The 56544-nt window shown below is 70.9% G+C and carries 54 protein-coding genes (2 of these 54 only partly in view); 27 read left to right on the top strand and 27 right to left on the bottom strand.

Features of this window, described 5'->3' with window-relative positions; genetic code table 11:
• Together AB0M83_RS12705 and lhgO are read left to right on the top strand one after the other, a co-directional pair.
• On the top strand, positions 1–2341 hold the 3' portion of the coding sequence (locus AB0M83_RS12705; RefSeq protein ID WP_364516318.1) for a BTAD domain-containing putative transcriptional regulator. It extends 758 nt beyond the left edge of the window; the window shows 2341 of its 3099 coding nt (coding positions 759–3099); its start codon lies beyond the left edge, outside the window; its stop codon occupies positions 2339–2341.
• A gap of 43 nt (positions 2342–2384) precedes the next feature.
• On the top strand, positions 2385–3572 hold the full coding sequence (gene lhgO / locus AB0M83_RS12700) for an L-2-hydroxyglutarate oxidase (RefSeq protein ID WP_364516316.1): 1188 nt from the start codon (positions 2385–2387) through the stop codon (positions 3570–3572).
• Here lhgO and AB0M83_RS12695 read toward each other — a convergent pair.
• The gene (locus tag AB0M83_RS12695) at positions 3569–4573 is read right to left on the bottom strand and encodes a DUF3558 family protein (protein WP_364516314.1); all 1005 of its coding nucleotides are present in this window, start codon (positions 4571–4573) and stop codon (positions 3569–3571) included. The genes lhgO and AB0M83_RS12695 overlap by 4 nt on opposite strands.
• Before the next feature lie 71 nt (positions 4574–4644).
• The gene (serS, locus tag AB0M83_RS12690; RefSeq protein ID WP_364516312.1) at positions 4645–5907 is read right to left on the bottom strand and encodes a serine--tRNA ligase; all 1263 of its coding nucleotides are present in this window, start codon (positions 5905–5907) and stop codon (positions 4645–4647) included.
• Positions 5908–6026: 119 nt separating this feature from the next.
• On the opposite strand from serS, the gene AB0M83_RS12685 reads away from it, so the two are divergent.
• The gene (locus tag AB0M83_RS12685; RefSeq protein WP_364516310.1) at positions 6027–7316 is read left to right on the top strand and encodes an aspartate aminotransferase family protein; all 1290 of its coding nucleotides are present in this window, start codon (positions 6027–6029) and stop codon (positions 7314–7316) included.
• Between the two features lie 297 nt (positions 7317–7613).
• Here the strand turns inward: AB0M83_RS12685 and AB0M83_RS12680 are convergent, their stop codons facing one another.
• Genes AB0M83_RS12680 through AB0M83_RS12665 form a run of 4 tightly spaced genes read right to left on the bottom strand, consistent with a single transcriptional unit; the run spans position 7614 to position 10865 of the window.
• Complete coding sequence (locus AB0M83_RS12680; protein WP_364516308.1) at positions 7614–8528, bottom strand: haloalkane dehalogenase; 915 nt, start codon at positions 8526–8528, stop codon at positions 7614–7616.
• Positions 8529–8588: 60 nt separating this feature from the next.
• Entirely contained in the window at positions 8589–9041 is a 453-nt protein-coding gene (locus tag AB0M83_RS12675; RefSeq protein ID WP_364516306.1) for a DUF350 domain-containing protein, read from the bottom strand.
• Positions 9042–9086: 45 nt separating this feature from the next.
• A complete protein-coding gene (locus AB0M83_RS12670) occupies positions 9087–10253 on the bottom strand; it encodes a glutathionylspermidine synthase family protein (RefSeq protein WP_364516304.1) in 1167 nt (388 codons plus the stop codon).
• Complete coding sequence (locus AB0M83_RS12665; RefSeq protein ID WP_364516302.1) at positions 10254–10865, bottom strand: hypothetical protein; 612 nt, start codon at positions 10863–10865, stop codon at positions 10254–10256.
• 94 nt (positions 10866–10959) lie between these two features.
• On the opposite strand from AB0M83_RS12665, the gene AB0M83_RS12660 reads away from it, so the two are divergent.
• The 4 genes from AB0M83_RS12660 to AB0M83_RS12645 all read left to right on the top strand — a co-directional run bounded on the left by AB0M83_RS12660 (position 10960) and on the right by AB0M83_RS12645 (position 14203).
• Positions 10960–11985 (top strand): septum formation family protein, encoded by a 1026-nt coding sequence (locus tag AB0M83_RS12660; protein ID WP_364516300.1) that lies wholly within the window; start codon positions 10960–10962, stop codon positions 11983–11985.
• Complete coding sequence (locus AB0M83_RS12655; protein ID WP_364516298.1) at positions 11985–12335, top strand: metallopeptidase family protein; 351 nt, start codon at positions 11985–11987, stop codon at positions 12333–12335. Before AB0M83_RS12660 ends, AB0M83_RS12655 begins: the two co-directional genes overlap by 1 nt.
• 99 nt (positions 12336–12434) lie before the next feature.
• Complete coding sequence (locus tag AB0M83_RS12650) at positions 12435–13682, top strand: MFS transporter (RefSeq protein ID WP_364516296.1); 1248 nt, start codon at positions 12435–12437, stop codon at positions 13680–13682.
• A 38-nt stretch (positions 13683–13720) separates the two neighbouring features.
• The gene (locus AB0M83_RS12645) at positions 13721–14203 is read left to right on the top strand and encodes a hypothetical protein (RefSeq protein WP_364516294.1); all 483 of its coding nucleotides are present in this window, start codon (positions 13721–13723) and stop codon (positions 14201–14203) included.
• 52 nt (positions 14204–14255) lie between these two features.
• On the opposite strand, the gene AB0M83_RS12640 is transcribed toward AB0M83_RS12645, so the two are convergent.
• The 3 genes from AB0M83_RS12640 to pheA form a co-directional block, all read right to left on the bottom strand.
• On the bottom strand, positions 14256–14903 hold the full coding sequence (locus AB0M83_RS12640) for a DUF4232 domain-containing protein (RefSeq protein ID WP_364516407.1): 648 nt from the start codon (positions 14901–14903) through the stop codon (positions 14256–14258).
• 116 nt (positions 14904–15019) lie between these two features.
• The gene (locus tag AB0M83_RS12635; protein WP_364516292.1) at positions 15020–15637 is read right to left on the bottom strand and encodes a histidine phosphatase family protein; all 618 of its coding nucleotides are present in this window, start codon (positions 15635–15637) and stop codon (positions 15020–15022) included.
• The gene (pheA, locus tag AB0M83_RS12630) at positions 15634–16542 is read right to left on the bottom strand and encodes a prephenate dehydratase (protein ID WP_364516290.1); all 909 of its coding nucleotides are present in this window, start codon (positions 16540–16542) and stop codon (positions 15634–15636) included. The genes AB0M83_RS12635 and pheA overlap by 4 nt, the downstream gene beginning before the upstream one ends.
• A 98-nt stretch (positions 16543–16640) precedes the next feature.
• Here pheA and AB0M83_RS12625 point away from each other — a divergent pair, with 98 nt between their 5' ends.
• The 3 genes from AB0M83_RS12625 (at position 16641) to AB0M83_RS12615 (ending at position 18685) form a co-directional block, all read left to right on the top strand.
• Positions 16641–17255 (top strand): macro domain-containing protein, encoded by a 615-nt coding sequence (locus tag AB0M83_RS12625; RefSeq protein WP_364516288.1) that lies wholly within the window; start codon positions 16641–16643, stop codon positions 17253–17255.
• Between the two features lie 114 nt (positions 17256–17369).
• Positions 17370–18302, top strand: coding sequence for a type I pantothenate kinase (gene coaA, locus AB0M83_RS12620; RefSeq protein WP_364516286.1), 933 nt, complete (start codon positions 17370–17372; stop codon positions 18300–18302).
• A 227-nt stretch (positions 18303–18529) separates the two neighbouring features.
• On the top strand, positions 18530–18685 hold the full coding sequence (locus tag AB0M83_RS12615) for a hypothetical protein (RefSeq protein WP_364516284.1): 156 nt from the start codon (positions 18530–18532) through the stop codon (positions 18683–18685).
• Between the two features lie 3 nt (positions 18686–18688).
• Here AB0M83_RS12615 and AB0M83_RS12610 read toward each other — a convergent pair whose 3' ends face one another.
• The 3 genes from AB0M83_RS12610 to AB0M83_RS12600 all read right to left on the bottom strand — a co-directional run bounded on the left by AB0M83_RS12610 (position 18689) and on the right by AB0M83_RS12600 (position 22785).
• A complete protein-coding gene (locus AB0M83_RS12610) occupies positions 18689–20197 on the bottom strand; it encodes a hypothetical protein (protein ID WP_364516282.1) in 1509 nt (502 codons plus the stop codon).
• A gap of 223 nt (positions 20198–20420) precedes the next feature.
• Positions 20421–21776, bottom strand: a complete 1356-nt coding sequence (locus AB0M83_RS12605) for a hypothetical protein (protein ID WP_364516280.1) — start codon at positions 21774–21776, stop codon at positions 20421–20423.
• Positions 21777–21864: 88 nt separating this feature from the next.
• Positions 21865–22785: a nitrate- and nitrite sensing domain-containing protein gene (locus AB0M83_RS12600; RefSeq protein WP_364516278.1), complete on the bottom strand. Its 921-nt coding sequence runs from the start codon at positions 22783–22785 to the stop codon at positions 21865–21867.
• Between the two features lie 133 nt (positions 22786–22918).
• Here AB0M83_RS12600 and AB0M83_RS12595 point away from each other — a divergent pair, with 133 nt between their 5' ends.
• Positions 22919–23236 (top strand): nucleotide pyrophosphohydrolase, encoded by a 318-nt coding sequence (locus AB0M83_RS12595; RefSeq protein WP_364516276.1) that lies wholly within the window; start codon positions 22919–22921, stop codon positions 23234–23236.
• Here the strand turns inward: AB0M83_RS12595 and AB0M83_RS12590 are convergent.
• Together AB0M83_RS12590 and AB0M83_RS12585 are read right to left on the bottom strand one after the other, a co-directional pair.
• On the bottom strand, positions 23233–23571 hold the full coding sequence (locus AB0M83_RS12590; protein ID WP_364516274.1) for a DUF3024 domain-containing protein: 339 nt from the start codon (positions 23569–23571) through the stop codon (positions 23233–23235). The two genes, AB0M83_RS12595 and AB0M83_RS12590, sit on opposite strands and share 4 nt — an antisense overlap.
• A gap of 2 nt (positions 23572–23573) precedes the next feature.
• Complete coding sequence (locus tag AB0M83_RS12585) at positions 23574–24161, bottom strand: AAA family ATPase (RefSeq protein WP_364516272.1); 588 nt, start codon at positions 24159–24161, stop codon at positions 23574–23576.
• 97 nt (positions 24162–24258) lie between these two features.
• Here AB0M83_RS12585 and AB0M83_RS12580 point away from each other — a divergent pair, with 97 nt between their 5' ends.
• The 5 genes from AB0M83_RS12580 to AB0M83_RS12560 all read left to right on the top strand — a co-directional run bounded on the left by AB0M83_RS12580 (position 24259) and on the right by AB0M83_RS12560 (position 30997).
• Positions 24259–24930, top strand: a complete 672-nt coding sequence (locus tag AB0M83_RS12580) for a Crp/Fnr family transcriptional regulator (protein WP_364516270.1) — start codon at positions 24259–24261, stop codon at positions 24928–24930.
• Positions 24931–25137: 207 nt separating this feature from the next.
• Positions 25138–25764 carry a hypothetical protein gene (locus AB0M83_RS12575; protein ID WP_364516268.1) on the top strand — a complete coding sequence of 209 codons (627 nt, stop codon included), beginning with the start codon at positions 25138–25140 and terminating at the stop codon, positions 25762–25764.
• Positions 25761–27743, top strand: coding sequence for a hypothetical protein (locus AB0M83_RS12570; RefSeq protein ID WP_364516266.1), 1983 nt, complete (start codon positions 25761–25763; stop codon positions 27741–27743). Before AB0M83_RS12575 ends, AB0M83_RS12570 begins: the two co-directional genes overlap by 4 nt.
• A gap of 250 nt (positions 27744–27993) precedes the next feature.
• Positions 27994–28701 carry a hypothetical protein gene (locus AB0M83_RS12565; protein WP_364516264.1) on the top strand — a complete coding sequence of 236 codons (708 nt, stop codon included), beginning with the start codon at positions 27994–27996 and terminating at the stop codon, positions 28699–28701.
• A 37-nt stretch (positions 28702–28738) separates the two neighbouring features.
• A complete protein-coding gene (locus tag AB0M83_RS12560) occupies positions 28739–30997 on the top strand; it encodes a helicase-associated domain-containing protein (RefSeq protein ID WP_364516262.1) in 2259 nt (752 codons plus the stop codon).
• Here AB0M83_RS12560 and AB0M83_RS12555 read toward each other — a convergent pair.
• Positions 30994–31632: a class F sortase gene (locus tag AB0M83_RS12555; RefSeq protein WP_364516260.1), complete on the bottom strand. Its 639-nt coding sequence runs from the start codon at positions 31630–31632 to the stop codon at positions 30994–30996. The genes AB0M83_RS12560 and AB0M83_RS12555 overlap by 4 nt on opposite strands.
• On the bottom strand, positions 31629–32117 hold the full coding sequence (locus AB0M83_RS12550; RefSeq protein ID WP_364516258.1) for an excalibur calcium-binding domain-containing protein: 489 nt from the start codon (positions 32115–32117) through the stop codon (positions 31629–31631). Before AB0M83_RS12550 ends, AB0M83_RS12555 begins: the two co-directional genes overlap by 4 nt.
• A gap of 294 nt (positions 32118–32411) precedes the next feature.
• On the opposite strand from AB0M83_RS12550, the gene AB0M83_RS12545 reads away from it, so the two are divergent.
• Positions 32412–33038 carry a response regulator transcription factor gene (locus tag AB0M83_RS12545; RefSeq protein ID WP_155548437.1) on the top strand — a complete coding sequence of 209 codons (627 nt, stop codon included), beginning with the start codon at positions 32412–32414 and terminating at the stop codon, positions 33036–33038.
• A gap of 198 nt (positions 33039–33236) precedes the next feature.
• Here AB0M83_RS12545 and AB0M83_RS12540 read toward each other — a convergent pair whose 3' ends face one another.
• The 5 genes from AB0M83_RS12540 to AB0M83_RS12520 form a co-directional block, all read right to left on the bottom strand.
• Positions 33237–34625, bottom strand: coding sequence for a histidine kinase (locus AB0M83_RS12540; RefSeq protein ID WP_364516405.1), 1389 nt, complete (start codon positions 34623–34625; stop codon positions 33237–33239).
• 59 nt (positions 34626–34684) lie between these two features.
• Entirely contained in the window at positions 34685–37858 is a 3174-nt protein-coding gene (gene cydC, locus AB0M83_RS12535) for a thiol reductant ABC exporter subunit CydC (protein ID WP_364516403.1), read from the bottom strand.
• A 107-nt stretch (positions 37859–37965) separates the two neighbouring features.
• The gene (gene cydB / locus AB0M83_RS12530) at positions 37966–38973 is read right to left on the bottom strand and encodes a cytochrome d ubiquinol oxidase subunit II (RefSeq protein ID WP_364516256.1); all 1008 of its coding nucleotides are present in this window, start codon (positions 38971–38973) and stop codon (positions 37966–37968) included.
• Between the two features lie 126 nt (positions 38974–39099).
• Positions 39100–40572: a cytochrome ubiquinol oxidase subunit I gene (locus tag AB0M83_RS12525; RefSeq protein WP_364516254.1), complete on the bottom strand. Its 1473-nt coding sequence runs from the start codon at positions 40570–40572 to the stop codon at positions 39100–39102.
• A gap of 79 nt (positions 40573–40651) precedes the next feature.
• Complete coding sequence (locus AB0M83_RS12520) at positions 40652–41611, bottom strand: S41 family peptidase (protein ID WP_364516252.1); 960 nt, start codon at positions 41609–41611, stop codon at positions 40652–40654.
• Between the two features lie 186 nt (positions 41612–41797).
• Between AB0M83_RS12520 and AB0M83_RS12515 the strand changes: the two genes are divergently transcribed.
• Together AB0M83_RS12515 and AB0M83_RS12510 are read left to right on the top strand one after the other, a co-directional pair.
• Positions 41798–42385, top strand: a complete 588-nt coding sequence (locus tag AB0M83_RS12515; RefSeq protein ID WP_364516401.1) for a TMEM165/GDT1 family protein — start codon at positions 41798–41800, stop codon at positions 42383–42385.
• Positions 42386–42441: 56 nt separating this feature from the next.
• On the top strand, positions 42442–43104 hold the full coding sequence (locus AB0M83_RS12510) for a DUF998 domain-containing protein (protein WP_364516250.1): 663 nt from the start codon (positions 42442–42444) through the stop codon (positions 43102–43104).
• Here AB0M83_RS12510 and AB0M83_RS12505 read toward each other — a convergent pair.
• Both AB0M83_RS12505 and AB0M83_RS12500 read right to left on the bottom strand, forming a co-directional pair.
• Positions 43101–43736 carry a helix-turn-helix domain-containing protein gene (locus tag AB0M83_RS12505; RefSeq protein ID WP_364516248.1) on the bottom strand — a complete coding sequence of 212 codons (636 nt, stop codon included), beginning with the start codon at positions 43734–43736 and terminating at the stop codon, positions 43101–43103. The two genes, AB0M83_RS12510 and AB0M83_RS12505, sit on opposite strands and share 4 nt — an antisense overlap.
• Entirely contained in the window at positions 43733–44587 is an 855-nt protein-coding gene (locus tag AB0M83_RS12500; RefSeq protein WP_364516399.1) for a hypothetical protein, read from the bottom strand. The genes AB0M83_RS12505 and AB0M83_RS12500 overlap by 4 nt, the downstream gene beginning before the upstream one ends.
• A gap of 85 nt (positions 44588–44672) precedes the next feature.
• Between AB0M83_RS12500 and AB0M83_RS12495 the strand changes: the two genes are divergently transcribed.
• The 3 genes from AB0M83_RS12495 to AB0M83_RS12485 all read left to right on the top strand — a co-directional run bounded on the left by AB0M83_RS12495 (position 44673) and on the right by AB0M83_RS12485 (position 48471).
• Positions 44673–45845 (top strand): homogentisate 1,2-dioxygenase domain-containing protein, encoded by a 1173-nt coding sequence (locus tag AB0M83_RS12495; protein WP_364516246.1) that lies wholly within the window; start codon positions 44673–44675, stop codon positions 45843–45845.
• A gap of 78 nt (positions 45846–45923) precedes the next feature.
• Complete coding sequence (locus AB0M83_RS12490) at positions 45924–47732, top strand: substrate-binding and VWA domain-containing protein (RefSeq protein ID WP_364516244.1); 1809 nt, start codon at positions 45924–45926, stop codon at positions 47730–47732.
• Position 47733: 1 nt separating this feature from the next.
• Positions 47734–48471: a hypothetical protein gene (locus AB0M83_RS12485; RefSeq protein ID WP_364516242.1), complete on the top strand. Its 738-nt coding sequence runs from the start codon at positions 47734–47736 to the stop codon at positions 48469–48471.
• On the opposite strand, the gene AB0M83_RS12480 is transcribed toward AB0M83_RS12485, so the two are convergent.
• Positions 48468–49682 carry an MFS transporter gene (locus AB0M83_RS12480; RefSeq protein ID WP_364516240.1) on the bottom strand — a complete coding sequence of 405 codons (1215 nt, stop codon included), beginning with the start codon at positions 49680–49682 and terminating at the stop codon, positions 48468–48470. The two genes, AB0M83_RS12485 and AB0M83_RS12480, sit on opposite strands and share 4 nt — an antisense overlap.
• A gap of 92 nt (positions 49683–49774) precedes the next feature.
• Here AB0M83_RS12480 and AB0M83_RS12475 point away from each other — a divergent pair, with 92 nt between their 5' ends.
• Complete coding sequence (locus AB0M83_RS12475) at positions 49775–50710, top strand: LysR family transcriptional regulator (protein WP_364516238.1); 936 nt, start codon at positions 49775–49777, stop codon at positions 50708–50710.
• On the opposite strand, the gene AB0M83_RS12470 is transcribed toward AB0M83_RS12475, so the two are convergent.
• Entirely contained in the window at positions 50677–51705 is a 1029-nt protein-coding gene (locus AB0M83_RS12470) for a hypothetical protein (RefSeq protein WP_364516236.1), read from the bottom strand. The genes AB0M83_RS12475 and AB0M83_RS12470 overlap by 34 nt on opposite strands.
• A 164-nt stretch (positions 51706–51869) precedes the next feature.
• On the opposite strand from AB0M83_RS12470, the gene AB0M83_RS12465 reads away from it, so the two are divergent.
• Positions 51870–52664, top strand: coding sequence for a DUF2470 domain-containing protein (locus tag AB0M83_RS12465; protein ID WP_364516234.1), 795 nt, complete (start codon positions 51870–51872; stop codon positions 52662–52664).
• On the opposite strand, the gene AB0M83_RS12460 is transcribed toward AB0M83_RS12465, so the two are convergent.
• Complete coding sequence (locus tag AB0M83_RS12460; RefSeq protein ID WP_364516232.1) at positions 52656–53117, bottom strand: PPOX class F420-dependent oxidoreductase; 462 nt, start codon at positions 53115–53117, stop codon at positions 52656–52658. The two genes, AB0M83_RS12465 and AB0M83_RS12460, sit on opposite strands and share 9 nt — an antisense overlap.
• 22 nt (positions 53118–53139) lie before the next feature.
• Here AB0M83_RS12460 and AB0M83_RS12455 point away from each other — a divergent pair, with 22 nt between their 5' ends.
• From AB0M83_RS12455 to AB0M83_RS12445, 3 genes are all read left to right on the top strand, one after another.
• The gene (locus AB0M83_RS12455; RefSeq protein ID WP_364516230.1) at positions 53140–53952 is read left to right on the top strand and encodes a type II CAAX endopeptidase family protein; all 813 of its coding nucleotides are present in this window, start codon (positions 53140–53142) and stop codon (positions 53950–53952) included.
• A gap of 40 nt (positions 53953–53992) precedes the next feature.
• Entirely contained in the window at positions 53993–55180 is a 1188-nt protein-coding gene (locus AB0M83_RS12450) for an arginine deiminase (protein ID WP_364516397.1), read from the top strand.
• A gap of 150 nt (positions 55181–55330) precedes the next feature.
• Positions 55331–55885 (top strand): ferritin, encoded by a 555-nt coding sequence (locus tag AB0M83_RS12445; RefSeq protein ID WP_364516229.1) that lies wholly within the window; start codon positions 55331–55333, stop codon positions 55883–55885.
• Between the two features lie 76 nt (positions 55886–55961).
• Here the strand turns inward: AB0M83_RS12445 and AB0M83_RS12440 are convergent, their stop codons facing one another.
• Positions 55962–56544, bottom strand: the 3' portion of a protein-coding gene (locus AB0M83_RS12440) for a hypothetical protein (protein WP_364516227.1). 242 nt of this gene lie beyond the right edge of the window; 583 of the gene's 825 nt are visible here — the last part of the coding sequence; its start codon lies beyond the right edge, outside the window; it ends in the stop codon at positions 55962–55964.

Genomic DNA, 56544 nt, shown 5'->3' with positions numbered 1-56544 from the left:
GCCCGCGCAGCTGACCAGCTTCGTCGGCCGGACCGGCGAGCTGCGGCAGGTGGCCCAGCTGCTGGACCGCAGCCGGCTCGTGACGCTGACCGGGCCGGGCGGCACCGGCAAGACGCGGCTGGCCGTCGAAACCGCGGCAGCCGCCTCCGTTGATTTCGGGCCGGTCGCGTTCGTCGAGCTCGCCCCGCACGACGGCGACGGCGTCGCGGGCGCGGTGCTGGCCGCGCTCGGCCTGCGCGAGAGCACGCGTGGCGGCCCGCAGGACCCGGCCGACCGGCTGATCTCGGCGCTGCGCGACCGGGCGGCGCTGCTCGTGCTCGACAACTGCGAGCACGTCGTCGACGTCGCGGCCCTGCTGACCGCGCGGCTGCTCGGCGCGTGCCCGGGGCTGCGGGTGCTGGCGACCAGCCGTGAGCCGCTCGGCATCACCGGCGAGCAGCTGGCGCCGGTGCCGCGGCTGGCCGTCCCGCCACCGGGCACGCCCGCGGCCGAAGCCCTGACCTACCCGGCGATCCGGCTGTTCGCCGACCGCGCGGCCGCGAGCGATCCCGCCTTCACCGTCGACGACGCGACGATCGGCGACGTCCAGCACGTCTGCGCGGCCCTCGACGGCCTGCCGCTGGCGCTGGAGCTGGCCGCGGCCCGCGTCCGGAGCCTGGACCTCGGCGAGATCGCGGCCCGGCTCGACGACCGGTTCCGGCTGCTCGCCCGCGGCAGCCGGACGGCCGAGGAGCGGCACCGGTCGCTGCGCGGGGTCGTCGAGTGGAGCTGGGACCTGCTCGGTGACGACGAACGCGAGCTCGCCCGGCGGCTGACGGTGTTCCCCGGCGGCGCGACGCTCGCCGCGGCGGCCGAGGTCTGCGGCGCCGACGCCGAGCTGCTGCTCGAACTGGCCGACAAGTCGCTGGTCGAAGCCGTCGGCGGCCGGTTCCGGATGCTCGAGACGATCCGCGCGTTCGGCGCCGGAAAGCTCGCCGAAGCGGGCGAGACCGAGCGGGTCCACCGCGCGCACGCCGAGTACTTCCTGCGGTTCGCCGAGGAAGCCGACCCGATGCTGCGGACCGCGGCGCAGCTCGAGTGGCTGGACCGGATCGACGCCGAGTACGACAACCTGCTGGCCGCCCTGCGCTGGGCGACCGAGCACGACGTAGCGCTCGCGCTGCGGCTGGTGCCGTCGCTGGCGATGTACTGGTGGATGCGCGGACGGCGGTTCGAAGGCGCCGGGTTGTCGCTGGCCGTCGTCTCGCGGACCCCGCCGGAGCTGCGCGAGCAGTACGTCGAGGAGTTCCTGGTGTGCGTGCTCGGCGCGTTGTCCGGGCACCCGGACGAATCGCTGGAGCAGTACCTGCCGCTGGTCCGGCGGTACGCGGCGGACGGCGACTGGTCGCCCCGGAACCCGATGCTGGTGATGCTGCTCGGCGTCGTCGTGGGCCCGCCCGGTGACGACGACGAGCTGGCCGGCCGCGGCGAGGGCCTGCTGGCGGCCGGGGACGCCTGGGCCTGGGCGCTGCTGCCGACAGGCATGGGCCTGCGGGCAATGATGACCGGCGACCTGACAGCGGCCGAAGAAGGGCTGCGCGAGGGCGCGGCGCAGTTCCGCGCGCTGGGCGAGCGGTGGGGCCTGTCGATGGCCCTGGACCACCTGTCCCAGCTGCTCACGTGGCGCGGCCGGCCCGGGGACGCCGTGCCGATGATGGACGAGGCGCTGAGCCTGATGCGGGAGATCGGCGCGGTGGACGACGCCGCGGACCTCATCTGCCGCCGCGCGTGGACCCGCCTCCTGGCGGGCGACCGCGCGGGCGCGCGGGCGGACTACGAACTGGCCGCGGCGACGGCCCGCCGCACGGGGATGCCCGAGTCCCGCGCGGCCGCGTACACCGGGCTGGCGAACCTGGCCCGGTACGAAGGCGACCTCGCCGCCGCCCGCGCCCTGGGCGAGCGCGCGCTGGCGGAGTGCCCGGGCGGCTCGTTCGCGGCGGAGACGGTCCGCGCGATGGCGACGATCTCGCTGGGCTGGCTGGCTTCGGTCGAGGGCCGCCCAGCAGAGGCGGTCCGGCTGCACCGCTCGGCCCTGCTGACCGGAAGCCGGCGGAACGCGGGCGACGTCGTGGCGTTCGCCCTGGAGGGATTGGCCGGGGCGGCCCGGCCCGAGCAGGCGGCGACGCTGCTGGGCGCGGCGGCGGGGGTACGGGGCACGTCGATCGCCGGCGACCCGGACGTCTCGTCGGTGCGGGCCCGGGTCGTCGAGTCGCTGGGGGCGGACGGTTTCGAGCGGGCCTACGGGACGGGCTTGGGGATGAACACGCAGAAGGCGCTGACCACGGCCGGGCTGGCGGACTGACCGGCTCACCAGGCCCTTCCCCGCTCGCGTAGCCTGGTCGATCGTGCGCAACGTGGTGGTCGTCGGGGGTGGGATCGTCGGTCTGGCCGTGGCCTGGGAGCTGACCAGGCGCGGGCTGGACGTCACGGTGCTGGAAAAGGAGCCGCGCTGGGCGGCGCACCAGACCGGGCACAACTCGAACGTCGTCCACGCCGGGCTCTACTACAAGCCGGGATCCTTCAAGGCGCGCATGTCCGTCGCCGGGAACCGGTCCATCGTGGACTTCGCGCGGCAGTACGGCGTGCCCGTCGAGGTCTGCGGGAAGCTCGTCGTCGCGACCGACGAGAAGGAGATCCCGGCGCTCAACACGCTCGCCGAGCGGGCCGAGGCGAACGGCGTCCCGGCGAAGAAGATCTCCCCCGCCGAAGCGCGCGAGTACGAGCCCGAGGTCGCCTGCGTCGCCGCGCTGCGGGTCGAGTCCACCGGGATCATCGACTTCCCCGGCGTCTGCCAGGCGCTCGTCCGGCTGCTCGACGAAGCCGGCGTCGACCTCCGGCTGAACAGCCCCGCGCTGGCCATCCGCGCCGGGAGCGACGGCGGGGTCGAGGTCGCGACCGGCGAGGACGTCATCGTCGCGGACGGGCTCGTGAACTGCGCCGGCCTGCACTCCGACCGCGTCGCGCGGCTGGCCGGGCTGACGCCGTCGGCGAAGATCGTGCCCTTCCGAGGCGAGTACTACGAGCTCAAGCCCGAACGCCGCGGCCTGGTCAAGGGCCTGATCTACCCGGTGCCGGACCCGACGCTGCCGTTCCTCGGCGTGCACCTCACGCGGATGCTCGACGGCAGCGTGCACGCCGGCCCGAACGCCGTGCTCGCGCTGCGCCGCGAGGGCTACCGCTGGGCCGACTTCTCCGCGAAGGACGTCGCCGACGTCGCGGCCTTCCCCGGCGTCTGGCGGCTCGCGAAGAAGTACGCGCTCCCGACCGGGCTCGACGAGGTCCGGCGCTCGTTCTCGAAGAAGCGGTTCGCCGCGAGCCTCGCCCGGCTCGTCCCGGCCGTCACCGAGGACGACATCGTCCGCCACGGCTCCGGCGTGCGCGCGCAGGCGATGCGCCGCGACGGCTCGCTCGTCGACGACTTCCTCATCGAGACCGCGCGCGACCAGGTGCACGTCCTGAACGCGCCGTCCCCGGCCGCGACGAGCGCGCTCGAGATCGCCCGCCACATCGCCGACCACGTGGCGAAGGACTAACCCGGCAGGTTCGCCGTCACCAGCGGCAGGCCCTGCTTGACGACGTCGCACGTCTTCGTGTCGTCGCCGATGAACCCGCTGACCACCTGCACCGACGACGTGACGGTGATCGGCAGGAACGCGCCGCAGGTCACGCGCAGGCCGCCCAGGTTCGGGTAGACGCCCCACTTCTTGCCGCCGACGTCGACGGTCTCGAGCGGCTTGACGCCGTTCACGCCCGGCCAGTCGGCGACCGGTGTACTCGGGCCGAACCAGACTTCGAACGCCTTCTGGCCCTCGCTGCCGTCGGTGTCGTCCCAGAGGCAGTACGTCGCGTTGGGCACCGCCGACGAGTCGTCCTTCTCGCCGGTGGGCGAGATGTTCTTGAGCTGCGCGACCTGGTCCGGCTTGAGCGTCGCGCACGGGTCCGCCGACAGCAGTGGCCCACCCGGCTCCACCTTGGCCGGCGCGGTCGGGGTGATCGACGGCGCGTCCTGGCCGCCGGGCAGGTGGGCCGCGACCTGCGGGATCACCGTCTTCGCCAGCTCACACGACTTTTCGAGAGGCGGTTTGGACACGCTGACGTACGCGAAGGACTTGTCGCCGAGCAGGGCGTAGAGCACGCAGTCGTCGGCGAGGAGCGACGGGTACTGCCGCCAGCTGAAGCCGGCGATCTGCTCCGGGTCGCCCTTCGGGACGGCTCCGGCGATGTACTCGTTGAAGTCGATGTCCGTCGTGTAGCCGACGTTGAGGATGTTCGACGGCTCGATGTCTTCCTTGGTGCTCCAGAGGCACATCGCCGTCTGGTTCCGGTCCTTTTCCTCCGGCACCGAACGGCCCTGGGTCTCGTAGCCGAGGGCGTCGAGCTGGCCCTCGTCGAGCAGGGAGCAGGCGTCGATCGCCTTGACGATCGGGCCCTGGCCCGGCACCGGCGACGCCGAGCCGCCGACGGCCACCGTGCAGCCGGACACGACCACGGTCAGGGCCGCCAAGGCCGCGACGGCCTGCCACTTCATGCGCATGCGAAGAGTCCTCTCCCGTTCGGCCCGGACATTACTGGGCCGAACGGGTGCGCACCTGGCATAAGGCCGAATCAGCGGGGCGTGAGGACTTCCTTGCCGCCGACGAACGGGCGCAGCGCCTCGGGCACGCGGACCGAGCCGTCCGCCTGCTGGTGGTTCTCGACGATCGCGACGATCCACCGGGTGGTGGCCAGGGTGCCGTTGAGGGTCGCGGCGATCAGCGGCTTGCCGTTCTCACCGCGGTAGCGGACCGACAGCCGGCGGGCCTGGAACGTCGTGCAGTTGGACGTCGAGGTCAGCTCGCGGTAGGTGTCCTGCGTCGGGATCCACGCCTCGCAGTCGAACTTGCGGTGCGCGGACGTGCCGAGGTCGCCGGTCGCCGTGTCGATGACCCGGTAGGGCACCTCGATCTTCGCGAGCATCTGCTCTTCCCAGCCGAGCAGCCGCTCGTGCTCGGCTTCGGCGTCCTCCGGCTTGGTGTAGACGAACATCTCCACCTTGTCGAACTGGTGGACGCGGATGATGCCGCGGGTGTCCTTGCCGTAGGAGCCGGCCTCGCGCCGGTAGCAGGACGACCAGCCCGCGTAGCGGTTCGGGCCGTCGTTCAGGTCGAGGATCTCGTCGGCGTGGAAGCCGGCCAGGGGCACCTCCGACGTGCCGACGAGGTACAGGTCGTCGTCTTCGAGGTGGTAGATCTCGCTCGAGTGCTGGCCGAGGAAGCCGGTGCCGGCCATGATCTCCGGCCGGACCAGCGACGGCGTGATCATCGGCGTGAAGCCGTTCTCGAGCGCCTGCGCGATGGCCATGTTGAGCAGGCCGAGCTGCAGCTGCGCGCCGACGCCGGTGAGGAAGTAGAACCGCGAGCCCGAGACCTTGGCGCCGCGTTCCATGTCGACGCCGCCGAGGGCTTCGAGGAGCTCGAGGTGGTCTTTCGGGGTGAAGTCGAACTTCGTGGGCTCGCCGACGTGCTTGAGCACGGCGAAGTCGTCTTCGCCGCCGACCGGCGCGTCCGGGTGGACGAGGTTCGCCACGGTGCGGAAGAGCTGGTCGAACTCCTCCGACGCGGTGTTCTGCTCCGCCTCCGCGGCCTTGACCTGCGCGGCGAGCTCCTTGGCGGTGGCCAGCAGCTGCTGCTTCTCCTCCGGCGGCGCCTTCGGGATCTGCTTGCCCAGCACCTTCTGCTCGTTGCGCAGCTTGTCCGCGGCCGCGATCGAAGAGCGGCGCCGGGAGTCGAGGGAGAGCAGCTTGTCGACCACTCCCTCGTCTTCACCACGGGCGCGCTGCGACGCGCGCACGGCTTCCGGGTCATCGCGCAGAGTCCTGGGGTCAATCACGAAGACAGAGGGTAGTCCGTACAGACTGTGCGTCCCTACTGGGTTATCCCGACAGTCTGATCGTTGAAGCCCTGTTCACGGCCTCCTCATACTCGCTTGAGACCCCGAGGAGGCGTTCGATGACCGATGAGCTGCTCGCCCGGCACCGCGCAGTCATGCCGTCCTGGATGTCGCTGCTCTACGAGGAGCCGATCGAGATCGTGCACGCGCACGACCGCCGGATGACCGACTCGCAGGGACGCACCTACCTCGACTTCTTCGCCGGGGTGCTGACCAACTCGATGGGCTACGACGTCGCCGAGATCGGCGACGCGGTCCGCAAGCAGCTCGACACCGGCATCCTGCACACCTCGACGCTGTACCTGATCCGGTCGCAGGTCGAGCTGGCCGAGCGGATCGCGAAGCTGTCCGGCATCCCGGACGCGAAGGTGTTCTTCACCAACTCGGGCAGCGAGGCCAACGACACGGCGTTGATGCTCGCGACGCAGTTCAGGCGCAGCAACCAGGTGCTGGCGATGCGCAACTCCTACCACGGCCGGTCGTTCGGGACGGTCGCGATCACCGGCAACCGCGGCTGGTCGGCGTCGGCGCTGAGCCCGGTCAAGGTCAACTACGTCCACGGCGGGTATCGCTATCGAAGCCCGTTCCGGGATCTGTCGGACGCCGACTACATCGACGCGTGTGTCGCGGACCTGGTGGACGTCCTGGACACGGCGACGGCGGGCGACGTGGCGTGCCTGATCGCGGAGCCGATCCAGGGTGTCGGCGGGTTCAGCCTCCCACCGGACGGCCTGTTCCGGGCGATGAAGGAGGTGCTGGATTCGTACGGGGTGCTGTTCATCTCCGACGAGGTCCAGACGGGCTGGGGCCGCACGGGCGAGCACTTCTGGGGCATCGAGGCGCACGGCGTGACGCCGGACATGATGACGTTCGCGAAGGGCCTGGGGAACGGGCTGGCGGTCGGCGGGGTGGTGGCCCGCGGAGATGTGCTGGACTGCTTCCAGGCCCAGTCGTTCTCGACGTTCGGCGGCAACCCGGTGTCCATGGCCGGCGCGACGGCGGTCCTGGACTACATCAAGGACCACGACCTGCAGGCGAACTGCGCGGCCCGGGGTGCGCAGCTGCTCTCGGGTTTGCGCGCGGCTTCCTCGCCCCTGGTGGCCGAGGTGCGCGGCAAGGGCCTGATGATCGGGGTGGAGCTGATCAAGCCGGGCACGACCACGCCCAACGTGGCCGCGGCGGCGCGCATGCTGGAGGAGACGAAGAAGCGCGGCCTGCTGATCGGCAAGGGCGGCTTGCACGGCAACGTGCTGAGGCTGGGCCCGCCGATGACCCTCACGGCGGAGGAAGCCCAGGAGGGGCTGGACATCCTGACCGACTCACTGGCGGCCACGCACGCGGCGCTGTGAAACCAAGGAGCTGAGTGGTCATCCCGTCGCCTGAGGCCGTGAAATCACTTTGAGCCAGGCCCGCAACCCAGAGCCCAACGCGAGACGACAACGCAAGCTTGCGGGCCTGGCTCAAAGTGATAGGCCTCGTTCAGGCGACGGGATGACCACCCAGCGGCCCCCTCGAAAAGGTGAGAGGACAGCGCTCCGGAAGGCCATCCCGGAGCCTGCCCGTCCGGCGAGGACAGTTTTTGTTTTGCCGCGGTAAAAACAAGGTCCGACCTCGTGGTCGTCTTGCGCCGCCGCTCGCCGGTTCACTCACCCGCGCACGAACCTCGCCACGTGCTCGGCCAGCTCCTCGCCCTTGTCCTCCTGCAGGAAGTGGCCCGCGTCCGCGATCACCGGGTGCTCCAGCCCCTGCGCTCCCTTTATCGAGCGCTGCAGGATCGGGGCCATTCCGCCCGTGATCGGGTCGCCGTCGGAAAACGCCACCAGGAACGGGATTTCCAGCTCCGTCAACGTCTTCCACGCCGCGCGGTTCGCCTCCGAAGCCGGGTTGTCCGGGCGGTACGGCACCAGCGAAGGCATCGCCCGCGGGCCCGCCTTGTACATCTCGTTGGGGAACGGCGCGTCGTAAGCCGCTCGGACCACTTCGGACAGGGAAGACCGGCAGCCCGACTGGACCAACCGGGCGACGTCCAGCACCGGGGCCTTCTCCACGGCCTCGCGGAACGAGTGCCACACCGGCGGCATGTCGATGTCTCCGGTCGGCAGCCCCGTGTTGGCCGCCACGACTCGCGCGAACCGCGAGGGGTTCTCCGCCACCAGCCGCAGCCCGATCAGGCCGCCCCAGTCCTGGCCGACCAGCGTCACGTCCCGCAGGTCCAGAGCGTCGAACGCGAAGCCCCGCATCCACTCGACGTGCCGGGCGTAGCTGTGGTCCGTCAAGGCGCCCGGTTTGTCGGACCGGCCGAAGCCGACCAGATCCGGCGCGATTGCCCGCAGCCCCGCGGCAGCCAGCACCGGCAGCATCTTGCGGTAGAGGAACGACCAGCTGGGCTCACCGTGCAGCAGGAGCACCGGCTGCCCGTCGGCCGGGCCCGCCTCCACGTAACCCACTCTGATCACGCCGCCGTGGGGGTCGGCGAGCTCGACGTACTTCGGCTCGAAGGGGAAGTCGGGCAGGTCCGTGAACCGGTCGTCCGGTGTCCTCAGCAGGCGCACGATTCCCACGTTAGTGCGAACGGAGGAGCCGGGCCACGCGCTGCGTGACCCGGCTCACAAACGCTGCGATCAGGAGATGCCGACCGCCACCACGAGGCCCAGGCCGATGTGCGCGGCAGCCACGACGATGCTCACCGGGGCGAACTTCTCGCTCTCGATGGTCGACGCCACGTCGATGCGGGTCGCCCACTCCAGCAGCCGGACCGCGATCACCTGGACGACGATCCCGAGCAGGCCGTAGACCAGCGAGGTGATCAGGCCCTCGGTGAGGTCGCTGGCCGAGTTGAAGATCGCCACGACGACGATGAACGCCATCGAGAGCATTCCGGACGCGGTCACGATCACCGCGTTCGGCAGACCCTGCGTGACCAGCTTCGACAGCTTGCCCGGCGTGGTCCAGTCGATCGCGTAGAAGCCGGCGAACATCAGCAGCAGGCCGATGACGCCGTAGAGCAGGATCGCGCCGATCCCCCGCACGAGGTCGGAGCCGAACGTGTCGGACAGCGCAAGGGTCGTGTTCACGAGTTGTCTCCCAGGAGAAAAGAGCTGATCAGCGACGGTGTTGTATCACGACTCGGGGATGCGATGTGGGACAAATGCCGCACCGTCGTCGGTGACCAGGCCGCCGGTCTCGCGGATGCCGAGCCCGGCGGAGCTGTCCCCGACGATCCACGCGCCGAGCGCCGGCCGGTAGCCGTCGAACTCGGGCAGCGGGTCGAACGCCTGGTAGACGAAGCCTTCGGCGCCGTAGACGCCGTCGGTCTGGGTCTCGTAGCCGGTCGCGACGATCTGGACGTTGGCGCCCTCGCGGCCGAGCTTCGGCTTGCGCACGTACTCGGTGAGGATGCCGGGGTCGTCGGCGAACGCGGGCAGCAGGTTCGGGTGGCCCGGGTAGTTCTCCCACAGGATCGCCAGGAGCGTCTTGTTGGAGAGGATCATCTTCCAGAGCGGCTCGATCCACAGCGTCCGCGGCAGCGACTCGACGGCGTGGCGGCCGAACTCCTCGTCGACCACCCACTCCCACGGGTACAGCTTCAGCACGGTCGCCATCTGCGACTCTTCGAGGTCGACGAACCGCTTGAGCACCGGGTCCCAGCCGATCTCCTCGATCGCGAGCCCCACCGTGTCGAGCCCGGCCTCGGCCGCCGTCTCCTGCAGGTACGCCGTGGTGACGTTGTCCTCGCCGGACGGGTCGGCCGCCGACCAGGTGAAGTGCAGCTCGTTCGACGGCAGCTTGTCCTGCAGGAACGACCACCGCTCGACGAGCTTCTCGTGGATCGAGTTCCACTGGTCGTCGTCCGGGAAGACGTCGGTCTTCCAGTGCCACTGCAGCAGCGACGCCTCCAGCAGCGTGGTCGGCGTGTCCGCGTTGTACTCCAGCAGCTTCGCCGGCGACTTGCCGTCGTAGCGCAGGTCGAACCGGCCGTAGACGTGCGGGTCCTGCCGCTTCCACGACTCGGCGATGTGCGGCCAGACCCACTCCGGGATGCCGAACCGCTGGTAGCCCTCGGTCGTCACGACGTTGTCGACGGCCTCCAGGCACATCGAGTGCAGCAGTTCGACGTCGGCCTCGAGCGAGAGCACCTCGTCCATGTCGAAGACGTAGTGCACCGACTCGTCCCAGTACGGCCGCACCCGGCCGCTGCTGTCGCGGGCCGGCGTGCCGTAGACGAGCCCCTGCTCCTCGACGATCCGCTGCCAGTCGCGCCGCGGCTCACGCCGGTCCCGGTACACCTAAGATCCCCCGCTCTTGCCGCTGCCGCCGGTCCCGCCGGTGCTGCCGCTCTTGCCGCTGATGCCGAAGCCGCCGCGCTGGACGGACTTGCCGGACTTCGTGTTGACGCTGGTGCGCGACGACGGCGCGTCGTACGAACCACCCGACACGCGCTGGCCGATGGTGCCGCTGCCGCCGTAGTTGTACCGGTAGCTCTGGTAGCCGCCGGTGTTGATCGGCAGGAACAGGAAGCCGCCGCTGTGGTAGCCGCCGTGGCTGGTGACGTAGTTGTCGTCGCAGTAGTCGTCGTTCTGGACGATGCCGTCCTTGTCGGTGCAGACCGCGGTCACCTCGCCGGCGGGCTTGGCGACCGTGTAGAACGTCGCCACCAAGCCGACCAGGCCGACGGTCACGCCGCTGCCGATCAGGATCTTGCGCCGGGTCGCCGCCTTGGCGTCGGCCTGGCGGGCCAGCTCGGCGTCGCGTTCCTCCTGCGCGAGCGCCTGCTGGCGGGCTCGCTGCTCCGCGACCGAAGGCTGGCGCGCCTGCGTGTTCGAGTCCTGGAATCTCATCGAACCGCGCTTCGGCGGCTCGGGGGGCGGCTGGTCCCCGCCGTTGCTGTCCTGCGTCATGTGCGCTCCGTAATCCCGGCCACCACGAAACCGTGACCTACCCTAACCACCCAGCTTGCGCACGTCGCGTGCGGCGCGGGCATCATGGACTGCGATGTCTCCCAGCGCCGATCGGTTCCCTGCCGCCACGCAGACGCTGCACACCCGCGTCGTGATGGGCGGGATCTTCGCGGGCGCGCTCATCGCGCTCGCCCTCAGCGTCCTGTTCACCGGCAGCGGTGGCTTCACGGGCGGGGCCGGCGGCGGCGCCGGCAAGCTGTCCCCGGAGGCCGAGGAGGCCTTCCACTCCCCGCCCGGCAGCTGCCTGACCTGGACCAACCCGGACGCGAGCGACGCGCGCAAGATCGCCTGCACGCAGCCGCACAAGTTCGAGGTGACCGCGCTCGTGGACATCGGCGCCCAGTTCCCGGAGGGCGCGCCGGTGCCGTCGCTGGAGCAGTGGCAGCAGATCGCCCAGCAGAAGTGCACCTCGGACGTGAAGCCGTACCTCGGCCACAACCTCGACCCGTACGGCAAGCTCACGACGAACCTGCTGCGCCCGACGCCGTCGCAGTGGGACGACGGCGACCGCCAGCTGCGCTGCGGCCTGCAGTGGGCCGGCCCCGGCGGCACACTGCTGCCGACCACCGGACCGGCGAAGGAGCAGGACCAGTCGCTCGTGTTCGAGCCGGGCACCTGCCTCGCGCTGCAGGGCAAGGGCGTCGGCGACCCGCTCGAGTGCACCAAGCCCCACTCCTACGAGATCATCGCGACCCTCGACCTGAAGACGAAGTTCAAGGACGCCTACCCGTCGCAGGACGACCAGAAGGCCTGGCTCGACACCGAGTGCACCAAGCAGGCGGCGGACTACACCGACGGCGCCGACCTCGACGCGAAGAAGCTGATCCTGACCTGGGACCTGCGGGAGCAGGAGAGCTGGGACGCCGGGTCGACCAAGGTCAACTGCAAGGTGGCGGCGCTGCTGCCGGACAAGAGCGGCCTGCAGGCGGTGACCGGCAGCATCAAGGGCGCCCCGGCGGGCGACGGTGGCCAGCCGCAGGACGGCGGTCCGCCGTCGGACGGGGGCGGCGGACCGGAGACGTCCAGCTCCGCCCCGCCGTCGACGAAGAAGAACGGCTGATGCCCGTCGAGATGGGCCGGGAGCGGTTCGAGGAACTGGTCTCGGAAGCCCTGGACGAGGTCCCGGCGGAGTTCGCCAAGGCGATGGACAACGTCGTCGTGCTCGTCGAGGAGTTCAACGACGAGGCGCCGGACATCCTCGGGCTCTACCACGGGATCGCGCTGACCGAGCGGACGTCGTCGTACGGCGGGGTGCTGCCCGACCGGATCTCGATCTACCGGCAGCCGATCCTCTCGATGTGCGAGGACGAGGACGAGGTCGTCGAAGAGGTCCTCATCACCGTCGTGCACGAGCTGGGTCACCACTTCGGCATCGACGACGCCCGGCTGCACGAGCTCGGCTGGGGCTGAGCCGCACTAGTAGTGACACCGTGACCACCAGAGGGTGAACTCGCGCTTACCCTGTTACTCGAAGTCATTGCCTGACTGCGATGAGTGCTGGGGGTCGCGGTGAACCCTGCTCGGAGACTCACGTGGCTGCTGACGTCGAGCGCCGCCTCGCACCTGGGCGACGGCATCGGCAAGGTGGCCCTGCCCCTGCTGGCGACGACGCTGACCCGCGATCCCGTGCTCATCGCCGGGCTGTCCGCCACCCAGTTCCTGCCCTGGCTGCTTTTCGCCGCCGTCGCCGGCGCGCTCGTCGACCGGATCGACCGGCGGCGCGCGATGATCGCCGCGAACACCGCCCGCGCCGTCGCCGTCGGCACCCTCGCCGTGCTCGTCGCCGCCGGCGGGATGACGATCTGGCTGGTCTACCTGACGGCGCTGGTCATCGGGACCGCCGAAACGATCGCGGATAGCGCGGCCAACGCCCTGATCCCGGCGGTCGTCGGCGACGGCTCGCTCGACGCGGCGAACAGCAAGCTCCAGGCGTGCGAGATCGTCGGCCAGACGTTCCTCGGCGGACCGGTCGGCGGCCTGACCTTCGCGCTCTTCGCCGCCCTCCCCTTCGTCCTCAACTCCGCGGGTTTCGCGATCGCGGCCGCGGTGCTGCTCGGGCTCGCCGGCACTTACCGCGCGCGAGACGACGCCGCCCGGGAGCCCACGCGGCTGCGCACCGAGCTGGCCGACGGCCTGCGCTGGCTGCGCGGGAACGTGCTGCTCAAGCGCCTGGTCATCGTCGCCGGGCTGCTCAGCCTGGTCAGCGAGCTCGCGCAGGCGCAGCTGGTGCTCTACGCGCTCGACGACCTCCACCTGTCCGACGCGACCTTCGGGTTCTTCGCGTTCGCCGGCGGCATCGGCGGGCTGCTCGGCGCGGGGGTCGCGCCCCGGCTGGTGCGCGCGGCCGGCCGGCGTGTGGTCGTGCTCGGCGGGATCCTCGGCTGCGGGGCCGGGTTCGGCGGGATGGGCCTGGTGCGCTCGCCGCTCGCGGCCGCAGCCCTGTTCGGCCTGTTCGCGGCGGCGGTGGTCGCCGTCAACGTCGTGCTCGCCACCGCGCGGCACACGCTGGTGCCCGGTGAGCTGCTCGGCCGGGTGCTCGGGGTGTGGCGCACGGTCGTCTGGGGCGCGATCCCGCTCGGGGCCCTGCTCGGCGGGGTGCTGACCGAGGCGCTCGGCACGGCGGCGCACACGTTCGCGGTGTCCGGCTCGGCGATGCTGGTGATCGCCGCGTTCGCCTTCGTCGCGCTGCGCCGCTTCCCGCTCGATGACAAATCGGACTCAGCCGTGGCGCTACTGCACCAGGATCCGGGTTTGTGAGCTGAAATGTCTCATCACCCAGGTGGTGGGAGGCGGCTATGCGCACCGTGGACCCGGGCACCGGCACCGACGCCGAGCCCGATTTCGACGAGTCCCCGACCGAGTCCGAGGAGGTCAAAGCGGCACCACCCCAGTCACGCCGGATGCTCGTGCTGTGCGCGGTCGCGGGGTTCGTGCTCGGCGGTGGCGTGCTCGGGCTGCTGTGGAGCCTGTCCGGCGTGCACGCGGGCGCGCTCGACGACGCCCTGGCCGCGTGCCAGGCCCTGGACCGCGTCGGCGAGCTGCCGGACACGAGCCGGGACGCGCAGCCGTCGCTGACGCCCGGCCTCACGCCCGAACGGCTGCACCGGATGACGGCGGCGCGCGAGCTGTCCGCGGCCGCCGCCCAGGTCAACGCGGCCTACCAGCCGCTGGCCGACCACATCGACGGCGTCAGCCGCATGGTGCTCAGCCTGCACTTCAACGACATCTCCGGCCAGCGGCACGTGGTCCAGGCGCAGGAGATCTGCGGCCGACTCTGACAGCCGGGCGGAGCCCGTCCGTTGAGGGTGGTGGCGGGGCGGGGTCCGGGCTCTAAGGAGTGTGGACCGTCTTCACCGAAAGCTGGTTGCCCGGGATCTTCGTGCTCGCGCAGGCGGTGCCGTCGGTCGGCACGAAGTTCGACGCCGTCTCCTGCGGCAGGTAGATGCGCAGGCCCTTCACCGCGGTCGGCTGGCAGGTACCCGGGTCGAAGTTCTGCACGTTGACGAACTGGATGTCGGCGACCGCGCTCTGGCCCGGGTTCAGCTTCACCGCGTTGCCCTTGGTGCCCTCGCGGAAAGCGTCCTTGCCGACCTGGTGCCCGTCGGTGCCCGCCACGTACGAGACGCCGGGGAAGCCCTGGATCTCGCACGGCTTGGAGCTGCTGTTCTTGATGAGCAGCGGGCGGTACGTCGAGCCCGCGCCGGCGTCGCCCTGGCCGAGCGACAGCGTGACGTCGCCGGCCTTGCAGAGGCCGTTGCCCGCCGGCTGGGCGGGTGCCGGCGGTGCCGGCGTCGAGCTGCTCGGGCTGGGCGCGGCCGTGGTGGCGGTGGTCGAGGTGGGCGACGCCGTGGTCGACGGCGTCGAGCTGCTCGCCGCGTTGGTGGTTCCGCCGCTTCCGCAGGCGGAGAGCGCGAGAACGCCCGCCGAAGCCGCGATGACCGGCAGCAACCGTGAGAGCTTCGTCCGAACCATGTCTATCGCCTCCCTGGTGTGGTGCTCATGGGTAGACGTACGGATCTCCGGCAGGTTGGTTCGCACCGTTAATTCCCCACCAAACGTGTTCTAAACGTGACGGGATCACACTTTCGTGACGTTCACAGAGGCGTGTCAACCCAGGTCAGGCAGTGCCACTGGCCTTCCGGACGCGCGTCCAGCTCGACCAGCCCGGTGTTCGGGATCAGCGCCGCGTTGGCGATGTCGGCGTGGACGTTCGGCGCCAGCCACTCGGCGGACAGCCGGATCGCGCCACCGTGGCTGACCAGCGCGATCACGCCGTCCGGGTCGGCCTGCTCGTGCTTGGCGCGCAGCCGGCCGACGGCGTCGAGCATGCGGGTGCGCACGCTCGTGCCGCTCTCGCCGCCGGGCAGCGACGGCGTCAGCTCACCGAGCGTCCACCGCTTCACGACCTCCATGTAGGTCCGGATCGACTCGTGGTCGGTCGCTCCTTCGAGGTCGCCCGCGCCGACTTCGTGGACGCCGTCGACGACCTGGACGTCCAGGTCGAACCGGGCGGCCAGCGGCGCCGCGGTCTGCTGGGCGCGGGTCGCCTGCGACGCGTAGACCGCGACGATCGGCTCCCCCGCCAGCCGGAACGCGAGGTCGGCGGCCTGGGTGCGGCCGAGCTCGGTCAGCGGCGGGCCGGGCAGGGCGGTGTCCAGCGCGCCGCGGACGTTCCCTTCGGTCTGACCGTGGCGGATGAGCAGCAGCCTCACGCCAGGTCCCCCTTGCGGACCGCGTCGGCCCACACGGCGGCGTCGACGAAGTCGTCGTTGCCGGCGCCCGGCTCGATCGTGGTGCGCGTCCCGTCGGCACGCGGGTGCGAGCCGAGGAACCGCAGGTTGCGGCAGTGCCGGCGCAACGCCGTCAGCGCGTCGAGGATCCGCGGCTCGGCCACGTGCCCCTCGAAGTCGATGAAGAAGCGGTACTCGCCGAAGTTGTTGCGCGTCGGGCGGGCGTCCAGACGGGTCAGGTTGATCCCGCGGTCGGCCAGCGCGGTGAGCAGCTCGGCGAGCGTGCCGGTGCGGTTCACGGCCGCGGCCACCACCGACGTCCGGTCGGCGCCCGTCGGCTCCGGCAGTTCGCCCGGCGGGCGGACCAGCAGGAACCGCGTCGCCGCGTCGCTGACGTCGGCAACCTCGGTGGCCAAGACCTCGAGGTCGTAGTGCTCGACGGCGACCGGCGCGCAGACCGCGGCGTCGAACTGGCCCTCGAGCACCCCGACCGCGGCCGCCGACGTCGACGAGGACGCCACCGGGTGCGCGCCCGGCAGGTTCGCCTCGATCCACTCGCGGACCTGGGCGAGCGCGTGCGGGTGGCTGGCGACGGTCTTGATGTCGCCGCCGCCGCGCCGGGCCAGCACGCTGAAGTGGACCGGCAGGATGTGTTCGGCCACGGCGACCAGCGGGGTGGACTCGCTGAGCGCGTCGAGCGTGGCGGGCACCACGCCCTCGACCGAGTTCTCGATGGGGACGCACGCGGCGTCCGCCTCGCCCGTGCGGACGGCCGTCATCGCCAGCCGGACGGTCTCGACCGGAATCAGTTCTTCGCCGCCGGCGAGGGCCCGCGCGGCCTGTTCGGTGAAGGTCCCCTGGGGGCCGAAGTATGCGATCCGTGACACAAGACCCAGGCTACGGGGCCGCATCGTGGCGACTTTCACTCGGACAGCCGGTACCAGAACCGGTTACGCCGGGTGGCATTTTTTGCGATGCTAGGAAGGTGACCGCCGACTCGGGCACGCACACCGGCCGTGAGGGCACGCACCCGCCGGCCTCCCCTCGCACACCGGAGCTGGTGCTGTGCGCCGTCGATGAACCACTCGCCACCGCCTGGACGTCAGCCGCGAAGAAGCTGACCGGCCGGGTCCGGGTGCACCGCGGGTCGGTCCTCGACGTCGTCGCCCAGGCGGTGGTCAGCCCGGCCAACTCCTACGGCTGGATGCGCGGCGGCATCGACGCCGTCTACGCGCGGGCGTTCCCCGGCGTCGAGCAGAGCGTCCGGAGCGCCGTTTTGGCCTTTCACGGCGGTGAACTGCCCCTCGGCGAGGCCGTGATCGTCCCGACCGGCGAGGCCGAGCCGGCGTGGCTGATCAGCGCGCCGACCATGCGCGAGCCCGGCGAGCGGCTGCCCGCCGACACCGTGCACCCCTACCTCGCGGCGCGCGCGGTGTTCCTCCAGTGGCGCGACGGCCGGCTCGACCAGGGCCCGGTGCGGGAGCACATCGACACGATCGCGATGCCCGGCCTCGGCACCGGCGTCGGCGGCGTCGACCCCGCGACGTGTGCGCGGCAGGTCGCGGCGGCCTGGGACGAGGTCTTCCGTAACTCGCGGTGATCACCCGAAACCCGGGGTGGACTACATCACAGCGCGTTCACCGGCCGTAAGCCCTACCGTTAATCACGCAGGTGAAACGTCCGCCAGTGCAGGCGACGGCCGGAGGAGTGTGCGATGACCCGGGTCCGCGAACTCAGCCCGTATGTCGAGCTGCACCGGGAACAATGGAAAGAACTACGCAGTTCGACGCCGTTGCCGCTGACCGCGGCCGAGCTGCTGCGGCTGCGCGGGCTCGGCGAGCAGGTCGACCTGGCCGAGGTCGCCGACGTCTACCTCCCGCTTTCGCGCCTGATCAACCTGCAGGTCGCCGCCCGCCAGCGGCTCTACGAAGCCACGACGACGTTCCTCGGTGACGACTCCCGCGGCACGAAGGTCCCGTACGTGATCGGCATCGCCGGGAGCGTGGCGGTCGGCAAGTCGACCACCGCCCGCATCCTGCGCACGCTGCTCGCCCGCTGGCCGGACCACCCCCGGGTCGACCTGGTGACCACCGACGGGTTCCTGCACCCCCGTGCCGAGCTGATGCGGCGCGGGATCATGCACCGCAAGGGCTTCCCCGAGAGCTACGACCGCCGCGCGCTGCTGCGGTTCGTCACCGAGGTGAAGTCGGGCGCCGAGCGCGTCACCGCGCCGGTGTACTCGCACCTGGCCTACGACATCCTGCCCGGCCAGGAGCAGGTGGTGCAGCAGCCGGACATCCTCATCCTCGAAGGCCTGAACGTGCTGCAGCCGGGCCCGCGGCTGATGGTGTCCGACCTCTTCGACTTCTCGATCTACGTCGACGCGCACACCGACGACATCCAGCGCTGGTACGTCGAGCGGTTCCTCGAGCTGCGGCACACGGCGTTCGCCGACCCGGCCTCGCACTTCCACCACTTCGCCGGCCTGCCCGACGACGAGGCCCGTGCCGAAGCGCGGCACCTGTGGCACTCGATCAACGAGCCGAACCTGATGGAGAACATCAAGCCGACCCGCCCGCGGGCCACGCTGGTGCTGCGCAAGGACGCCGACCACACCATCAACCGGGTCCGCCTGCGCAAGCTCTGACCCGGCCGGATTCGTCGGATCGGTGACGCGGCTCGTCACCCACATGCGACTCATCCCACGCTGAGCGCACATCCGGGCACGCTTCGTTATGCGCTCGCGACTCTCCGCGCCGGAACCCGGCCGATCGGCCGAGAGGACGTAACCGGTTGGCCGATACCGGGCGCCCCTCGCTAAAGCGACCCTGAAGGAGTCAGGAAAACGGCTCTGAGCTGGGGAGGAGGCCCACGATGTTCACCATGATCGTCACGTGGGTCGGTGCGGTGCTCGGTCTGGTCCTGCTGATCGCGATGGCCGTCGGCACGTTCGCCGTGGACTTCGACGACCGGCTCCAGGAGCGCCGCCGCAAGGCGAAGCCCGCCGAACCGGCGAGCCCCCTCCCCTAGACGTCAGAGCTCCGTCAGCGCCTCGAGGTACCCGTCGGCGTCGTATTCGAGCGTTTCGGTGTCCAGCAGGCTGCCTTCGAGCGCGTCGATCAGCTGCTCGAAGATCTCGTCGCGGTCGAGTTCGCCCTCCTGCAGGCGCTGCACGGCCTGCCAGGCTTCGGCGGGCTCGTCGTCCCACAGCTGGTCGACGATCGTCGCGCGCAGCACCAGCCGCTGCTCTTCCTCGTCCTCGTCGGCCTCGGCGATGACCAGCGCCCGGCGCTGTTCGGGGTCGGTGGGGTCGAGGTCGACCTCCTCGTCCTCGATCTCCGTGGTCAGCGACGGCACCGCGAACATCCGGCGTTCCAGCGCGTCCGCGAGCTCGGTCGGCGACAGGTCGCCGACGTCGCCGAAGTAGCGCTCCAACGGGGAGTCGTCCTCGTCGTTGTACTCGCTCAGGTAGTCGGCGACGGCCTCGTCGAGCGCGGCGACCGCCGTCCCGGTGAGCCCGGCACGGTCCGCCGTCCACTGCACCCAGGCCAGCACGACCGGCTCCACGGCCTCTTCGTGGTCGGCGTCGAGCTCGAACTCCTCGCCCAGCAGGCCTTCGAGGAACCGCGCGATCTTCTCCGGCCCGACACGCAGCGGGTTCGCGGGGTCGGTCGCCAGGCCGTGCTCCAGCAGCAGGCGCCCGATCGCGCGGGCGGCGTCGGCGTCTTCACCGCTGGCCGCGACGAACTGCTCGACGACGGCGGCCCGCTCGGCGTCGGACCACTCGGCGACCTCGGGGATCAACGCGGGTTCCGGCAGCGCGCGGCTCCAGGTCAGCGCGACCGCGTGGAAGCGCGCGTAGTCCTCGCTGACGTCGGCCTCGTCGAGGTGGTCGGTGGCGTCGAGACCGTCCGCGAGCAGGCGGTGCGCCTCCGCGGGGTCGACGGCCTCCAGCACGACCAGCTCGGGGTCGGCGTCGGACTGCGCCCGCATCTCGGCGAGCACCTCCCCGGGCTGCTCGATCACGACGAGGTCCCGCACCCGGCCGCCTTCGGTGAAGTCGAGCAGGGCGAGCAGGCCGTGGGCCTGGTCGCCGTGGGTGAAAATGCAGAGCAGCGACGACTCGTCGCCGTAGACGTCACCGGTCCGCCAGCACTCGCCGGCGGTGACCTGCCCCAGTTCGCCGGCCCACGTCGGCGCGGGGATGCCGCGGCCGAGGACGACCTGCAGCCCGTCTTCGGCGGCCTTGCGCTCGACGTCGGTCTCCGCGACGACCTTCAGCGCGGCCAGCAGCGCCGCCGCGCCCGGCGTGATCTTGCGCTGCGCGAAGGCGATCAGCTCGAGGCCGAGCGGCTCGTCGCCCTCTTCGAGGGGCACGTCGTGGAACTGGCCGAGGACCTCGGAAGCGAGCAGTTCGACGTCCACCGGCGCGGGGTCGGCGCCCTGCGCCGAAAAGTCGTTCAGGATGTCCTTGAACAAGCCGGTCACGCTGTGGGTGACGGGCTGCGGGGCTTTCTTGCGGGCGCGGCTGACCGGACTCATGCCCTCATGCTTTCACGCGGGCTTTCGGGGGGTCCGGGTGGCGAAGCTCCCGTTGTCCCGGCGCTGGTCGCGGTGGTCCTGGCGCGGGTCCCGCCGCGTGCTCGACGGGGAGGCGCCGAGCCGGACGGCGGGACAGGACCACCGCGACATCGCTGGCCAAGAGCGTCGCCGTCTTGGCGGAACTTCGCTGTCCCGGTGCACGTGAAACACCGGTTCACCTCGGTCAACGAGGTGCGCGGGCGGAAGATACGGCTTTCGGCAAGGCGATTCGGGCGGAGCGGATTTCCGTGATCAGGCGGGTTTTCCGGCGGTGGGTTTCCACCAAGGTGGCGAGGTGGCTGGTGAATTCCTCCGGCGTTCCGGCGCGCTTGTACAAGGTGCGCAACAGCTTCAGCCGGCGCGCGGCCTCGCGGTAGGACTGCGGGTCCTTGCGCTCGATGAGCTCCTCGACGTGCTCGCGGAAGACCGGGATCGTCTCGGCCGGGTGCTCGCCGGCGCGCTGCTCGGCCAGCTCGAGCTTCAGCTCCGGCGACGCCCCGAACCGCACGCACGCGCGCCAGGCTTCGTCCGGACGGCCGTCCTCGAGCAGGACGCGGGCCAGCTCGTCGGCGTGCCCCGCGCCCTCGGCGGCCAGCTCGCGCAGGCGGGCGAGCGCGGCCCGGCGCTGCGTCGCCCACTTCCCGTCGGCTGTCGCGGCTTCGCGCAGCGCGGCGAAGGTCTCGCGGTCCGGTTTGGCGTCGAAGTCCGTGCGACGGCGGGACGTTTCGTCGTCCGGCACCGGCACCGGCACCGGCACCGGCGCCGGCTCCGGCGCGTGCCCGTTCTTGTCGTGGGTGAGCGCGCGGGCGGCGTGCGCGATGGCCTCGCTGTGCCGCCCGGCGGCCCGCAGCACCCGGACGATCTTGAGGCTGACCTCGCGCCGCGGCGGCTTGGCGGACAGGATCGCGACCAGCTCGTCGACGTCGCCGAGCACCTCGGCGAGCTGTTCCCGCAGCCGTTCGGCGACGTCGCGGCGGTGCCCCGGGCCGCTCGCCGTCAGCACGTCGTCCACAGTGGACTTGATCCGGCGCAGGCCGGGCTCGCCCAGCGCCGTCGCGAAGTCGGCGAGGTCGATCGACGGGCGGCCGGGGCCGTCGAACTCGACCTCGAGGATCCAGTCGGCCAACTTCTCCGGGTCCGGCGGCCGGGCGGCGCACGCGCGGGCGTACAGCGCCACGGCGCGATCCAGCCGGTCGCCGAGGTCGCCGGTGTGGTCGCCGGACTGTTCGAGCACCTCGCTGATGTCGTCCACCGTGCGGCGGGCGAGCGGGGCCAGGTCGGCGCGGCTGCCGGCGTCGAGCATCCGCTGCAGCGTGTCGAGGACGGCGCCGACTTTCGCGGTGTACTCGCCGTTCCCGTCGGTCACCGCGGTGTCGAGGAGCCGGTGCGCTTCGCTGACGTCACCGGATTGGGTGGCGGCGCGCAGTTCGAGCGAATGCCGCAACTCAGGGTCACGCTCCGCCTGCGCGTGCAGCAGGTCCGCCAGCGTCTCCGCGTCCAACGTGCGCAGGTAGGGGCGAAGATCCGAGGGGGGACTCACGCGGACCAGTCTGCCCGAGCCCGGTCGGCGCGCGTGTGGGCCAACCGCGTGCTCTTTTCGGCGTAATCCGTGACGGTGAGTGAAGCCTTCATCGGCGCCGCAAGTCGTCGAGCACGGCTTTCATCGGCCACGGCTCGGGCACGCGCGGCCGTCGTGACCGTGCGTGGCGGGGCCGCGGGATGGCCGTGTGCAGGGTCGGCACCATGATCGGCACGACCGGCACCGGCACGCGCGCGACGAGCCGCCGGACGACGACGAGCAGGAGCCCGGCGCCCAGCAGCAGGGCCGCGCTCGCGGCGATCGCGCCGGCCAGCGTGCGGCGGCCGTCGTCGAGGGTGAGCTGCACGGCGTACTGGCTCTGCTGCGCGTACAGGTGCCCGAGTTGCTGGGAGACCGTGTAGGCGGCGCTGCGCCACGTCGACTCGGGGATGGGCAAGGGTTCCGCCGCCGCGAACGCGTCCTCGGCGGCGGCGAGCCTGCTCCAATCGGCGCTGCGGGTGAGCGACTCGTACGCGACCCGGCCACTCTCGGTGAGCTGCGGCGCGATCCGGTCCAGTTCGGTCCGGTAGGCGGCCACGGCCTCGCTGAACGGCCGCCGCGTCACGGAGTCGATCCCCGCCAGGGCGAGGGAATCGGAGCGATCCATGCCCTCGGCGACGGAAAGCAGCTCGACGGCGGTGGCCTGCTGGTACGCGGATTCGGCGTCGGGCGCGCGGCGCGTGTACTCGCGCAGCCCCGCGATGGCAGTGTCGATCCGCTGGGTGAAATTCGCGTACGCGGCGGTCCGTTGGTCGGGCACGGACATCGCTTCGCTGCGCTGGCCCTGCAGGGCCACGACGGCCCGAGCGGTCCGGCCCGCGACCTCGGCCGAGTCCAGGGCACTGTCGCGCGTCCGGTTCGCTTGGTGGACCAGCAAGAACGCGATCACGACGGCCACGAGAACGAGCGCACCGCCCGGGACGAACGCGATGCACAGCATGCGTCCGCGGACGGATCGCAGGTACTTCAAGACGTTCCTTTCCGTGCTTCAAGCCCCGCAAGCATCCCGACGAAGTTCAACCTATTGAGTGAGAGATTCACCGGTCAACGCCAGTCCGCCATACGGCCGTTAGCGCACCGTGACCACCGAGGACAATCATCCGGTGACCTTCGACGACGTGACCCAGCGCCTCCGCGGCTTCGCGGCGGCCCGCGCCTGGGAGCCCTACCACACCCCGAAGAACCTCGTGATGGCGTTGTCCGGCGAGGTCGGCGAGCTGACCTCGCTGTTCCAGTGGCTGACGCCGGAGGAGTCCGACGCGTGGCGCGAAGATCCCGCGCTGGAAGCGAACGTCCTGGACGAGATCGCGGACGTCACGCTGTACCTGCTCCAGCTGGCCGACCGCCTGGGCGTGGACCTGGCGGCCGCGGCCCACGCGAAGATCGACCGCAACGAGCTCCGCTTCCCGCCGCCCGGCTAACCCCAGAAGATCCCGTTGGGATTGCGTTCGATCTCGGCCAGCAGCGGCGGCGGCGTGCTCGCGACGGGAGCGTCCGGGTAGGTCAGCCACCGCCCGTTCCGATCGGCCCAGCGCACCGACCAGATCCCGAACTCGTCGAGGCGCAGCTGAGCGACCTTATGCTCGGTCCACTCGGGCCCGGCCTGCGGCGACCAGGGCGCGCGGCACTCGACGATCGTCACCGAACGGCCCCGCGTCCGGCATTCGACGCGAACCTGGTCGTGCAGGTGCTCGGGGACGCGTTGGGCGCACCACCGTTCGATCTGCCGGAGCGCGAGTTCCGGAATTCCCGCCATGGTCACAGTGAACCCGAGCCCACCGGCGCACGCCTCCCCGCCCCCGGCTCGAGCAGCGCCACGACGTCCGCGTAGGTCTGCCCGGCTTCGCGCCCGCCGGTGGGCACGACGACGCAGTCCGGCCGCCGCGGGAGGTAGGCGGTGAGCTGGTCGTGGATCCGCTCGACCAGGGCGACACCCCCGCGTCCGTTGACGACGTCGTCGATCCCGCGGGTGACGGCGTCACCGTGGGCGGCCCGACCGGCGAACCGTGCCCCGGCGACGGCCTTGTCCGCGGTCAGCAGGATCTCCCGGTACTCGGCACCGCACCGTTTCGCGGCGGCTTCGAAGGGCTCGACGTCGGCCACGCGGGTGGCGAGCTGCGGCATGACGACGTCGTGCCCGGTCCGCAGGTGCGTCTCGGCCATGGCGAGGGCGAGCAGCTGAGCGGCCTTGAAGGTCTCGAAGAAGGTGTCCTGCCAGCCCCCGATGAGGCAGACGACCCGATCGGTGTCGAGATCGAGCACCCCCGGATGCCGCTCGGCGTACATCCGCGCGATCGTCGACTTCCCGATCCCGGACGGACCGTTCAAGTGGATCAGTCTCGGCACCGCTCCGACCGTACCAGCGCCAAGTCACCGCGCGCGCTCTCCGAACCACCCGTTCGGCCCCATTGATTCACTCGGAGCGGTTGCAGAAACTGGTCAGATGGACAGGGGACACTTGGATTCCTTCGGCGCCAAGATCGGCCGTGAAGCGTTGGCTGAGCTAAGGACGAAAGGATTCACGCGGAGATTCGGAGAAAATGATCAACTGTTCATGGAGCATGATTCTTCGGGAAGCGTCTTCCTCGTCGAGTCCGGCCTCGTGAAGGTGTACGTGACGGCCGGCAACGGCAAGGAGCTGATCCTGGGCATCTACGGTCGCGGTGAGCTGCTCTGCGAGCTCAGCGCCATGGACCGGCTGCCGCGCTCGGCCAGCGGCCGAGGGCGCACGGGCGGAACGATCACCGAAATCCCCGGCGCCGAGTTCCGGGCGTTCATCGGGCGCCACCCGGCGGCGATGCAGCACGTCCTGAGAACGGTGCAAATCCGTCTGCACCGAGCCGATCGGGAACGGCTCTCCTACCTTTCCGACGGGGTCCGGATGCGAGTCGTCCGCAAACTGTTGGACTGGGCGGGCCAGTACGGCAGGCAGAGCGCCGAGGGCGTCGAGATCGCCGGGTTCTCGCGGCGAGATCTCTCGCAGAGCGTCGCGGCTTCGGAGAAGACAGTCGATGACGTCCTGTCGACGTTGACCGCTGAAGGTGCCATCGCCACCGACAAGAAGTGGTTTCTGCTCCGCGACATCGACGGCTTGAGTAAGTCCACCGAGGACTGACCGGCAGCACACCACCCGTCGCCTGTCTCCCGGATTTCCGGTGGTGACCCACCGTGGGCGTATCGAAGACTTCCCCCACCGACGAGGAGAGGTGGCTGAATGAGCGAGATGCCCGCGACGCGAGCCCTGTTCGGGTTCGACGTCATCGGTTCGTCGAGCAACGACGACGACCTGCTTGACGAGGTCAGGCAGACGGCGGATGAGCTGGTGAGCGAAGCGTTCGACCACACCGGTGTCGACACGGCCGCACGAGTCAACTACTCGGGAACGGGTGACGGCTACCTGGCGGCGTTTCCCGAGTCGAGTCTGCCGGCTCTCATCGACGCCGCCCACTTCCTGCACGGCCGCCTGTACCTGCGGAACCGGCGCTCGATCCCAGCCATCGGATTGCGTCTGGCCGTTCACGCCGCGCCGATCCGAGTGGTGGACGGCGACAGCTTCCAGCGTCCGATGATCGAACTGGCCCGCCTGTTGGACGCGTCCGCCGTGAAGGACGTCGTCCGGCGCCTCGCCGACCGACGGCCGGTCACCGTGGTCACCGTCCTTTCGGCGCAGGCCTTTCGTACGGCGGTCCAGGCCGGACACACGAGCCGGCTGGTGAAGCACGACTTCAGCCGGCTCGTGATCACCAACAAGGAGTTCGAGGAAACCTCCTGGGTATGGATACCCGGCGTGGTCCTCGACAGCTTGCCCGCCACCGCCTCGCCCGAACCGGCTGCACCCACTCCGGCCGGCGGTGCCCAGGTGATCAACGGCGGAGTGCAGGGAACCGGGTTCATCGGCACGAACTCCGGCCCGATCGTCAACAACTACCTCGGCCGGAAACGCCCATGACCGCGACGGTCGAGAAGGACGCAGGCGAGGCCAAGGCTCCGGAACCGGACAGCCAGGAGCCGCCGGCGCGGGAACCCGAGAAAGCGGTTCTGACCAACAACGGCATTTACGCCGAGAACTTCTACGCCGGCGAGGAAATCGACGATGACAAGGAGGTCAAAACCGGCCTGGTCTACGGGCCGGTCGCGGATTCGCTGGTCGATCAGGCGGTGTCGGCGTTCTGCGTACCGGGAGGCTACGGCCAGGCCAGCCGGATCCTGGCCGAACACCGGCTGGTGCTCCTGTGCGGCCGCTCGAGCGGCCGCAGCCTGGCCGGCGTCCGGCTGCTGATCGACGCGAACCTGCACGACCTCAAAAGGCTCGACCCGACCCGCGGGGCCCGGGAGCTCCTCGACCTGAAGCAGAGCGGCAGCACGGCCGGTTACCTGTGGAACGACGTCAACGCGGACGAGTGGTGCGGCGAGCTCGACTACCACGTTCTCGGCCAGCTGGCCCACTCGCTCGTCGAGCTCGACGCCTACCTGGTGGTCACCTTCGCCAACGAGGACATCGACCTCGCACGCGCCCGACCCTACGTCGCCGAGATGACACCGGCCGAACCGGCCGAAATGGTCAGAGCCCACCTGCGGGCCAACGGGTACCCGGTCGATCTGGTGAAGGCATTGGACCGGGACGACGACCTCACGGACTGCGCACCGTGGCGCGCGTCCGAGATCGCCCGTCTGCTGGGTGCGATGGCCGACGGTCAGTACTCGGAAGACGACATCAAGGCGACCATCCGCCGCCGCGGTGACGAGGATGTGGCCGCGTGGTTCGCCGACAACGAAGACATCCCTGCTCGCGCCCTGGCGATCACCGTAGCGCTGATGGAGGACAGCGGCTACAACGACGTCGCGGCCGCGGCGAAGAAACTCGAAGACATCCTCAGCAACCCCGAGAACGACGAGCTCTGGCCGTACTTGCCACCGGACCTCTTCGAGGAAACCCGCGCCGAACGACTACGCCGAATTCGCGCGCAGATTCAATCTCCGGATAGCTGGCAGCGGATCGACGGCGAACCGGTCAAGTTCTCCAGACCGGGTTGGGGAGCGAGACTGCTCGCCTACGCCTGGAAAGAGTACGAACGCATCCGGCCGGCACTTCAGTCCTGGATGAGTGACCTGGACGGCGAACTCCCTTGGCTATCCGATCGGCACGAAGCTGCGATGAGCCGGTTCGGCCAGATGCTCGCGAAGGCGGCCGAACCGAATCCGTTCGACTGGGTGAGTTCGTGGGTGACCGGGTCGAGGTTCCAACAGTCGGCGGCGGCGTTGATCCTGAGCGGCCTGTGCGAGAACAGCGGCTACGTGCAAGGTGTCAAGAACCGGGTGAACTGGTGGGCACGGCACACCGCCGATGAGAAACTCCGTTTCACTGCAGCCCTTGTCTGCCGCAATACTTTCGGCCAAGACCATCCCGAATTCACGTTGAACCAGCTTAGGAGATTGACACGGGAATGTGACAGGTACCTGAAGCGCGAGATCATCCGATCGCTGAAGTCGCTGCTGGATGAATCCAGCAACCGCGGCCTGGTGCTCAGTAGCCTGCCCGTCTGGATCCTCCATGGTGGCGCCACGCAGCAGGACATCGCTACCCGATGCGCGATGACCGCGCTCTGCTTGGAGACTGGCGAACCACTGCAGTTCAAAGACCAGGAATCCGTGGCCGTCCGGATCTTGTTCACCGTCCTGCTCGAGCAGCCACGCCATCGGGAACTCGTCCTGTTCGGCCTGGCCATGTGGGCGATCGCGGCCGGCACTCGCACCGAACTGCGGCGGCACGTGAGCCGAGTTCTCAAACTACTGCTGGACGCCCCCGACGAGATCCTCGTGCGGCGGTTCTCGTACTTCCTGAGGAAGTACTTCACTGAAGAACCCAAATCCACTGCCCCACTCGCCGCGTTGACCGCTGAAGTCTTGAAGGAGCTGTCCGATGAGTGATGAGACCGAGAGTGTTGCGTGGCGAGGTGTGCGCCGCTGTGCCCGTCCGACCAGGAGCATTCTGCGGCACCAGTTGCGCAAGCGCGGGAGCACGGTCCTGATCGCCGAGTGCGACGACGGCCACTGGGCATCCAGCAATCTCCACCTCGGTGGTACGACCCAGGTCCAGAAGCTCGGCATCGCATTGGCGAAAAGCATCCGGAGGCTCTACGAAGTCGATGTGTCTAGCAGCACCTCGACGTTTCGAAGCGTGTTCGAGACGGAGCAGGAAGGCGCGATCGTCGAGGGCATCCTCACCGTCCGCTGGCGGATCACCGACCCCGTCGCGCTGATCAAGCAACCGAAGGTGGACCACGTCGACGCCATCCGCGCCGACATGGAGGACATCCTGCGTCCCCTGGTCCGCAAGACCACCCTCGACGAGATCGAGAAGCTGGCGATCAAGGTCGACGAACTGCTCGAAGCCATGCGCCCGCTCACCGGAGGGACGGTCTCCTGGGGCGAGGTCGACTCCCTGTTCCGGCTCACCGGGGAAGGCGCGCTCCACCGGTACTCCCTGGAGGAGATCCGACGAGCCCGCTTAGTCGACCGCGAACGCCGCGACATGGACCGGGAGCGGATCAAGTTCTACGCCGACGTGATCGATTCCGGCAAGGTCAGCCTGCTCGCGATGATGCTGAGCAACGACACGACGTCGGTTCGCGACGTGCTCAGCCAGATTCACCTGTACGACATCCCGATCGGGCGATCCGTGCTCGACGCCGACGACCCGTTCCGCAACGCGGTCGGGCGGATGATGAGTGAGGCGGACGACTTCGACCTCCACGAGATGCGGTTGGCCTGGCTTTCGAGCCTGACCAGCCGGAGCCGCGAGAGCGAGCTCAACAGGTTGCGGGACTCTCTCGGCGAGACTCTCGGTACCGAACCCATCACCTTGCACAACGGCCACAAGCCCTAACCGATCGGCCCTATCGCCGGGGCTCTAACCTGGGCCGATGACCACCGCCGACGAGCTGCTCCGCAGGCTCGCCGCCCTGGACCGCGAAGAGCTGGCGAGACTGCTCACCCACCGGCCCGACGTGCTCGAGGAACCGTGGCCGCGGCGGCTCGACGTCGTCGCGGCGCGGCTCGCCTCCGCCGAGTCCGTCAACGATGCCGTGCTCGGGTTGTCGCTGCCGCAGGTGCAGGTCCTGAGCGCGGTCCAGCTCTGTTACGCACTCGGGCAACGGCCGACGCCGGTCGGGGAAATCGCGCGGCTGCTCGGCACGACGGCCGATACGTGCGAATCCTTTGTGGACGATCTTGCCGAGCGAGCCCTGCTGTGGCACGACTCCGACGGCGTCCGGCTCCCGAAACTCCTGCAGAAGAGCAACTTCAGCGACGAAGGCCTCGGCCAGCCCGTCGGGGAACTGCTCGGGGAGATCGGCTCGAGCCGCGCGGCGCAGCTGACCCGGATCCTCGGGCTGCCCGAGGGCCGCCAGCAGCTCCTTCGCTTCTACCGCGACGGCGACCGCGTGCGCGAGCTGTTCCGCACCGCCCCCGAACCGACGCGGAAACTGCTGCAGGACATGGCCGACGGCGTCCCCGAGGCCGACGGGCTGCCGGCCTTCCACCACGCGGAGGGCTGGGCGTTCGAGCACGGTTTCCTGTTCGGCACCTACTACGGCAGCGCGGTCATGCCGATCGAGGTGTCGTTGGCCCTGCGCGGACCGGACCACCAGCTGCCGTTCACGCCCCACGAACCGGAGTACGCCGTCACGCACGTCGGCGCCGAGTCGGCCGAAGCCACGTCTTCGGCCGCCGCGCTGCGGCTGCTCGACCGCGTCTCGGCGGTCCTCGAACTCGCCGGCGCGGAGCCGTTGCCGCTGCTCAAGGACGGCACGATCGGCGCGCGGCTCGTCAAGAAGGTCGCCAAGGACACCGGGGCGACGCCCGCGGAGATCGAGCTGGCCATCGATCTCGCGGCGCAGGCCGGGCTGCTGCTCGCCGACGAACCGCCGCCACCGCGCCGCGGCCAGAAGGCGCCGCCGCCCACGCTGGCGCCGGACCCCGACCTCGCCCGGCCCGGGCCCGCGCTGCTCTACCGCCTGCTGCTGACGACCTGGTGGGAGCCGGCGCCGCCGGAGTACGGGACCGACGTCGACGCGCTGGTGCGACGTCTCCTCGTGCGGCTGCTGGCGCGGCTCGAGCCCGGCGCCGCGATCGCCGACGTCGATGAGCTGACCCGCCTCGCCGAGTGGCACGCGCCGATGCTGCCGGCGGAAGACTTCGCCGGTCATGTCCGGGACGCGCTCGAGGTGGCCGAACTCCTCGGCGTCGTCGCGCACGGCGCCGTCACCGCGACCGGCCGCGCCCTCCTCTCGGAGGACGGGCTCGTCGAAGTCACCGACGAGCTGGTCGCCCGCGCGCGGACGACGGCGTTGTTCGGCACCGACCTGACCGCGATCGTGCCCGGGTCGCCGGACGCCCGGCTCGCCGCGTCGCTCGACCGCGTCGCCGACCGCGAGGCCCAGGGCACCGCGACCAGCTGGCGGTTCTCCCCCGCGAGCGTCCGGCGGGCGTTCGACCAGGGCGCGACGGCCGCCGAACTGCTCGACGAACTCGGTGCGATCGCCGCGGGAGAGCTGCCGCAACCGCTGGTGTACCTGGTCAACGACGTCGCGCGGCGCCACGGTGAGGCACAGGTGCACGACGTCGCGAGCGTCGTCGTCGGCGAACCCGCCCTGCTCGCCGAGCTGGCCGCGCACCGCAAGCTCGCGAAACTCGGCCTGCGGGCGGTGGCACCGACCGTCCTGACGTCCACAGTGGACGCTTCGGGCACGCTCGAGGCGTTGCGGAGCGCGGGATACGCGCCGGCCCACCACGCCGCCGACGGCAGCATCGTGCTGCCCGCCCGCGAACCGGCCGAGCCCAAGGCCGTCGTCCGCGACGCCGGCCCCGCCGACCGGCCGCCCGATCCCCTCGAGCACGCCGAGCGGCTGCTCGCGGCCCCGGCGAGCGGCCCGAGCCTGCTGCGCGGGCAGCTCGCGCGGGCGATGAGCGACCGCTACGCCGGACGTCTCACGCCGAAGCAGCAACAGCTCTGCTGGCAGCTCGAAGCCGGGATCTCGGCGGACATCGGCTACCGGACCGACGGCGACCTCACCCGGCTCGTGATCGCCTACCCGGAGCTCGACGGCGACGTCCTGGACGTCTGGTCGCTCGGCGACCGTGCGTACCGGCGGCTCGAGCTGGCCCGGATCGAGCTCGGCTAGGCCTCGACGCCGGTGAGCCGCGCGTAGACGACGACGTTGTCGAGGTAGTTGCCGCTCGCCCGGTCGAACGCCCCGCCGCAGGTGATGAGCCGCAGCTCGGGGTCGGCCGTGTCGCCGTAGACCTGGTCCGTCGGGAACTCCGCCTTGGCGTAGCGGTCGACGCGGTAGACCGTGAAGACCGCCGTCCGGCCGTCGGTGCGCCCGACCCTCGCCTGCTCACCCGGGTGCAGCTCCTTGAGCCGGGAGAAAGCGCCGGGCACGTGCTTGTAGTCGACGTGCGCCGCCAGCACCGCCGGCCCGGCCTCGCCGGGCGACGGCGCGCCGGTGAACCAGCCGACCGTCGTGGCGTCACCGGGAACCTCGAGCTCACCGCCCGAAGTCAGCCCGAGGTCCTTGATCCCGTCGGCCCGCACGCCGATCGCCGGGATGCTCAGGGAGGCCGGTTTCGCTGCCGGGAGCCCGCCGCCGGACGGCGCGGCGGTGGACGACGGCGCGATCTCGACAGGCGTGGCGGACGGTGGGGCGACCTGCTCCGGCGGGTGCGGCGAGAAGGCGAGGACGAAGGCCACCACCAGGACCGCACCGAGCGCGGCGACGACCGCCGTGACCGCCGGCCACAGGCGCGGGTGCCTCAACTCGTGCGCCGGCGCAGGTAGAGCACCATGCCGCCGGACACCGCCGAGGCGAGCAGCGCACCGCTCAGCACCAGGAAGACGGGAGCGCCCTCGTCCGGCTCGCCGCCGCCGGTGGCGACGCCGCCGACCGGCTTCACCTTCACCTGGTTGCCCGTCGTGGACTTCTTGGGGGTGGTGGACTTCGGGGCGGTGTGGGTCTTCGTCGTGGGCGACGGCTGTTCGGCCGTCGGCGTGGACGTATTCTGCCGCGGACGCGGCGGCAGGGATTCGCAGGCGATTCCGTCGTGATCGGAATCGAGGTTGTTCGGGTCGCCCGGCGTTGCGTCGAGTACCGCCTGCGCCTCTTCCTGGTACTGGAAGTTCTTGCAGTCCAGGTCGGCCGCGAGCGGCGTCGCGAGCTGCGCGGAAGCGAGGGGAACAGGGCCGAGGAGAGCGAGCCCGGCGACGGCCGCGGCCGTCGTCAGGGCACGACGAAACAAGGACACCGGAAGGTCCTTTCAGGAAGAATCGGGGTTATTGTGTGGTAACTATCGCGGCCACGGCAGGCCTGTTACGTCCTGTTCCGGAATTTCGGAAACGGCGGCGCCTCACCAAAATCCGGCCGGCTCGTGATTATTTCCCCTTTGCCCGTGACCTGCGGAATCAGTGGCAGGAATGCGTACCGGCGGGTTTGTTACGAGTTCCGCGGTCACACTTTGGGGCTAATCGACCGGCCGTGGCGGGTGTGACGTGCGGACCAGCCGTCACCGCGGCGCGCGCGTACCCCGTAGCCTGGGGATATGCCGATCCAGGTACTGCTCGTCGACGACCACGAACTGGTCCGCCGCGGGCTCCGCGACCTCCTCGGCGACGAGCCCGACATCGAGGTCGTCGCCGAAGCGGGCAGCGTCGAAGAGGCCCTGGCGGTCGCGATGCACGTCGAGCCGGAGGTCGCGGTGGTCGACGTCCGCCTCGGCGACGGTGACGGCATCACGCTCTGCCGCGAGCTGCGGTCCAAGCCGAACCCGCCGGCCTGCCTGATGCTGACCGCGTTCGACGACGAAGAGGCGATGGTCGGCGCGATCATGGCCGGCGCCGCGGGGTATCTGCTGAAGCAGGTGCGGGGGCAGGACGTGGTGTACGCGGTCCGCGAGGTGGCGGCCGGGCGGTCGCTGCTGGACCCGGTGAGCACCGCGCGGGTGCTGGACAAGATGCGGCACCCGCCGACGGACGAGCTGGCGACGCTGACCGAGCGCGAGCGGGACGTGCTCGAGCTGATCGGCCAGGGCCTGTCGAACCGCGAGATCGCCGAACGGCTGTTCCTCGCCGAGAAGACGGTCAAGAACTACGTCACGTCGGTGCTGGCGAAGCTCGGCATGCAGCGCCGGACGCAGGCCGCCGCCTGGATCGCGCGCCGGGAGAAGTAACTCCGCGCAACCGCCTCGTCCGCAAGCCGCCGTTCGCTGCGTCCTTTTCACCGGTCGTCACGGTCCGCCATCCGAATCGGCGGTTTCGACCTGCCGTTTTCACTCGAATGTGAGTCGAATGGGTGTTCGAAAAGCCGGTACGATCTTCACTGAGGGCGAGGAAGGGAGGCGGGATGACCCGAGAAGGGTAGATCGTGCTCAGGCAAGTGGGAGGTCGAACGCGACGAGCGTGCCGAGGCTGGGTGAGGAGTTCAGGAAGAACTTGCCCCCGGCGGCGTCCGCGCGTTCGGCAAGATGACGCAGGCCACGGGTGGCGACGCCTTGGGGGACGCCGGAACCGTTGTCCCGGACACGGAGTTTCACGCCGCCGGAGTCCCTGGTCAGGGTCACGCGGGTTTCGCTCGCGCCGGAGTGTCTGACCACATTGGACAGAGCTTCGCGCAGGGCGGCCCGGATGTGGTCGGCGCTTTCCGCGGGAATGTCGGCGAATTCGCCGGACAGCTCCAGGGTCGGCGGGTACCCGAGTAGTTCGCCGGCGATGCGGACCTCGCCGCGCGCCGACTCGGCGAGGTCGGTGGGCGTGCCGGTGTCGTGGCGAGGCTCGGGCGACCTCAGCGCGCGCACGGTGCCCCGGATCTCCTCGATGGTCTGGTCGAGCTGGTCGATGGCGTCCGAGAGCCGCGCACCGTCGGCCTGGGCGAACCGCTTGCGCATGTTGCGCCGAACCCGGTCGAGCTGCATCCCGGCGCCGTAGAGGCGTTGGACGATGACGTCGTGGAGTTCGCGAGCGATCCGTTCCCGCTCTTCGTAGAGCGCGACGCGGTGGCGAGCGTTGGCACCTTCGGCGAGCGCGAGGACAACCCCGGCTTGGGCGGCGAAGGCAACGAGCATCTCGACGGTCCCCGCGGAGAACGGCTCGCGCCCGTGCTTCCGATAGACGGTGAGAGCGCCGAGAACCCGCCCCCCGGACCCGAACGGCGCGGCGGCGAAGGGCCCATAGCCCTGCAGTTCGGCAGGAACGTAGGGCGCGGTCCGCGGATCGACGGTGAAGTCGGCGCTGGCGATGGGCTCGCCGCCCCGAGCGACCCGCCCGGCAGCGGAGTCCGCGGAGAAAGCAAGCCCGCGCAAGGCCTCCCCGGCACTCACTCCGCTCACGGCGCCAGCGGTGCTTGCACCGCTGGCTGCGGCTGGGTCGCCGAGCGAAGCATGCGGTTCACTGGCGCGCTCTTCGGCCGCTCGGGCTTGGCCGCCGACCCTCGCGTCCGCCGAAGCCGGTCGAGCGTCGGCGCTCCAGTCGACGAGCGGGCCGGCCTGCTCGCCCGGCGCCGGATCACGGTCGTCGGAAGGGCTGCTTTCCGCCTTCGGGCCGGTCGGCTCGGCCGGGTGGGCGGTGGCGTAGTGGGCTGCCTCGACCACGACTCGGCCGTCCTCGGCGCTGACCATGGCCAGGCCCAGGTCCGCGTCGGCGAGTTCGGCCGCGCGGGCGACGACCGTGTCCAGCACCGCTCCTGGGTCGTCGCCGGACAGGGCGGTGCTCGTGATCTCGGTGGCGGCGGACAGCGCCCGCGCGGCAAGCGTCGGATCCATGAGTTCCGTCATTATCGCGCGACGCTGCGGCGGCGCGCCAAGCACGCTACGAGAATCGATCACGACACCGGCACCCGCGCCACGACCCGGCCGTCCCGCACCTCGAACACCACGTCCGCGCCGGCGGCTTCCTCGGCTCGGTGGGTCACGTGCACGACCGTCCGGCCCGCCAGCGCCGCCCGCAGATGCGCACGCACGACCTGGGCCGTCGGCTCGTCGAGGTGGGCGGTCGGTTCGTCGAGCAGCACCAGACCGGCCGACGGCGCCCCGAGCAACGCCCGCGCCAGCGCGACGCGCTGTGCCTGGCCGCCGGAGAGCCCGCTGCCACCGCTGCCCAGCACCGTCGACGGATCGAGGTCGCCGAGCGCGGCCTGCCGCAACGCCTCGCGCAGGTCTTCCGCGGTTGCCATCGGCTGTGCGAGCCGGAGGTTCTCGGCCACCGTGGTGCCGGCGAGCATCGGCTCCTGAGGAGCCCAGGCCACCCGCTCCGGGACGGCGACCACACCGCGCCGAGGAGCGAGAAAGCCCAGCAGCGCGGCCACGAGAGTCGACTTGCCGACACCGCTCGGCCCCACCACCGCGGCGTACGTCCCCGGCGCCAGGTCGAGGTCGACACCGCGCAAGACCACCGGCCCGCCCGGCCAGCCGAGATCAGCTCCCCGCAGCACCACGCGGTTGTCGTCTTTGTGCGGTACATGAACCGGCGCGGGTGTGTCGGCCAGGCGTTGCCGAGCGCGCTGGAGGGTGTCCCAGTGCTGGGCCGCCGGTGGCAAGAGCGTCAGTACCTCCGCCAGCGCCAGCGGCACCAGAGCCAGCAGCGGCGCGAGCACGGCGTCGAGCCTTCCGGCCGCGACCGCCTGGGCGGCCAGCGCCGTGCTCACCACCGCGCCCGTTCCGCAGGCCAGCGTGATCAACGCCTCCGCCGCGCCCGCGCCGAACGCCTGGCGGCGCGCCTGCCCCGCCAGCCGTGTGTCGGCCTCCGTGAGTGCGTGGCGATGGTCGCGATCCTTGCCGTACGCCAGCAGCTCCGCCGCCGCTTCGAACAGCACCAGGACTCGCGATGCCACTTCGCGCCGGCCGTCCGCCAGGGCCGTCGTCGCGCGGCGTTCGGCGTGCAGGGCCACCCATGGTGCGCACAGCCCCACCGCCACCGCCGCCGCCAGTACCAGACCGGCCGCCGGCAGGACCCATGTCTGCACGGCGATCGCGCCCGCCGCGACCAGCGCCACCACCAGCGGCGGCGACACCACCCGCGGCAGCAGGTCGCGCACCGTGTCGACGTCGGCGACCAAGCGGCGCTGCCCCTCGCCCGCACGCAAGCCCCGCGCGGGACCGAGCCGGACGAGCGAATTCCACAGCCGCACCCGGAGGCGGCCCGCGATGCGGAACGCCGCGTCGTGCGTGACCAGCCGTTCGACGTACCTCAGCCCGGCGCGGCCCAGCCCGAACGCGCGGACGCCGACCACCGCGACCGTCAGGGTCAGGATCGGCGGCTGCTGCGACGCCCTGGCGATCAGCCAGCCCGACGTCGCCGTCAGCGCCACCCCGGCCAGCAGTGCGAGCGCGCCCAGCGCCGCGCCGCCGAAGAGCCGGCCGTCGAGCAGTGCTCGCCACGCGATCGGCGACGCTGCAGTGTCCACAGTGGACTCTGCAGTGAGAACCGGGGCCTCGGACGGCAGGTCGACCGCCGCCGCGTGCTCGTGGGCCGCGATGACCGCCGCGGCGCCGTCGTCGACCGCTCGCTGGACCGCGTCGAGCACCAGCCGTGCGTTGGCCTCGTCCAGGTGGGCCGTCGGCTCGTCGAGCAGGAGCAGCCACGCGCCGTCCCGCACTCGCTGAAGCGCCCGGGCGACCGCGACGCGCTGACGTTGCCCCAGCGAAAGCCGGGCCACCGGCCGGTCCGCGAGCCCGGTCAGGCCGAGTTCGCCGAGCAAACCGTCGGAGCCGATCTCTTCGCGGACCGTGCCGCCGGTGAACACGGGCGACTGCGGCACCCACGCGACCTGCTCGCGCCAGCGCGCGAGGTCGGCGTCGGCCAGGTTCGTCAAGCCGATCGTGATGGCGCCGTCGTGGGCCGGGACGAACCCGAGCAGCGCCGCGAGCGTCGTCGACTTGCCGCCGCCACTCGGCGCGCGAAGCCAGACAGTCTCGCCCGGACGGACGCTGAACGTCTCGCCATCAGGCGCGAACCCGCCGCGTCGCGCCACGCGCAGGGCCGACACCCGAAGTGAGCCACGCGAAGGGACCGCGGTGCCAGGCGGGGGCACCGGCTCGGTCAGCAGGTCGGCGACGCGCCGGACCGCTTCGACGCCGTCCTCGCTGGCGTGGAACGCGGCGCCGACCGCGCGCACCGGCTGGTAGCACTCCGGCGCGAGGATCAGCACGCCGAGCCCGATGGCCAGCGGCAGGTTCCCGCCGGCGAGCCGGACGCCGATCACCACCGCGACCAGCGCGACCGACAGCGTCGCGATCAGTTCGAGGACGAACGCCGAAGAAAACGCGACCTTCAACGTCTTGAGCGTCGCGCGGCGGTGGCGTTCGGACAGCTGCCGGACCGTCTCGCCCTGCGCGGCGGCGCGGCGGAACGCGGTCAGCACCGGCAGCACGCGCACGAGCTCCAGGAGCCGTTCGGACATCCGGTGCGTCGCGTCGGTCGCGCCCGCGACGCGCCCGGCCGTGTACTTGCCGACGAGGATCGCGAACATCGGCAGCAGCGGCACCGTGAGCGCGACGATCACGCCGGACGGCCAGTCGGCGAACAGGATCGCCGCGCCGGCGCCGAGCGGCACGACCGCCGCCGTGACCAGGGCGGGCAGGTATTCGCGGAAGTACGCGTCGAGCGCGTCGAGGCCGCGGGTCGTCAACGCCGTCAGCTCGCCGTGGCCGCGGCGGGCGATCCACTCGGGCCCGAGGCGCAGCGCGTGGTCGACGGCCTTCGCGCGCAGCTCGCGTTGGGCGGTCGCGGCGGCGCGGGCGGAGACCGTGCGCACCGCCCAGCCGGTCAACGCGCGCGTCACGACGAGCGCGAGCAGCGCGGCCAGCTGGGCGGTGCGTCCCCCGGAACCCGCTCCGACGATCGCCGCGAGGACGTCGGCGAGCAGGAATGCCTGAGCCACCAGCGCGAGGGCGTTGAGGAAGGCGAGGAACCCCACCAGGGCCAGCGCCCGGCGCACGGCCGGCACGAGGGCCGGCAATGCGCCGAGCGGGCCCTTTCCCGGCCGCGCCGAGTCCACTGTGGACTCCGAGGCGGAAAGGGGAGCGCGTCCGGGAAGCTGTGACAACCGGGGCTCCGCCCCAGGCCGGGGGCTCCGCCACCCGGAACCCCCGAAAAAACGGTTCATCATGGCGCGTGGACCGCCGGGATGTGCTGGGTGCCGATGCGCTTGCGGAACACCCAGTACGTCCAGCCCTGGTAGATCAGCACGGCCGGGGCGCCGAAGACGGCGACCCAGGTCATCACGGTCAGCGTGTACGGGCTCGACGCGGCACCCTCGATGGTGAGCGTGTTGGCGACGTCGAGGGTCGAGGGCAGGACGTTCGGGAAGAGCGCACCGAACATGACCACCGCGGCCCCCGCGATGACGACGCCGAGCGCGGCGAACGCCTGGCCGTCGCGGTCGGCGCGCAGCCGCAGCCAGGCGACCACCGCGGCGAGAGCACTGATCCCGAACGCGAGCAGTGTCCACAGCGTGCCCGAGCGCCACTGGACGACCGACAGGAACGCGACGATCGGCACCATGGCAGCCGGCAGCAGCTTGAGCACCAGGCCATGGGCACGCTCCCGCAGGTCACCGCTGGTTTTGAGGGCCAGGAAGGTGGCGCCGTGCGTGAGCGAGAAGGCGACGACCGCGATCGCGCCGAGCAGGGTGTCCCAGCGGAAGGCGGCGAACGCGGAGCCGACGCGGTTGCCGGCGGCGTCGAGGGGCAGGCCCAGGACGGTGGTGGCGAGGATGAGGCCGACACCCAGCGGCGCGACCCACGAGCCGGTCATGATCACGCGGTCCCACGTGCGCCGCCAGCGCTCGGAGTCGACCTTCCCGCGGTATTCGAACGCGACGCCGCGGCCGATGAGGGCGAGCAGCACGATCAGCAACGGCAGGTAGGCGGCCGAGAACAGGCCCGCGTACCAGGCGGGGAAGGCGGCGAACATGGCTCCGCCGGCGACGATGAGCCAAACCTCGTTGCCGTCCCAGACCGGCCCGATGGTGTTGACCATGACGCGGCGCTCGGTGTTGTCGCGCGCGAGGACGGGCAGCAGCATCCCGACGCCGAAGTCGAAGCCTTCGAGGAAGAGGTAGCCGAGCCAGAAGAAGGCGATGACGGCGAACCAGATCGTGGCGAGGGTCATCGCGTCCCTCCTCGAGCGCGGTAGCCATGAGTTATCCACAACCGGTGGAGTTGTCCACAGGTCGGCTGTGGGTAACTCGGGAGAGTGAAGACACCAGCACTGTGGGTGTCCATCGAGTCCACCACCTCAGTACGCGAAGGCGAGCGTGTCGCCGTCGGTCTTGTCGGAGTCCTTCTTCGGTGGCGGCATGACCGCGTCGACGCCGCCGCGGATGTACTTGCGCATCAGGTACAGCTCCACCACGCCCAGCGCCGCGTACACCGTGGTCAGCGCGATCAGGGACGTCCACACCTCACCCGTCGTCAGGTGCGAGACCGCCTGGGCCGTGAACATCCACACCCCGTCGACGCCCGAGGGGTTCGGGACGACCACGAACGGCTGACGGCCCATCTCCGTGAAGATCCAGCCCGCGCTGTTGCCCAGGAACGGCGTCGCGATGCCGCCGAGGACCAGCAGCGGGAACCAGCGGCCGGCCGGAATGCGGTCCCGGCGCGTCAGCCACAGGGCCAGCAGGCCGATGCCCGCCGACACCGCGCCGAAGCCGATCATCATGCGGAAGCCCCAGTACGTCACCGGCAGGTTGGGCACGTAGTCGATCGGCTTGCCCGCCAGCGAACCCAGCGCGGGGTCGTCGGGGTAGTTCGTGCCGTACTTCGCCTGGTACTCGGTGATCAGGTCCTCGACGCCCTTGACCTCGGTCTTGAAGTCGTTGTGCGCCAGGAACGACAGCAGCGCGGGCACGTTGAACGTCTTGACGTCCTCGCAGTTGGCCCCGGCGACGTCGCCGATCGCGATGATCGAGAAGCTCGCCGGCTGTTCCGTGTGGCACAGCGCTTCCGCCGACGCCATCTTCATCGGCTGCTGCTCGAACATCAGCTTGCCCTGCGTGTCACCCGTGATCGCGAGGACCGCGAACGCCGCCACGCCGACCCAGCCGCCCAGCCGCAGCGAGGACCGCCACACGTCCTGATCCGAGCCGCGCCGCCACAGGTGCCAGCCCGCGACGCCCACCAGGAACGCCGCCGCCACCGAGAACGCCCCGGCCAGGGTGTGCGGGATCGCGGCGAGCGCCGTGTTGTTCGTCAGCACCGCCCAGATCGAGTTCATCGTCGGCTTGCCGTTCTCGAACGTCACGCCGACCGGGTGCTGCATCCACGAGTTCGCGGCCAGGATGAAGTACGCCGACGCCATCGTGGCCAGCGAAAACGCCCACGCGCACGCCAGGTGCACCTTCTTCGGCAGCCGGTCCCAGCCGAAGATCCACAGGCCGAGGAAGGTCGACTCGACGAAGAACGCGACGAGCCCTTCCATCGCGAGCGGCGCGCCGAAGACGTCGCCGACGAAGCGCGAGTACGCGCTCCAGTTCATCCCGAACTGGAACTCCTGCACGATGCCGGTGACGACGCCCATGGCGAAGTTGACCAGCAGCAGCTTGCCCCAGAACTTCGTCATCTTCAGGTGCCGCAGCTCGCCGGTGCGGACCCAGCGGGTCTGCATCGCCGCGACCAGGATCGACAGCCCGATGGTCAGCGGGACCATCAGGAAGTGGTAGACGGTGGTGATGCCGAACTGCCACCGCGCTAGCTCAAGGACCTCCACGTGGTCCAGCGTGCTCCGGAGCCGGGGGCCCAGCCAGATCAAGTGGTCCCCTCTGGCCCGGGACCAACGTCCCGGGTGACTACAGCCGGTCGAGCGCCTGGCGCGCCTCGTCCGCCACCGTCCGCCGCGGCCCGGCGGAACCCAGCTCCAGGACGTGCTCGAGCGCCAGCGCGTACGCCGTGTCGAACGCCCTCTCCGCGGCGACCGGCAGGTCCGGGCGGACGCCGGTGCCTTCCCAGTTCTCCCCCGTCTCCGGGTGGAACGAGCGCGCGATCGACACGGTCACGTCGAGGTAGGTGTCCACTTTGTACTGCTCACGCGGGTGCGCGCCGCCGCGGGTGGCTTCCCCGACCGTCTTCGCCCGGCCCTGCTGCTGGAGCGAGAACGCGAGGTCCTCGCCGCCGGAGAACGTCCGCGGCCCGGTCAGCACCCAGACCGGCTTGGTGCCGCCGAACCGCAGGCCCGGGACGTACGGCAGCGTCCACATCTGAGTCGTCCGGTGGCCCTCGCGCTCGTAGATGTCGAGGTAGTGCACCTGCTCGTCGACGAGGTAGGTCTGCAGCAGCGCGCTCGTGCCGGGGGTGCCGCCGCGGTTGCGGCGCACGTCCAGCAGGAGGGCGTCGGCAGGCGCGAGCAGCGTCATCGCCGCCGCGATCGCGGGTCCGGCCAGCTCGGGCGGGTAGAGCATCGTCGTGTCGAGGTAGCCGACGTTGCCGGCGAGTCTCTTGACCTCGGCGATGCCGAAGCCCTCCAGCTCGGCCTCGAGCCGGAACCCGTCGGAGTTCACGGCCGCGTCGCCGTCGTCGGCGACGGGGTCGAGGTGGTGGCGCAGGCGCAGGTGCTTGTCGCCGTTGACCGACTGCAGGTCCGTTGTGACGAGCGTCGCGAATTCCGCGTCACCGAGTCCGTCGTACGCGCCTTCGCCGAGACGCTGGCGAAGCGCTTCTGCCAGCTTCGCCGCGACATCCGGGAACACGTAGTGAGCTTCCAGCCGGCGGATGACCTCTTCGACCTGCGCAGCACGCGCCTCAGACCCCATGGCCGCCAACCTACCCCAGCCCACAATCGAATTTTCGGTGCGCCGAAGAAAATTGTGCGACGCGGCTTGATGACAAATTCACGACTGCCGATCCGGCAATTTCGCGCAAGCCATCAGCTTGCGCCGTTCCGAAACTCCCCTTTATCGTTGCAGTGAAAGGGGCGAGAAATACACATGACTCCCGCAATGGTGGCGCTGATCAGCGCGTTCGGCCTGGTCCTCGCGGTGGAACTGCCGGACAAGACGCTGGTCGCCACCCTGGTCCTGACCACGCGTTTCCGCGGTGGCCCGGTATTCGCCGGCGTCTGCGCGGCGTTCGCCGTGCAATGCGTCATCGCGGTCGCGTTCGGCAGTGTGCTGACGCTGTTACCGGACGTCGTCCTTTCCCTGGTGGTCGCCGCGATGTTCGGCCTCGGCTCTTTCATGCTCCTTCGCGAAGGATTCAGCGAAGCCGACGAAGCAGGCGAAGACGCTTCGCGCGTCGGTCCCGCCCCGCTCTCCTTCCTGCGCTCCGCGATGACGTCGTTCGGCGTGCTCTTCGCCGCCGAGTGGGGGGACGCCTCCCAGCTCGCGACGGCGAGCCTCGCCGCCCGCATCGGCAACCCCGTCGCCGTCGGCGTCGGCGCGTTCGCCGCGCTGATCGTCGTGGCCGGGCTCGCGGTGTTCATCGGCGCGAAGATCCGCAGCCGGATCAAGCCGAAGCTGATCCAGCGCTGCGCCGGGTTCGCGTTCGCCGGGTTCGCGGCGTTCGCCCTGCTCCAGCTGGCTTTCTGACCGCTGGTTCACAGGTTTGCCAGGTAACCTTCCGGAAACGGAAGGGTGGAAGCCAGGTGAACAAGCCCCTGCCCGCGGTCTCGCCGCTGCACGGCCGGATCGCACTCGGCGGCATCGGCCTCGCCGTGGCCATCTCGATCGACCTGCACCTGCGGCTCTCCGGCCAGGTCAGCCCGATCTGGCAGACGCTGTCGGAGTACGTCTACGGCAAGCTCGGCTCGTCGTCGGCCGCTCCCCTGTTCAGCGTGATGTGCCTGGCCCTCTCGCTCGGCTCGGTCGCCCTGCTCGCCGGCATCGCGAAGGCCCACCGGCCGGGCACCACCGCCGTCTGCGTGCTGACCGGCGTCTGGTCGGCCGGGCTCCTCGTGTGCGGGCTCGTCCCCGTGGACCCGGACGGGCAGGCGCGGTCGCTGTCCGGGCAGGTCCACAACATCGCCGCCCTCACGGCGTTCGTCGCCCTGCCGGCCGCCGCGTTCGTGCTCACCAGGCGCGGCCGCGAGCGCTGCCCGTGGGAGCCGCGCAGGACGACGATCCGGCGGCTCGCCACCGCGAGCTTCGCCGCCATCGGCGTGGTGCTAGCCGGGTTCGTCGTCACGCTCATCGTCGGCCCGGCGCAGCAGGACGTCACGCTGGGCCTGTTCGAGCGCCTGCTGTTCACGATCGACGTCGCCCTGCTGCTGACCATGGTCCGGCCGCTGCTGGCGGTTCCGCGCCGCTAGGCGCGCAGGATGTCGGCCAGCCGCACGGCGGCCGCGACGACCTGCGGGCCCACTTCGGCGGCCTTGAGCGGCTCCATCGAGACGACGCCGACGCTCGCCTTCAGGCCCGGCACCCCGCGCACCGGCGCCGCGACTCCGGACGCGCCCGCCTGCAGCTCACCCGTCGACGTCACCCAGCCGTCGCCGCCCGGGCGCAGGGACATCGCCTTGCCGGCCGCACCCGACGTCAGCGAGTGCCGGCTGCCGACGCGGTAAGCGACGTGGAAGCTCGTCCACGACGGCTCGACGACGGCCACCGCAAGCGCTTGCGTTCCCTGGGCGACCGAGAGGTGCGCGGTCGCGCCGACCTTCTCGGCCAGCTCGCGCAGCACCGGGCCGGCCGCGTCCCGCAGCTGCGGGAGGACCTGCCCGGCCAGCCGGAGCAGGCCGACGCCGAGCCGGACCTTCGTGCCGTCGCGCCAGACCAGCCCGCGCTCCGACAGCGGCACGAGCAGCCGGTAGACGGCCGCGCGGCTGGCCCCGATGGCCACGGCCAGCTCGGAGATCGTCGCCGCGTCGCCGCCGGCGTCGGCCACTGCCTGGAGCAGCGCCAAGCCCCGGTCGAGCGTCAGCGACCCCTCCCGGCCGGTCACAGCAAGCCGAGTTCGCCCATGTCGGCGACCGGCTGCTCGAACGACGCCGCCGCGTACGACGCGAAGAGCGCCCGAACGGCCTTCGCGGCCTGCTCGGACAACCCGCGGGCCTCATCGGCCAGCGCTTCGGCGTCGGTCGACTCCAGCGCCTCCCGGACGTCGCCGCCGGAGAGGCTGCGCCCGGAGGCCACGAGGAGGTTGAGGAAGCCGTGGTGCACGAAGCCGGTGTCGGGGTCGGCGTGCCGGACCGCGCGGTGCAGGCTGTTCGTCGCCTTGAACGACGCCCCGGTGGACCCGCTGACGACGGCGAGGAAGTCCGCCACCTCGTCGACGCTCGGGAAGTTCTCCCCCGCCTTGCCGCCGCAGCGGATCTTCGGCCAGCTGCCGTGCTCGATGACCTTCCGCACGCCGTCCAGCCAGCCGACGCCGCGCCGCGGCTCGACCACGCGGATGACGTCCTCCGGGACGAACTCCGAGACGCGCTCCAGCCAGACCTCGTCGACGTCCGACGGCGCCGGCATCTCGACCATCCGCAGCGCCAGGAGCTCGCTGCGCGACTCGACGATCGAGATCGCCTTCGGGACGCCACCGAGACCGGTGTCGATGATCAGCGAGAACGGCAGCGGCTGCTTCGGTTTGATCTTGATCAGCTCGGTGATCAGCTCCGGCAGCCGGGACGCCTGGCAGAGGAAAACCCCCAGTACACCGGCGTGTTCGGACTCCCGGATCGCGAAGTGCGCGCGCAGGGCTTCGGGCATGGCCGCATCGCCCGGAGGGAACAGCGCCGAGTCGTCGACGAGCCTCGCGAACAGGGGAGGGATTCCACGGGGGCCGGGGGGCGTGAGTTCCACAGCGCTTGACACGAATGACACGCTAGTAGCGTACGACATCAGGACAAAATCGTTCGCACAACGGACGCGCCAGAAGGGGTTGTCGATGCCTTACTACCGGCGAGTAGGTGAGATCCCGCACAAGCGGCACACCGCGTTCCGGAAGCCGGACGGCGGGCTCTACGCCGAGGAGCTGATGGGCGTCGAGGGCTTCTCCGCGGACTCCGCGCTGCTCTACCACCGCGGCCTGCCGACGGCGATCGTCGACGCCGTGGCGGTCGAGGAGGACCGCGGGCCGCTGACCCCGAACCACCCGCTCAAGCCGCGGGCGTTCCAGACCCGGGACCTCAAGTTCGGGGCCGAGGCCGACGCCGTGACCGACCGGCGCCGGCTCTTCGGCAACGCCGACGTCACCATCGGGTTCGTCACCGCGACCGCGCCCAGCCCGCTCTACCGCAACGCGGCCGGCGACGAGCTGTTCTACGTCCAGGGCGGCTCCGCGACCGTCGAGACGATCTACGGCAGCCTCGAGATCGGCGACGGCGACTACCTCGTGCTCCCGACGTCGTGCACCTACCGCGTCGTCCCCCACGGCGAGGTCGGCCTCTTCATCCTCGAGGCACGCGGGCACATCGGGCCGCCGAAGCGGTACCTGTCGGCGAAGGGGCAGTTCCTGGAGCACTCGCCGTACTGCGAGCGCGACGTCCGCGGGCCGTCCGAGCCGCTCCTGGCGGACGGCGAGGACGTCGACGTCCTCGTGCGCCACCGCGCCGGCCTGACGCGCTACACGTACGCGACGCACCCCTTCGACGTCGTCGGCTGGGACGGCTGCCTCTACCCGTGGGCGTTCAACATCGACGACTTCGAGCCGATCACCGGCCGCGTGCACCAGCCGCCGCCCGTGCACCAGACGTTCGAGGGCCCGAACTTCGTCGTCTGCTCCTTCTGCCCGCGGAAGGTCGACTACCACGAGGACTCGATCCCGGTGCCGTACAACCACGCGAACGTCGACTCCGACGAGCTGATGTTCTACGTGCGCGGCAACTACGAGGCCCGGAAGGGCTCGGGCATCGGCGTCGGCTCGCTCTCGCTGCACCCGTCCGGCTTCACGCACGGCCCGCAGCCGGGCGCGGCGGAGGCGTCGATCGGCGCGGAGTTCTTCGACGAGACCGCGGTCATGGTGGACACGTTCGCGCCGCTGGACCTCGGCGAAGCCGCCGACGCGTCCGAAGACCCCGGCTATGCGTGGACCTGGTCGCGTCGCGGCCCTAAGGTTTAGTCAAGTTTCGGAATTACCGTCCCCTTCCTGTTCCACTGCCCGATAATGGTATTCCGGTGGCGGAACGGGGAGGGTTCGATGATCAATTCCCAACCAGCACGGCGAAAGAGAAAGATTCTCCCGTTCGTGGCCGCGATCCTGGTGGCCGCCGGGCTGATCGTCGGGATCCGGGCCTGGACCAGCGGCTCGGGCGACGAGGCGGACCCGGTGAAATGCACCGGGTCGGACGCCGTCGCCCTCAACGTCGCTTCGTCCCCGGAAAAGGTCGGAATAGTCCAGGAAGCCGCCAAGGCCTACTCCGGACGGACCGTCGCCGGGCACTGCGTCGACGTCATCGTGAAATCGAAGTCGTCGGGCATCGCGATGCAGGCGCTGGCGAACGGCTGGAACGAAGCCACCGACGGGCCGCGCCCCGACGTCTGGACGCCGGCCGCGAGCGGCTGGGTCAACCTGCTGCGCGTCAACGCGAAGGGCGACTCGGCGTCGATCGTGCCGGACGGTGACCCGCAGTCGGTCGCGAACTCGCCGCTGACCGTCGCGATGCCGAAGCCGATGGCCGAGGCGCTGGGCTGGCCGGCCAAGCCGATCGGCTGGAAGGACCTCGCCACGCTCGCGACCGACCCGGCCGGCTGGGCGAAGTACGGCCACCCGGAGTGGGGGAAGTTCCGGCTCGGCAAGACGAACCCGAACATCTCCACCGCGGGGCTGAACGCGACCATCGGCGCGTACTACGCGGCCACCGGCACGTCGTCCGACCTCACCGCGGCCGCGCTCGAGAAGCCCGAGGCCAGGCAGTTCGTCACGAACATCGAGCAGGCGATCGTGCACTACGGCGACAACACGCTGACCTTCCTGACGAACCTGCAGAAGGCCGACGACCGCGGCGCGGCGCTGTCCTACATCTCGGCGGTGACCGTCGAGGAGAGCTCGCTGATCGGCTACAACCAGGGCAACCCCACGAACGATCCCGCCAAGGTCGGCCAGCACGCGCCGCCGAAGGTGCCGATTGTCGCGATCTACCCGGCCGACGGCACGCTCAACTCCGACCACCCGTTCGTCACGCTGAACTGGGCCGACCCGACGCGCAAGCAGATCGCCGCGGACTTCCTCGGCTCCCTGCGGGGGCCGGAGACGCAAGCGCGGTTCGCCGCGCTGGGCTTCCGGTCGTTCGACGGCAAGCCCGGCCCGCAGGTGACGACCCAGAACGGCGTCCAGCCCGACGCGAAGATCAACTTCATCCGGCCACCGTCGCCGGCCGTGCTCTCGAAGCTGCTGAGCTCCTGGAGCGAGCTGCGCAAGAAGGCGAACGTGCTGCTGGTCGTGGACGTCTCCGGCTCGATGGGCGACGAGGTCAAGGGCACCGGCAAGAGCAAGATCGACCTGGCCAAGCAGGCCGCGATCGACGCGCTCGGCCAGTTCGTGCCGCGCGACCAGGTCGGGCTCTGGCAGTTCTCCACCCGCCTCGACAGCGACAAGGACTACCAGGAGCTGGTGCCGGTGCAGGCGCTGGGCACCAACGGCAAGGAGACCCTCGCCAGCCGGCTGAGCGGGTTGACGCCGCAGGCCGGCACTGGGCTCTACGACTCTTCACTGGCCGCGTACGAGTACATGAAGGCGCACATCGACCCGGCGGCGATCAACGCGGTCGTGGTGCTGACCGACGGCCGCAACGAGGACTCCGGCGGCGTCGACCTCGAGCACCTGCTGCCGCAGCTGCGGCCGGAGGGCAACGCGGAGACGGTCCGGCTGTTCACGATCGCCTACGGCTCGGACGCCGACCAGGGCGTGCTGAAGCAGATCGCCGAAGCGACCGAGGGATCGGAGTACGATTCGTCCAAACCGGACTCGATCAACCAGGTGTTCACCTCCGTGATTTCGAATTTCTGACATGAAGTTCGCCCGTGAGCTCGCCGAACCGTGGGGGCTGCTGCTGGCCGCCACCTCGGCGGGCGTGGCGTGGGCCGTCCAGCTGCCGGTGGTCGCGTCGCTCGGGGTGGGCGTCGCCGTGCTCGCGGCCTGGGCGGGCGTCGGCGTCGCAACGCGCGAGAAGGAACCTGCGCCCCGCGAAGCGCGGATCCTCGACGTCGCCGCGGGTTCGGCCGAGGCGAACTGGCTGCGCCGGGCCGAGGGCGCGGCCGACGGGTTCGGGTCGTTGAGCGAATCCCTCGACGCGGGCCCGCTCGCCGACCGCGTCGCGGACATGGAGCCGGTGGTCCAGGAGACGCTGGCGACGCTCCGGCGCCTGGCAGGCCGCGCGTCGGCGACCGGGAAGGCCCTGTCCCGCGTCGACCTCGAGACCGTGACGCGGGAGCGGCGCCGGCTGGAGCAGTCGATGGGATCGGCGCGCGAGGAGGTCCGCGGCGATCTCGAACAGGCGCTCTCGGCGGTGCAGGCCCAGGAGGACGTGCACGCGCGGCTCTCCGGCGCGCGCGACAAGCTGCTGGCGCAGCTGCAGTCGGGCGCGTTGGGGCTGGACAGCCTGGTGGCGCGCGTCGCGGAGCTGACGGCGGCGACCACGGACGTCGCGGTGGACACCGGGGCGGTGCGCGAGCTGAGCGACCAGCTGGAGGGCATCCGGCAGGGCGTGCTGGAGACCGAGCAGGCGACGCGGAAGTCGCTGGGTTAGGCGGCTACCGGCGTCCGGTCCCGGCGAGGCAGCAGCAACGGCGTCACCAATACGAGTACGCCGGCGGCACCGATCGCGACGCGCGGGCCGGTGAAGCTCGCAAGCACGCCCCAGAGCGCCGTCAACGTGGCGATCGACGCCTTGGTGCTGACCGACCACGCCGAAAGCGTGCTCGCGACGCGGTCCGCCGGGAGCTGCTCGAGCCGGTAGGTCGCGAGAACCGGGTTGAACACGCTGCAGCTCACGATGATGCCCAGCTCGACGAGCATGACGAACGCGAGCCCGCCGGTGCCGCCCGGCACGAAGGCCAGCGCGAGCAGCCAGCACGCCCGCAGCGCCCCGGACGTCAGCAGCACGGGGTGCCGGCCGAACCGCGCGACGAGCCGCGGGGTCAGCCTCGACCCGGCGAGCCCGCCGAGGCAGGGCACCGCGAACGCGAGCCCGTACTGCCACGGCGTGAACCCGAGCTGGTTCAGCATCAGCACCGCGAGCAGCGGTTCGGTGCACATGATCAGGCCGTTGAAGAGCAGGACGTTGAAGTACAGCGGCCGCAGCCCGGGGTGGGTCAGGATCGTGCGCCACCCCGCGGCCAGGTCCCGGGCGCGCAGGCGAGAGGTCTCCCGCGGGCGCGGTTCGGCTCCGCCGATCGCCCGGATTCCGAGCGCGGAGAGCAGGAAGCTGACGGCGTTGGCGGCCACCGACGTCACCGGCCCGAAGAGCGCGAACGCCGCCCCGCCGAGCGGCGGGCCGAGCGCGGTGGCCGTCCAGTTCGTCGACTCGAACCGCCCGTTCGCGACGAGCAGGTCTTCGGGCGCCACGAGCCCCTTCAGGAAGGCGCCGCTCGCCGATGTGAAGGTGATGTCCGCCGCGGCGACGACCACCGAGACGACGAGCAGCTGGGCGAAGCTCAGCGACCCGAGGGCGTAGAGGGCCGGCACGCTGATCAGCGCGGCGAACCGGACGAGGTCCATGGCCACCAGCACCGGCCGCTTGGGCCGCCGGTCGACCCACGGCCCCAGCGGCACGGCCACGAGCGCGCCGACGGCCGGACCGACCGCGGCGAGCGCCGAAACGGCCGCGGGCCCGGCGTGCAGCACGAGGATCGCCAGCATGGGGAAGGCGCCGAAGCCGAGCCAGGTGCCGAACGCGCTCACGGCGTAAGCCGTCCACAGCCACCTGAACCGCCGCCCGAGCGACCTTCCGCGCATCACCGGAGGATCAAAGCGAAGAAGAGCCGCGGGGATCAAACAACCACCGCATCGGCGCGCCACAACCCCGCGTTGTGACCCTAGAGTCGGTCGTCGTGGATCTCGATGCCGTGCGCACCTTCGTCGCCGCCGCGGACGCCGGCCGGTTCCAGGACGCCGCGGCCGACCTCGCCATCACGCAGCAGGCCGTCTCGAAACGCATCGCGGCGCTGGAGAAGACGCTGGGCGCCCGCCTGTTCACGCGCACCGCCCGCGGCGCCCGGCTCACCGGCGAGGGCGAGGCGTTCCTGCCGCACGCCCGCGAGCTGCTCCGGGCCGAAGCGCGAGCGCTCGCTTCGGTCCGCACCGGCCCGCTCCGCGTCGACGTCATCGGCCGGCGCCTCGGCACCGCGGCCCTGCTGCGGGACTTCCACACCGCGCACCCGCAGGTCGCGCTGGAGGTCCTGACGCTCTTCGACGCCGCGGCCGCGATCACCGCGGTGCGCGACGGCGAGATCGACGCGTCCTTCCGCGCCGTCGCCGCGCGCGAACTGCCGGAGGGGGTCGCGTCGGCGTGGGTGCACGACGAACCGCTCCACCTCCTCACGGGCCCCGCGCACGCCCTCGCCGATTCGCCCGCGGTGACTCCGGAGCACTTGAAGGGCCACCGCATCTGGATGCCGGGCATCGTCCCCGGCACCGAATGGGCGGCCTACTACGCCGAGTTCGCCGCCGCGTTCGGGCTCTCGATCGACGCGGCCGGCCCGAACTTCGGCACCGAGGTGCTGTTCGACTTCCTCGCGGAGTCGGCCGAGGTGGCCACTCTGATCGGAACCGGCGCGCGGTTGCTGTGGCCGGCGGGTCACGACCTGCGGCAGGTGCCGATCGCGAACCCGACGCCGGTGTACTCGCACTGCTTGGTGTGGCGCCGCGACAACCCGCACCCGGCCTTGGCCGCGCTCCGCGCCCACCTCCGGTCCGGCTCGCGGGCCCCGGACGCTTGGCGGCCGAGCTGGGCTCAGCCCAGCCAGACCGTGCCCAGCACCGGATAGCCCGGCACGCCCGCCTTCGCCGCGCCCGGCCTGGGGACGCCCGCGATCCACAGGCGGCCCGTCGCCGCGATGTTGGCCGCCATCGAGGGGTCGGCCCTGGGCAGGCGGAACCCGATCACCGTCCCGTCGGCGAGCATGGTCAGGCCGCTCAGCCGGGCCGCGCCGTGGCGGCCCATGCGGACCGGGCCGTCGAGGACCGCGCGCAGCTCCGTCCAGTGGTCCGCCGGCAGCGGACGGCGGTAGGCGACCGCTCGCAGCGCGGTCACGAGCGCGCCCAGCAGCGCGCCCGCCGCGACGGTCAGCGCCGCCCACTTCGTCACCGGGAAGTCGACCCGCACCCACGCGGCGAACGCGGCCAGGGCCAGCAGGAACGCCGCCGCCGTGCGCAGTTCGCGGGCGATCCGGCGGCGGTGCGCGGCCAGCACGGGGTCGAGCCGCGGCGAACCGGACGCCACCACGGGCGGCACGGCCACCGCGCCCGCCGGCGGCGCGTCGAAGATCCGGGCGCGGCGCACCCGCACGACCCCGGAGAAGCCGACGAACACCTTGGGGCCGCGGCCCAGCAGCCACACCCGCCGGTGCCCGGCCAGCAGCAGCCGGTACGCCTCGTCGAGCCGGACGCGCAGCCAGCGGCCGTCCGGCAGCCGGACGCCGACCGTCCGCCCGGCGGCCACCAGCCCGTCGGACGCGATGTCGACCTGCCGGAACGGTTCCCGCTTCAGCCGGGTCTCGGGCACCCGGAGATGGGCGCGGTAGCGCCACCACGCCACGACCGAACCGGCCAGCGCGAGCGTGCCCAGCGGCAGCACGATCCCGGCGCCGGTGAAGAACTGGGCGATGCCGATCACCGGCAGGACCCAGGTCAGCAGGCGCCCGTCCGCCGCGGTGCGGCCGATCCGGTCGAGGTACTCGCCGAAGATCGGGAGCGCGCCCGACGGCATGGCGGGGTCGAGCTCGAACGCGGGCACGCGTTCGGGAACCGGGACGATCTGCACGCTGGCCCCCACCGTGTCGATTGGTCACCGGTCTTTTCGGAATTTTGCACAGCGCCGTTACCCGATACTCCATTCAGCGGAACACCCCCGTGACCCGGACCGCACACGAGCGACTATCCAGACCGTCGGATTCAGGTTAGGCTAACCTAAGTAGGAGGTGAGCCGTGACCGAGGCCCCGACATCCATCCGCCGCCCGCCGGCACCGAACCCCGCCGAGCGCGCCAAGACGATCGCGACCCGCAACGGTCCCGCGTCCCTGATGCCCACCTGCGAACGCGCCGGTCTCGACAGCGAGCGCGTCGTGCCGCTCCTGCACCACGTGCACCACAGCGGCAGCGTCAGCGTGCTGCTGCCCGACGACCACCCGATGGTCGGCGCAGCCCAGCAGACCCAGCGCGGCGAGCTGGCCGTGATGGTCGAACTCGCCGACCAGGCGCCGGTCGCCCTGCGGGAGCCGATCCGCGGACTGCTGTGGATCACCGGCTGGCTGCGGCCGCTCTCGCCGGTGTCGGCCCGCGCGCGGGCGGTGTCGATCGCCGAGTCGCGGCCGGACGAACGGCTCCTCGACGTCGGCCACGGCGTCACGCTGCTGCGGCTCACCCCGGCGTCGCTCGTGCTCGCCGACGCCGAAGGCACGCACTCGCTGCGCCCGCACATGTTCAGCGCGGCGCCACCGGACCCGTTCCACGACTACGAAGCCCAGTGGCTGCGGCACCTCGAGAGCGACCACTCCGACGTCGTCGAGCAGCTGGCCATGCACCTGCCGGCGGAGCTGCGCGGTGGCCGGATCCGCCCGCTCGGGCTCGACCGGTTCGGGCTGCGGCTGCGCGTCGAGTCCGACGCCGGCGACCACGACGTCCGGCTGGCGTTCTCCAAGTCCGTCGAGAGCCCGCCGCAGCTCGCGATGGAGCTGCGGCGGCTGGTCGGCTGCCCGTTCCTGCGGGGTGCGTCAGGCTAGCTCGGCGGGGAAGCCGCCCTTGGCCAGCGGACCCCAGCTCTCGATGGTCACGCGGATGATGCTCTTGCCCTGCTTGACCATCGCTTCGCGGTATTCGTCCCAGTCCGGGTGTTCACCAGAAATGGCCCGGAAGTACTCCACGAGCGGCTCGACGGAGTCCGGGATGTCCAGCACCTCGGCCGTGCCGTTCAGCTGGACCCACTGGTCGTTCCACTCGTCGGACAGGATGCATGCGGAGACCTTCGGGTTGCGCTTGATGTTCACGATCTTCGCGCGCTTCGGGTAGGTCGAGATGACCAGCCTGCCCTCGGCATCGACGCCGCACGTGACCGGCGAGAGCTGCGGCCCGCCGTCGGCCTTCGTGGTCAGCAGGATCGCGCGGTGGCGGGTGGACAGGAACTCGACCAGCGCGGCGCGGTCGACGGTTTCGTTGGTGGCGATGCTCCTCGGCATACCCCGAAGGTAGCGTGCGCACATGACGTTCACCGCGCGATCGTGGCTGGCCCCGGCCCGCCCCGAGTTCCCCGGCGCGATCGAAGACCCGGTCGAACGCCGGGCGATCAAGGTCGAGCTGCTGATCGTCTTCGGCATCACGCTCGGGCTGTCCGGCGTGCGCAGCCTGCTGTCCCTTGTGGACTCGCTGCTGCAGCCGACGCCCTTGGCCCAGCAGCAGGTCCAGCTCAACGTCCCGCAGGCCGCGGCGAGCCTGATCGACCTGCTCAAGCAGCTGCTTTCGGCCGCCCAGCTGGTCGGCTGGGGCGCGCTCGGGCTGTACTTCCTGTGGCGCGCGGGCATCAAGATGGCGCAGGTCGGGCTGGACCGCCGGTCGCCGGGGCGGGACGCGTTGCTGACGCTCGGCCTGGCCGCGCTGATCGGGATCCCCGGCCTGGCGCTGTACTTCATCTCCTACCACCTGGGCTTCAGCCTGGCCGTGCAACCGTCCACTTTGGGCGACACGTGGTGGCGGCCGATCACGCTGACGCTCTCGGCGTTCGGCAACGCGTTCGCCGAAGAGGTCCTGGTCATCGGCTACCTGCTGACGCGGCTGCGCCAGCTCGGCGTCCGGGAGAACACCGCGCTGGTCGGCGCCGCCGTGCTGCGCGGGTCGTACCACCTGTACCAGGGCTTCGGCGGGTTCGTCGGCAACCTGATCATGGGCCTGGTGTTCGGGCGGCTGTGGCAGAAGACGAACCGGCTGTGGCCGCTGGTCGCCGCGCACACGCTGTTCGACTTTGTGTCCTTCGTCGGGTATGCCCTGTTGAAGGGGCACGTTTCCTGGTTGCCCTGACTAAGCTCGGGGAGTGATCGACGAAACGGCACCTCCCCGGGTGGACAGCGAAGTCGGACCCCTGCGCGCGGTGCTGCTGCACCGGCCCGGCAACGAGCTCAAAAGGCTGACGCCCCGCAACAACGACCAGCTCCTCTTCGACTCGATCCCGTGGGTCGACCGGGCCCAGGCCGAGCACGACGCGTTCGCCGACGTGCTCCGCAGCCGCGGCGTCGAGGTGCTGCTGCTGGCCGACGCCCTCCGGACGGCGCTGGAGGACGACCGCGCCCACGCGGCCGGCGTCCACGCGGCGGTCGACGACCGGCGGCTCGGCGGCGACCTCGCCGACTCGCTGCGTTCGCACCTGTCCGGCGTCACGTCGGCCGGCCTCGCCGAGGTGCTGATGGCCGGGATGACGTTCGAGGAGCTGCCCTCCGCGGAAGGCGCGTCGCTGGTGCGGATGATGAACCACCCGCACGACTTCGCCGTCGACCCGCTGCCGAACCTGCTGTTCACGCGCGACTCGTCGGCGTGGATCGCCGACCGCGTCGCGATCTCGTCGCTGACCATGCCCGCGCGCCGCCGCGAGACCGCGGTGCTGGACCTGATCTACGCCTACCACCCTTACTTCCGGCACGCGGCCCGCGCGTACGGCGCGCATTCGGCGCCGATCGAGGGCGGCGACGTGATGCTGCTGGCACCGGGCGTGCTGGCCATCGGCGTCGGCGAGCGGACGACCGCGGCCGGCGCGGAGTCGCTCGCGCGGTCGGTGTTCGCCGACGGCATCGCGCACACCGTGCTCGCGGTGCCGATCGAGCAATCGCGCGCGACCATGCACCTGGACACGGTGTGCACGATGGTCGACGCCGACGCGGTCGTGATGTACCCGCTGGCGCGCGACTCGCTGACGGCGTTCACCATCCGCCCGACCGGCGACGGAGGCGTCAAGGTCGCGGGCCCGGCGCCGTTCCTGGTGGCCGCGGCCGAGGCGATGGAGATCGACCGGCTGCGCGTCATCGACACCGGCCTCGACCCGGTGACGGCCGAACGCGAGCAGTGGGACGACGGCAACAACACCCTGGCGCTGGCGCCGGGCGTGGTCGTGGGTTACGAGCGGAACGTGGAGACGAACGAGCGCCTGGAGGCGGCCGGCATCGAGGTGCTGCCGATCGCCGGGTCCGAGCTGGGCTCCGGCCGGGGCGGGCCGCGGTGCATGTCCTGCCCGATCCGCCGGGAAGCGTTGCGGTGAATTCAAGTAAGCCTTCCCTAAATGGGTACGACAATTTAGGGAAGGCTTACTTAAATTAGGTTCGTCTTCTTTAGGAATGGTAACCCTAATAGGGTCCAGATCACCAGCTCCGAGTGGCCTTTCAGCGAAACTTGATCTATTCTGATTCTCATGTCCCTGACGAAGAAGAAAGAACCGCGCTCGAAGTTCTACGAACTGCTGCAGGCGCAGATCCACAACGAGTTCAACGCGTCCCAGCAGTACATCGCGCTCGCGGTCTGGTTCGACGCCGAGGACCTGCCGCAGCTGGCGAAGCACTTCTACAAGCAGTCCGTCGAAGAGCGCAACCACGCGATGGCGCTCGTGCAGTACATGTTGGACCGCGACCACCACGTCGAAATCCCCGGCACGGGCGAAGTGCGCAACGACTTCTCCGGCGTCACCGAGGTCATCGAGCTCGCGCTCGAGCAGGAGAAGGACGTCGCCACCGACGTCTCCGCGATGGCCAAGGCCGCCCGCGCCGAAGAGGACTACATCAGCGAGCAGTTCACGCAGTGGTTCCTCAAGGAGCAGGTCGAAGAGATCTCCCAGATGAGCACGCTGCTGAACGTCGTCAAGCGCGCGAACGGCAACCTGTTCGAGGTCGAGAACCACCTGTACCGCGAGTCCGTCGGCGACGGTGGCCGCGACTCCGGGATGCCGCCGGTCGCCGGCGGGGCACTCTGACAGCCTCCCACCACGAGGTTCGAAAACCCGGGCTCTCCCCCTGTGGACAGCCCGGGTTTTCGCATGTGGCCGGCGCTCAGCCGGCGCAGTCCTGGTTGACGCTCATCAGGCTCGTCTGCACGACCCCGGAGTCATCGAGCCGGAAGTGGTAGTCGGCGGCGTCGGTGGCCGGGGCGACGACACCCCCCGACTCCTCCTTCGCGGCGGGGTAGGTCGCGAGCACCTGCTCTTTACTTGAGCCGGCGCCGATGCCCTCGGCCGTGTGCGCCACCTGCTCCGGGGTGACGACCGTGAGCCCGACCGCTTTCGAGACCACGACGGTCGCGGCCGACGGCACCCCGCTGCCCTGCGCGGTGTACACGGTGCAGCTGGCACCGGCCTGCGATTCGGTGAGCGTGACGCCCAGCGCGGCCATCTGGGTCTCGGACATGCCGAGCTTGATGGTGCCGAAGCCGTCCGAACCGAGCAGCGGCCCGCTCAGCACGGACGGCAGCTTCGACGGCGGCTGGGCCGACGACGGCCGTGGAGACTTCGACGTCGGCGAAGCGGGAGGCGCCGAGACCTCGATGTCCTGGGTCCTGGTCGGCACGGGGGCCGAGGTCTGGGGCTGCCGCCCGGCCGTGAGGTTCTCGGGCGGCTTGACGCTGATCGAAGATCCG

The organism is Amycolatopsis sp. NPDC051106, assembly GCF_040682775.1.
Classification (GTDB): Bacteria; Actinomycetota; Actinomycetes; order Mycobacteriales; family Pseudonocardiaceae; genus Amycolatopsis.
Note: the sequence above shows the minus strand (reverse complement) of the source record. Positions and strands in the feature narration are given on the sequence as shown.

Excerpts from the sequence above, each read along its gene's own strand:
- AB0M83_RS12695 (WP_364516314.1), bottom strand. The coding sequence starts at position 4,573 with ATGCGCATGAAGTGGCAGGCCGTCGCGGCCTTGGCGGCCCTGACCGTG.
- AB0M83_RS12685 (WP_364516310.1), top strand. The coding sequence starts at position 6,027 with ATGACCGATGAGCTGCTCGCCCGGCACCGCGCAGTCATGCCGTCCTGG.
- AB0M83_RS12665 (WP_364516302.1), bottom strand. The coding sequence starts at position 10,865 with ATGACGCAGGACAGCAACGGCGGGGACCAGCCGCCCCCCGAGCCGCCG.
- AB0M83_RS12660 (WP_364516300.1), top strand. The coding sequence starts at position 10,960 with ATGTCTCCCAGCGCCGATCGGTTCCCTGCCGCCACGCAGACGCTGCAC.
- AB0M83_RS12655 (WP_364516298.1), top strand. The coding sequence starts at position 11,985 with ATGCCCGTCGAGATGGGCCGGGAGCGGTTCGAGGAACTGGTCTCGGAA.
- AB0M83_RS12645 (WP_364516294.1), top strand. The coding sequence starts at position 13,721 with ATGCGCACCGTGGACCCGGGCACCGGCACCGACGCCGAGCCCGATTTC.
- coaA (WP_364516286.1), top strand. The coding sequence starts at position 17,370 with ATGACCCGGGTCCGCGAACTCAGCCCGTATGTCGAGCTGCACCGGGAA.
- AB0M83_RS12615 (WP_364516284.1), top strand. The coding sequence starts at position 18,530 with ATGTTCACCATGATCGTCACGTGGGTCGGTGCGGTGCTCGGTCTGGTC.
- AB0M83_RS12610 (WP_364516282.1), bottom strand. The coding sequence starts at position 20,197 with ATGAGTCCGGTCAGCCGCGCCCGCAAGAAAGCCCCGCAGCCCGTCACC.
- AB0M83_RS12590 (WP_364516274.1), bottom strand. The coding sequence starts at position 23,571 with ATGGCGGGAATTCCGGAACTCGCGCTCCGGCAGATCGAACGGTGGTGC.
- AB0M83_RS12580 (WP_364516270.1), top strand. The coding sequence starts at position 24,259 with ATGGACAGGGGACACTTGGATTCCTTCGGCGCCAAGATCGGCCGTGAA.
- AB0M83_RS12570 (WP_364516266.1), top strand. The coding sequence starts at position 25,761 with ATGACCGCGACGGTCGAGAAGGACGCAGGCGAGGCCAAGGCTCCGGAA.
- AB0M83_RS12560 (WP_364516262.1), top strand. The coding sequence starts at position 28,739 with ATGACCACCGCCGACGAGCTGCTCCGCAGGCTCGCCGCCCTGGACCGC.
- AB0M83_RS12545 (WP_155548437.1), top strand. The coding sequence starts at position 32,412 with ATGCCGATCCAGGTACTGCTCGTCGACGACCACGAACTGGTCCGCCGC.
- AB0M83_RS12540 (WP_364516405.1), bottom strand. The coding sequence starts at position 34,625 with ATGGATCCGACGCTTGCCGCGCGGGCGCTGTCCGCCGCCACCGAGATC.
- cydB (WP_364516256.1), bottom strand. The coding sequence starts at position 38,973 with ATGACCCTCGCCACGATCTGGTTCGCCGTCATCGCCTTCTTCTGGCTC.
- AB0M83_RS12520 (WP_364516252.1), bottom strand. The coding sequence starts at position 41,611 with ATGGGGTCTGAGGCGCGTGCTGCGCAGGTCGAAGAGGTCATCCGCCGG.
- AB0M83_RS12515 (WP_364516401.1), top strand. The coding sequence starts at position 41,798 with ATGGTGGCGCTGATCAGCGCGTTCGGCCTGGTCCTCGCGGTGGAACTG.
- AB0M83_RS12495 (WP_364516246.1), top strand. The coding sequence starts at position 44,673 with ATGCCTTACTACCGGCGAGTAGGTGAGATCCCGCACAAGCGGCACACC.
- AB0M83_RS12490 (WP_364516244.1), top strand. The coding sequence starts at position 45,924 with ATGATCAATTCCCAACCAGCACGGCGAAAGAGAAAGATTCTCCCGTTC.
- AB0M83_RS12485 (WP_364516242.1), top strand. The coding sequence starts at position 47,734 with ATGAAGTTCGCCCGTGAGCTCGCCGAACCGTGGGGGCTGCTGCTGGCC.
- AB0M83_RS12460 (WP_364516232.1), bottom strand. The coding sequence starts at position 53,117 with ATGCCGAGGAGCATCGCCACCAACGAAACCGTCGACCGCGCCGCGCTG.
- AB0M83_RS12455 (WP_364516230.1), top strand. The coding sequence starts at position 53,140 with ATGACGTTCACCGCGCGATCGTGGCTGGCCCCGGCCCGCCCCGAGTTC.
- AB0M83_RS12445 (WP_364516229.1), top strand. The coding sequence starts at position 55,331 with ATGTCCCTGACGAAGAAGAAAGAACCGCGCTCGAAGTTCTACGAACTG.